62 protein-coding genes, 1 tRNA gene and 1 pseudogene (1 of these 64 running past the window's edge) are annotated in these 54,605 nt (G+C 61.6%); 22 read left to right on the top strand and 42 right to left on the bottom strand.

Going from position 1 to position 54,605, the window contains the following annotated elements; genetic code table 11:
* Positions 1-303, bottom strand: partial view of a multidrug/spermidine efflux SMR transporter subunit MdtI gene (mdtI, locus tag P5705_RS12720; protein ID WP_011536197.1) — the 5' portion only. The gene continues 15 nt to the left of window position 1, outside the view; 303 of the gene's 318 nt are visible here — the first part of the coding sequence; it begins with the start codon at positions 301-303; the stop codon falls past the left edge of the window.
* Positions 297-656, bottom strand: a complete 360-nt coding sequence (locus P5705_RS12715) for an SMR family transporter (protein ID WP_277461208.1) — start codon at positions 654-656, stop codon at positions 297-299. Before P5705_RS12715 ends, mdtI begins: the two co-directional genes overlap by 7 nt.
* Before the next feature lie 483 nt (positions 657-1,139).
* Here P5705_RS12715 and P5705_RS12710 point away from each other — a divergent pair, with 483 nt between their 5' ends.
* From P5705_RS12710 to P5705_RS12680, 7 genes and pseudogenes are all read left to right on the top strand, one after another.
* A complete protein-coding gene (locus P5705_RS12710) occupies positions 1,140-1,718 on the top strand; it encodes a hypothetical protein (RefSeq protein WP_277461207.1) in 579 nt (192 codons plus the stop codon).
* Between the two features lie 9 nt (positions 1,719-1,727).
* Complete coding sequence (locus tag P5705_RS12705) at positions 1,728-1,934, top strand: helix-turn-helix domain-containing protein (protein WP_023629980.1); 207 nt, start codon at positions 1,728-1,730, stop codon at positions 1,932-1,934.
* Between the two features lie 18 nt (positions 1,935-1,952).
* A complete protein-coding gene (locus tag P5705_RS12700; RefSeq protein WP_277461206.1) occupies positions 1,953-2,333 on the top strand; it encodes a hypothetical protein in 381 nt (126 codons plus the stop codon).
* A 22-nt stretch (positions 2,334-2,355) separates the two neighbouring features.
* A complete protein-coding gene (locus P5705_RS12695; protein WP_277461205.1) occupies positions 2,356-2,607 on the top strand; it encodes a hypothetical protein in 252 nt (83 codons plus the stop codon).
* Between the two features lie 98 nt (positions 2,608-2,705).
* Positions 2,706-2,781 (top strand) — tRNA-Thr (locus P5705_RS12690).
* A 131-nt stretch (positions 2,782-2,912) separates the two neighbouring features.
* Positions 2,913-3,236, top strand: coding sequence for a helix-turn-helix domain-containing protein (locus P5705_RS12685; protein ID WP_277461204.1), 324 nt, complete (start codon positions 2,913-2,915; stop codon positions 3,234-3,236).
* 104 nt (positions 3,237-3,340) lie between these two features.
* Positions 3,341-3,995, top strand: a pseudogene (locus P5705_RS12680) (hypothetical protein); the annotation flags it as partial.
* Here the strand turns inward: P5705_RS12680 and P5705_RS12675 are convergent.
* The 5 genes from P5705_RS12675 to P5705_RS12655 all read right to left on the bottom strand — a co-directional run bounded on the left by P5705_RS12675 (position 3,992) and on the right by P5705_RS12655 (position 8,420).
* A complete protein-coding gene (locus tag P5705_RS12675; protein WP_277461203.1) occupies positions 3,992-5,008 on the bottom strand; it encodes a hypothetical protein in 1,017 nt (338 codons plus the stop codon). The pseudogene P5705_RS12680 and the gene P5705_RS12675 sit on opposite strands and share 4 nt — an antisense overlap.
* Before the next feature lie 521 nt (positions 5,009-5,529).
* Positions 5,530-6,543 (bottom strand): alpha/beta hydrolase, encoded by a 1,014-nt coding sequence (locus P5705_RS12670; RefSeq protein WP_277461202.1) that lies wholly within the window; start codon positions 6,541-6,543, stop codon positions 5,530-5,532.
* A 32-nt stretch (positions 6,544-6,575) separates the two neighbouring features.
* On the bottom strand, positions 6,576-6,995 hold the full coding sequence (locus P5705_RS12665; RefSeq protein WP_277461201.1) for an organic hydroperoxide resistance protein: 420 nt from the start codon (positions 6,993-6,995) through the stop codon (positions 6,576-6,578).
* 174 nt (positions 6,996-7,169) lie between these two features.
* Complete coding sequence (locus P5705_RS12660) at positions 7,170-7,571, bottom strand: helix-turn-helix domain-containing protein (protein WP_277461200.1); 402 nt, start codon at positions 7,569-7,571, stop codon at positions 7,170-7,172.
* A gap of 162 nt (positions 7,572-7,733) precedes the next feature.
* The gene (locus P5705_RS12655; protein ID WP_277461199.1) at positions 7,734-8,420 is read right to left on the bottom strand and encodes a hydrolase; all 687 of its coding nucleotides are present in this window, start codon (positions 8,418-8,420) and stop codon (positions 7,734-7,736) included.
* 250 nt (positions 8,421-8,670) lie between these two features.
* On the opposite strand from P5705_RS12655, the gene P5705_RS12650 reads away from it, so the two are divergent.
* The gene (locus P5705_RS12650) at positions 8,671-9,132 is read left to right on the top strand and encodes a Rid family hydrolase (protein WP_277461198.1); all 462 of its coding nucleotides are present in this window, start codon (positions 8,671-8,673) and stop codon (positions 9,130-9,132) included.
* Positions 9,133-9,152: 20 nt separating this feature from the next.
* Here P5705_RS12650 and P5705_RS12645 read toward each other — a convergent pair whose 3' ends face one another.
* Both P5705_RS12645 and P5705_RS12640 read right to left on the bottom strand, forming a co-directional pair.
* Positions 9,153-10,121, bottom strand: coding sequence for a LysR family transcriptional regulator (locus P5705_RS12645; protein ID WP_431196943.1), 969 nt, complete (start codon positions 10,119-10,121; stop codon positions 9,153-9,155).
* A gap of 195 nt (positions 10,122-10,316) precedes the next feature.
* Positions 10,317-10,532: a hypothetical protein gene (locus P5705_RS12640; protein WP_277461196.1), complete on the bottom strand. Its 216-nt coding sequence runs from the start codon at positions 10,530-10,532 to the stop codon at positions 10,317-10,319.
* Between the two features lie 204 nt (positions 10,533-10,736).
* On the opposite strand from P5705_RS12640, the gene nirK reads away from it, so the two are divergent.
* The 3 genes from nirK to P5705_RS12625 all read left to right on the top strand — a co-directional run bounded on the left by nirK (position 10,737) and on the right by P5705_RS12625 (position 13,047).
* The gene (nirK, locus tag P5705_RS12635) at positions 10,737-11,879 is read left to right on the top strand and encodes a copper-containing nitrite reductase (RefSeq protein ID WP_277461195.1); all 1,143 of its coding nucleotides are present in this window, start codon (positions 10,737-10,739) and stop codon (positions 11,877-11,879) included.
* A 78-nt stretch (positions 11,880-11,957) separates the two neighbouring features.
* Complete coding sequence (locus tag P5705_RS12630) at positions 11,958-12,167, top strand: DUF3079 domain-containing protein (RefSeq protein WP_277461194.1); 210 nt, start codon at positions 11,958-11,960, stop codon at positions 12,165-12,167.
* 58 nt (positions 12,168-12,225) lie between these two features.
* The gene (locus P5705_RS12625; protein WP_277461193.1) at positions 12,226-13,047 is read left to right on the top strand and encodes a suppressor of fused domain protein; all 822 of its coding nucleotides are present in this window, start codon (positions 12,226-12,228) and stop codon (positions 13,045-13,047) included.
* A 19-nt stretch (positions 13,048-13,066) separates the two neighbouring features.
* Here the strand turns inward: P5705_RS12625 and P5705_RS12620 are convergent, their stop codons facing one another.
* The 4 genes from P5705_RS12620 to P5705_RS12605 all read right to left on the bottom strand — a co-directional run bounded on the left by P5705_RS12620 (position 13,067) and on the right by P5705_RS12605 (position 17,028).
* Positions 13,067-13,474, bottom strand: a complete 408-nt coding sequence (locus P5705_RS12620) for a type II toxin-antitoxin system HicB family antitoxin (protein ID WP_248917873.1) — start codon at positions 13,472-13,474, stop codon at positions 13,067-13,069.
* 17 nt (positions 13,475-13,491) lie between these two features.
* A complete protein-coding gene (locus P5705_RS12615) occupies positions 13,492-13,683 on the bottom strand; it encodes a type II toxin-antitoxin system HicA family toxin (protein WP_110992223.1) in 192 nt (63 codons plus the stop codon).
* A 216-nt stretch (positions 13,684-13,899) separates the two neighbouring features.
* The gene (locus tag P5705_RS12610) at positions 13,900-14,769 is read right to left on the bottom strand and encodes a LysR family transcriptional regulator (RefSeq protein WP_277461192.1); all 870 of its coding nucleotides are present in this window, start codon (positions 14,767-14,769) and stop codon (positions 13,900-13,902) included.
* Between the two features lie 12 nt (positions 14,770-14,781).
* The gene (locus P5705_RS12605; RefSeq protein ID WP_277461191.1) at positions 14,782-17,028 is read right to left on the bottom strand and encodes a heavy metal translocating P-type ATPase; all 2,247 of its coding nucleotides are present in this window, start codon (positions 17,026-17,028) and stop codon (positions 14,782-14,784) included.
* 128 nt (positions 17,029-17,156) lie between these two features.
* On the opposite strand from P5705_RS12605, the gene cadR reads away from it, so the two are divergent.
* Positions 17,157-17,600 (top strand): cadmium resistance transcriptional regulator CadR, encoded by a 444-nt coding sequence (gene cadR / locus P5705_RS12600; RefSeq protein WP_011536217.1) that lies wholly within the window; start codon positions 17,157-17,159, stop codon positions 17,598-17,600.
* Positions 17,601-17,724: 124 nt separating this feature from the next.
* Here cadR and P5705_RS12595 read toward each other — a convergent pair whose 3' ends face one another.
* Genes P5705_RS12595 through P5705_RS12585 form a run of 3 tightly spaced genes read right to left on the bottom strand, consistent with a single transcriptional unit; the run spans position 17,725 to position 20,353 of the window.
* Positions 17,725-18,696, bottom strand: coding sequence for a thymidylate synthase (locus tag P5705_RS12595; protein WP_252092397.1), 972 nt, complete (start codon positions 18,694-18,696; stop codon positions 17,725-17,727).
* Between the two features lie 48 nt (positions 18,697-18,744).
* Positions 18,745-19,554, bottom strand: coding sequence for a prolipoprotein diacylglyceryl transferase (gene lgt, locus P5705_RS12590; protein WP_011536219.1), 810 nt, complete (start codon positions 19,552-19,554; stop codon positions 18,745-18,747).
* A gap of 16 nt (positions 19,555-19,570) precedes the next feature.
* Entirely contained in the window at positions 19,571-20,353 is a 783-nt protein-coding gene (locus P5705_RS12585; RefSeq protein ID WP_277461190.1) for a sulfite exporter TauE/SafE family protein, read from the bottom strand.
* 131 nt (positions 20,354-20,484) lie between these two features.
* Here P5705_RS12585 and P5705_RS12580 point away from each other — a divergent pair, with 131 nt between their 5' ends.
* The gene (locus tag P5705_RS12580; protein ID WP_277461189.1) at positions 20,485-21,231 is read left to right on the top strand and encodes an NRDE family protein; all 747 of its coding nucleotides are present in this window, start codon (positions 20,485-20,487) and stop codon (positions 21,229-21,231) included.
* A 113-nt stretch (positions 21,232-21,344) separates the two neighbouring features.
* Here P5705_RS12580 and ptsP read toward each other — a convergent pair whose 3' ends face one another.
* Complete coding sequence (ptsP, locus tag P5705_RS12575; RefSeq protein ID WP_277461188.1) at positions 21,345-23,618, bottom strand: phosphoenolpyruvate--protein phosphotransferase; 2,274 nt, start codon at positions 23,616-23,618, stop codon at positions 21,345-21,347.
* Positions 23,619-23,640: 22 nt separating this feature from the next.
* On the bottom strand, positions 23,641-24,120 hold the full coding sequence (locus tag P5705_RS12570) for an RNA pyrophosphohydrolase (RefSeq protein WP_003249017.1): 480 nt from the start codon (positions 24,118-24,120) through the stop codon (positions 23,641-23,643).
* A 139-nt stretch (positions 24,121-24,259) separates the two neighbouring features.
* Here P5705_RS12570 and P5705_RS12565 point away from each other — a divergent pair, with 139 nt between their 5' ends.
* A complete protein-coding gene (locus P5705_RS12565) occupies positions 24,260-24,916 on the top strand; it encodes an HAD family hydrolase (RefSeq protein WP_277461187.1) in 657 nt (218 codons plus the stop codon).
* A 114-nt stretch (positions 24,917-25,030) separates the two neighbouring features.
* Here P5705_RS12565 and P5705_RS12560 read toward each other — a convergent pair whose 3' ends face one another.
* On the bottom strand, positions 25,031-25,456 hold the full coding sequence (locus P5705_RS12560; RefSeq protein WP_277461186.1) for a DUF2269 domain-containing protein: 426 nt from the start codon (positions 25,454-25,456) through the stop codon (positions 25,031-25,033).
* A 75-nt stretch (positions 25,457-25,531) separates the two neighbouring features.
* Positions 25,532-27,046, bottom strand: coding sequence for a threonine ammonia-lyase, biosynthetic (ilvA, locus tag P5705_RS12555; protein ID WP_213658759.1), 1,515 nt, complete (start codon positions 27,044-27,046; stop codon positions 25,532-25,534).
* 133 nt (positions 27,047-27,179) lie between these two features.
* On the opposite strand from ilvA, the gene rpiA reads away from it, so the two are divergent.
* A complete protein-coding gene (rpiA, locus tag P5705_RS12550; RefSeq protein WP_011536226.1) occupies positions 27,180-27,854 on the top strand; it encodes a ribose-5-phosphate isomerase RpiA in 675 nt (224 codons plus the stop codon).
* A 209-nt stretch (positions 27,855-28,063) separates the two neighbouring features.
* Here rpiA and P5705_RS12545 read toward each other — a convergent pair whose 3' ends face one another.
* From P5705_RS12545 to P5705_RS12530, 4 genes are all read right to left on the bottom strand, one after another.
* On the bottom strand, positions 28,064-28,969 hold the full coding sequence (locus P5705_RS12545; protein WP_277461185.1) for an SdiA-regulated domain-containing protein: 906 nt from the start codon (positions 28,967-28,969) through the stop codon (positions 28,064-28,066).
* Between the two features lie 90 nt (positions 28,970-29,059).
* A complete protein-coding gene (locus P5705_RS12540) occupies positions 29,060-29,986 on the bottom strand; it encodes an SdiA-regulated domain-containing protein (RefSeq protein ID WP_277461184.1) in 927 nt (308 codons plus the stop codon).
* 154 nt (positions 29,987-30,140) lie between these two features.
* Positions 30,141-30,806 carry a fumarylacetoacetate hydrolase family protein gene (locus P5705_RS12535; protein WP_277461183.1) on the bottom strand — a complete coding sequence of 222 codons (666 nt, stop codon included), beginning with the start codon at positions 30,804-30,806 and terminating at the stop codon, positions 30,141-30,143.
* 25 nt (positions 30,807-30,831) lie between these two features.
* Positions 30,832-32,229: an FAD-binding oxidoreductase gene (locus P5705_RS12530; protein ID WP_277461182.1), complete on the bottom strand. Its 1,398-nt coding sequence runs from the start codon at positions 32,227-32,229 to the stop codon at positions 30,832-30,834.
* Positions 32,230-32,399: 170 nt separating this feature from the next.
* On the opposite strand from P5705_RS12530, the gene serA reads away from it, so the two are divergent.
* Positions 32,400-33,629 carry a phosphoglycerate dehydrogenase gene (gene serA, locus P5705_RS12525; protein ID WP_277461181.1) on the top strand — a complete coding sequence of 410 codons (1,230 nt, stop codon included), beginning with the start codon at positions 32,400-32,402 and terminating at the stop codon, positions 33,627-33,629.
* 158 nt (positions 33,630-33,787) lie between these two features.
* Here serA and P5705_RS12520 read toward each other — a convergent pair whose 3' ends face one another.
* Positions 33,788-34,264: a DUF4399 domain-containing protein gene (locus P5705_RS12520; RefSeq protein ID WP_277461180.1), complete on the bottom strand. Its 477-nt coding sequence runs from the start codon at positions 34,262-34,264 to the stop codon at positions 33,788-33,790.
* A gap of 228 nt (positions 34,265-34,492) precedes the next feature.
* Here P5705_RS12520 and P5705_RS12515 point away from each other — a divergent pair, with 228 nt between their 5' ends.
* The gene (locus tag P5705_RS12515) at positions 34,493-34,957 is read left to right on the top strand and encodes a transporter substrate-binding domain-containing protein (protein ID WP_277461179.1); all 465 of its coding nucleotides are present in this window, start codon (positions 34,493-34,495) and stop codon (positions 34,955-34,957) included.
* An 85-nt stretch (positions 34,958-35,042) separates the two neighbouring features.
* Here the strand turns inward: P5705_RS12515 and P5705_RS12510 are convergent, their stop codons facing one another.
* Together P5705_RS12510 and P5705_RS12505 are read right to left on the bottom strand one after the other, a co-directional pair.
* Positions 35,043-35,543 (bottom strand): DUF523 domain-containing protein, encoded by a 501-nt coding sequence (locus P5705_RS12510; protein ID WP_277461178.1) that lies wholly within the window; start codon positions 35,541-35,543, stop codon positions 35,043-35,045.
* Positions 35,524-36,147: a 2OG-Fe(II) oxygenase gene (locus P5705_RS12505; protein ID WP_277461177.1), complete on the bottom strand. Its 624-nt coding sequence runs from the start codon at positions 36,145-36,147 to the stop codon at positions 35,524-35,526. Before P5705_RS12505 ends, P5705_RS12510 begins: the two co-directional genes overlap by 20 nt.
* A 121-nt stretch (positions 36,148-36,268) precedes the next feature.
* Here P5705_RS12505 and P5705_RS12500 point away from each other — a divergent pair, with 121 nt between their 5' ends.
* Positions 36,269-37,021, top strand: coding sequence for a hypothetical protein (locus tag P5705_RS12500; protein ID WP_277461176.1), 753 nt, complete (start codon positions 36,269-36,271; stop codon positions 37,019-37,021).
* Here P5705_RS12500 and P5705_RS12495 read toward each other — a convergent pair whose 3' ends face one another.
* On the bottom strand, positions 37,022-37,948 hold the full coding sequence (locus tag P5705_RS12495; RefSeq protein ID WP_277461175.1) for an alpha/beta hydrolase: 927 nt from the start codon (positions 37,946-37,948) through the stop codon (positions 37,022-37,024).
* Positions 37,949-38,138: 190 nt separating this feature from the next.
* On the opposite strand from P5705_RS12495, the gene P5705_RS12490 reads away from it, so the two are divergent.
* A complete protein-coding gene (locus P5705_RS12490; RefSeq protein WP_277461174.1) occupies positions 38,139-38,696 on the top strand; it encodes a DUF6436 domain-containing protein in 558 nt (185 codons plus the stop codon).
* On the opposite strand, the gene P5705_RS12485 is transcribed toward P5705_RS12490, so the two are convergent.
* Positions 38,675-39,241, bottom strand: coding sequence for a sugar O-acetyltransferase (locus tag P5705_RS12485; protein WP_277461173.1), 567 nt, complete (start codon positions 39,239-39,241; stop codon positions 38,675-38,677). The two genes, P5705_RS12490 and P5705_RS12485, sit on opposite strands and share 22 nt — an antisense overlap.
* 86 nt (positions 39,242-39,327) lie before the next feature.
* Here P5705_RS12485 and P5705_RS12480 point away from each other — a divergent pair, with 86 nt between their 5' ends.
* A complete protein-coding gene (locus P5705_RS12480) occupies positions 39,328-41,694 on the top strand; it encodes a penicillin acylase family protein (RefSeq protein ID WP_277461172.1) in 2,367 nt (788 codons plus the stop codon).
* A 120-nt stretch (positions 41,695-41,814) separates the two neighbouring features.
* On the opposite strand, the gene P5705_RS12475 is transcribed toward P5705_RS12480, so the two are convergent.
* The 7 genes from P5705_RS12475 to P5705_RS12445 form a co-directional block, all read right to left on the bottom strand.
* Positions 41,815-42,687, bottom strand: coding sequence for a transporter substrate-binding domain-containing protein (locus P5705_RS12475; protein WP_277461171.1), 873 nt, complete (start codon positions 42,685-42,687; stop codon positions 41,815-41,817).
* A complete protein-coding gene (locus P5705_RS12470) occupies positions 42,684-43,469 on the bottom strand; it encodes an amino acid ABC transporter ATP-binding protein (protein ID WP_277461170.1) in 786 nt (261 codons plus the stop codon). Before P5705_RS12470 ends, P5705_RS12475 begins: the two co-directional genes overlap by 4 nt.
* Positions 43,466-44,125: an amino acid ABC transporter permease gene (locus tag P5705_RS12465; protein ID WP_277461169.1), complete on the bottom strand. Its 660-nt coding sequence runs from the start codon at positions 44,123-44,125 to the stop codon at positions 43,466-43,468. The genes P5705_RS12470 and P5705_RS12465 overlap by 4 nt, the downstream gene beginning before the upstream one ends.
* The gene (locus P5705_RS12460) at positions 44,106-44,771 is read right to left on the bottom strand and encodes an amino acid ABC transporter permease (protein WP_213658778.1); all 666 of its coding nucleotides are present in this window, start codon (positions 44,769-44,771) and stop codon (positions 44,106-44,108) included. The genes P5705_RS12465 and P5705_RS12460 overlap by 20 nt, the downstream gene beginning before the upstream one ends.
* A gap of 685 nt (positions 44,772-45,456) precedes the next feature.
* Positions 45,457-46,242 carry a MetQ/NlpA family ABC transporter substrate-binding protein gene (locus P5705_RS12455; RefSeq protein WP_277461168.1) on the bottom strand — a complete coding sequence of 262 codons (786 nt, stop codon included), beginning with the start codon at positions 46,240-46,242 and terminating at the stop codon, positions 45,457-45,459.
* Between the two features lie 218 nt (positions 46,243-46,460).
* Positions 46,461-47,408, bottom strand: coding sequence for a sigma 54-interacting transcriptional regulator (locus P5705_RS12450; RefSeq protein WP_277461167.1), 948 nt, complete (start codon positions 47,406-47,408; stop codon positions 46,461-46,463).
* Positions 47,409-47,472: 64 nt separating this feature from the next.
* Positions 47,473-48,054, bottom strand: a complete 582-nt coding sequence (locus P5705_RS12445; RefSeq protein WP_277461166.1) for an alpha/beta hydrolase — start codon at positions 48,052-48,054, stop codon at positions 47,473-47,475.
* Positions 48,055-48,857: 803 nt separating this feature from the next.
* Between P5705_RS12445 and P5705_RS12440 the strand changes: the two genes are divergently transcribed.
* Complete coding sequence (locus P5705_RS12440) at positions 48,858-49,100, top strand: hypothetical protein (RefSeq protein ID WP_277461165.1); 243 nt, start codon at positions 48,858-48,860, stop codon at positions 49,098-49,100.
* A 124-nt stretch (positions 49,101-49,224) separates the two neighbouring features.
* Positions 49,225-49,494, top strand: a complete 270-nt coding sequence (locus P5705_RS12435) for a DUF3077 domain-containing protein (protein WP_277461164.1) — start codon at positions 49,225-49,227, stop codon at positions 49,492-49,494.
* Between the two features lie 238 nt (positions 49,495-49,732).
* On the opposite strand, the gene P5705_RS12430 is transcribed toward P5705_RS12435, so the two are convergent.
* From P5705_RS12430 to P5705_RS12405, 6 genes are all read right to left on the bottom strand, one after another.
* Positions 49,733-50,212, bottom strand: coding sequence for a hypothetical protein (locus P5705_RS12430; RefSeq protein ID WP_277461163.1), 480 nt, complete (start codon positions 50,210-50,212; stop codon positions 49,733-49,735).
* 193 nt (positions 50,213-50,405) lie between these two features.
* Positions 50,406-50,864, bottom strand: coding sequence for a hypothetical protein (locus tag P5705_RS12425; RefSeq protein WP_277461162.1), 459 nt, complete (start codon positions 50,862-50,864; stop codon positions 50,406-50,408).
* Between the two features lie 253 nt (positions 50,865-51,117).
* Positions 51,118-51,501 (bottom strand): hypothetical protein, encoded by a 384-nt coding sequence (locus P5705_RS12420; RefSeq protein WP_277461161.1) that lies wholly within the window; start codon positions 51,499-51,501, stop codon positions 51,118-51,120.
* An 825-nt stretch (positions 51,502-52,326) separates the two neighbouring features.
* Positions 52,327-53,469, bottom strand: coding sequence for an ankyrin repeat domain-containing protein (locus P5705_RS12415; RefSeq protein ID WP_277461160.1), 1,143 nt, complete (start codon positions 53,467-53,469; stop codon positions 52,327-52,329).
* Positions 53,470-53,733: 264 nt separating this feature from the next.
* A complete protein-coding gene (locus tag P5705_RS12410) occupies positions 53,734-54,120 on the bottom strand; it encodes a hypothetical protein (protein ID WP_277461159.1) in 387 nt (128 codons plus the stop codon).
* Positions 54,121-54,605: RHS repeat-associated core domain-containing protein (locus tag P5705_RS12405; protein WP_277461158.1), on the bottom strand; the 485-nt coding region annotated here is incomplete at its 5' end.

Genomic DNA, 54,605 nt, shown 5'->3' with positions numbered 1-54,605 from the left:
CAGGCTCATGCCCACCAGCAGCAGCACCAGCCCCAGCCAGCCACGACCGGCCAGGCGTTGGCCGAACAGCGCCCAACCCATGGCCACGGTGGCGAGGATGCCGAAACCACCCCAGATGGCGTAGGCCAACGACAGTTCGATGTCCTGCACCGCCTGGGCCAGCGCGGTGAAGGCCGCCAGCACGCAGAGGATCGAGGCCACGCCCAGGCCCTTGCGGCGGAAGCCGTCGGAGTACTTGAGCAACAGGTTGGCCAGCACTTCCAGCGCAATGGCCAGGCCCAACCAGGCGAATGGAATCAGCATGGCAGCGCCTCCCCTTCACGTTCGACGGCCTTGGCCCGGGTACCCGCCTTGACCAGCAGGATGCCGGCGATCATCACCGCCAGGCCCAGGGCCTTGGTCCAGCCCAGGCTTTCACCCAGCCACAGCACGCTGATCAGGGTGATCAACACGATACCGAACCCTTCCCACAGCGCGTAAGCGACACCCACCGGCACCCGCTTGACCGCCAGGGCCAGGAAGAAATACGACAGACAGATCATGACGTACATGACCACATGCCCCAGCACGGGGAAATGAGTGGCGGCGAGTTTCATCGACGCCGTGCCAATCACCTCGAAGGTGATGGCGACGATCAGATAGATCCAGGAACGCATGGTGCCCTCCCATGGGCGACAGCAGCCGGGCGCACAGTCATCGGCGCCGGAAAAAGACGGTTAAGGCTGAAGAGGGAGGGAGGAACTAGAGGTCGCCGGTCCAGTGACGTTCACGGGAAACCAGGCGGGAGGTGGAGAGGAGCTTGAAAGCTTTACTGTTCAACATAATGAACACGAGATTAGCTGAGATGATCGAATAAGTCAAAACGATAGACTCAGCCTAATTATTTGTCACGAGCAATCGTCCACAAACAGTGAAAACCCCTTAAAGCCTGCTGAAAGCTTCGTAAATTATATTACCCAGCCAAAACCCCGCCCCTGTAGGAGCCAGCCTTGCTGGCGAAAAAGCCGCCACAACCCCCACCCGGCAGCCGCCACCCTGCGGCAAAGTGTCACCACCCCCAAAATCACCCAATTAATTATTGTATTACGATAATTATTCAAGAATAATCCGTCCCGTTCATCATTGTACGGAGGCACCCCATGAACAGTAGATCCGTGGCCTATGCGCGTTCGCGCCTACGCACCATTGGCGCATTCGCTGCCTTTCTCGCCTGGACGACCGCCGCGGTAGAACTGCTCGGCACCCCCATGCTGTGGCTATTCGACTTCCCCGAAGTGCAAGCCGCCTACCTGCAGGCCCACGGCGACCAGATGCCCCTGCTGCTGGCGCCCAATTACCAGCCCTCGGCCCTGTCCATCGGCCTGGTCCTGGCACTGGACATGATCCCCACCAGCATCTCGGTCCTGGCCCTGGGCTTGACCGGCCTGTTCTTCCACCGCCTGTCCAAGGGCCAGACCTGGACCAGCGCCAACATCAAGCTGCTGTGGTGGGTCGGCCTGCTGTGCATCGGCACGCCGCTGCTGTGGCCGGTGGTCGACACCTTCCAGGGCCTGGCCCTGGCCATCGACCTGCCTGCCGGGGAAAGAAGCTTCAGCGTCTCGATCGGTGTATCATCGCAGGCTGTCTACGAGATCATGAAAGGCATCCTGCTGTGTGCCTTCTCGCTGCTCATGCGTGACGCCAAGACCATCAGCGATGAACACAACTGTTATGTCTAACCGCTCCCTATGCCGATAATCATCCGCCTCGACGTCGTCATGGCCCGGAACAAGATGCGTTCCAAGGACCTGGCGGAAATCATCGGCATCACGGAAGCGAACCTGTCGCTGCTGAAGAACGGCAAGATCAAGGGTTTCAAGATCGAGACCCTGGAGAAGCTGTGTCGCGCACTGAACTGCCAACCGGGCGACCTGCTGGAGTTCAGCGACGAATGATCAAGGACTGCACCACCCATGGCATTTTCCCGCACGGGCCTCGCCGCCCTGCTACTGGCCTGCCTGCCGCTGGCCGGCTGTGGCCCGAGCTACAGCTATAGATACTCGCCACCGCCCAGCGCGCATGGCATGAACTGCATCAACAGTTGCTCCACACAACGCAACCACTGCCAGCAGATGGCGCGGTTGCAGGAAAACAGCGAACGCGCGCTGTACCAGGCCGAGATGAGGGCCTACCAGTACTGCCAGAACGGCAAGAGCAAGAAGGAAGCGCGTCACAGTTGCTACTACCCGAGCTACCCCTTCTCGACGGGGAGCAGCTACAGTTGCGGCAACGACTACGATTCCTGCTACATGGCCTGCGGCGGCACCATCCAGCGCATTTTGAACAAAGACTGATCCCGGAACGGACTCGAACCACGTGAAACACGCCAAGCCCTTCGCCCTGCTGACCCTCGCCCTGGCCATGACCGGCTGCGCCGGCAACACCGCCACCAGCAAGCCCGCCCCGCTCGACTGGAACATGCCCGGCATGCAGCTCGGCGGCGACCGCGGCCTGCCGCTGCACAACGTCGACGGCAGCTGCCGCAAGCGTGGCTGCGACAACGGCAAGCTGTTCTTCAACCCAGGCAAGCCTGAACCGAGCGTCAACAGCATCCACCGCGGCTGGTAGGAAATTTCTCCTTTCACCTCGGTGACTTAGGGGTTTTAGCGATGAATGCAACGAAGTGGTTTACAGCCGCGAATCCATCGCTATAATGACGCCCCTGTGCCGGTATAGCTCAGATGGTAGAGCAACTGACTTGTAATCAGTAGGTCCCGGGTTCGATTCCTGGTGCCGGCACCATACGCAGTATCAAAAAAGGCTCACCGAAAGGTGGGCCTTTTTTGTTTTGCTGCGAATGAAGCTTTGACTTGCCCCGCCAAGGCATCTACGATTTTTATCGTAAATTTTAGATATCCAGGGCAGATCGGCTAATGGCACTTCAATTCCACGAAAGCCCATTCCACGTTACCCACGATGTGGAAACGGCCAGCAAGATGGCTCTGAAGATGGACCTTTCCATCTTCATCACTGACTGCATCAAAAAAATGGGCCTCAAGCAACACGAGGCTGCAGCCAGGCTGAACGTGAGCCAGTCCCGGGTATCCGAGCTGGCAAATGGCAAGATCGAGAAATTCACCCTGGATGCCATGCTGGATATGCTCGACAAGCTCGGCTTTCGCACCAGCCTGGTACTGGCCTCGGACGATACTGGTGCCCTTCCCCAGATTGTGATCTCCCAAGCGCCCGCCAGCTAAACCCTGTACCCCATTCTTCTGAGCTCCAGCTTCAGCTCCTTCAATCGATCCTCAGCAACCTGCATCGCATGCCGCTCAGAACTGTTGGTGGTTTTCACGAACGAATGCAGCAGATCCTGCCGCACGGGCTGAGCCTGCCCCGAGTACCGAAAGGCGACCAGGTCTGGCAGTACAGCGAAGCCTGCCAGCAGCGCGTCGACGCGGACGGCAACTGGCTGCGCCAGACGGACGGGAAGATCCAGGACAAGGCGATCGAGCGCGAGGTGGAGTCGCTGGCCAACCGTGAGCAGTTCCAGAGCCATACCAGGAACGTGGACGAACATTCCACCGAGACGGTGGGCGGGGTGAAGAAGGTCGAAGCCCTGGGCGCGCTCAAGCTGCTGTCCGGCGGATCCGCGAGCCTGGCCGCTGTCGATGACCTGCACCAGGCGACGGGCCGCGACCTCAACTTGGTGGTGGGGCAGAAGCTCAACACGGCGATCGGGGGGGGACCTGCAGGAGCGCATCGAAGGGATGCGCAAGAGCGTCACGGCGGGAAGCCAGCGGCTGCAGGCGCCGAAGACTTGGCTGGGGTCTGAGGGAGTGAACGTGCTGCAGGTGCTGTGCGATCTGCTCGATCTAGTGCAGGCCATGAACCAGCAACTGGCGAGCCACGTTCACGGGCCAACACCGCCGCCAAGCAATGCGGCGGCGTTTAGCGGTGCAGCTCAAGTAGCCCAAGGCCTGTCCGAGAAAACTAAGAATTTGACGCTTTCCTAATCACGGCGTTCCTTCATTAAATCCAAAAAGTGCGAGATACTTTTCCCACTATACATAATCCCCCGTTCAAGGCCGTGCTTGCTGATTCCGTACTGCGATGCACCAGCACGATCCTCTGTGGATTTGAGTTTATTAATATCCTTTTTCAGCTGTCTAATAATTTTCTGCGACTGTTCGTCCTTGGTTTCAAGGCTTTCGAGGCGTGCGAGGGTAGCATCAACGTTCCTCGTTGCATCTTCCAGTTCAGCAGCGATACGCTGGTGATCCGTCATTAATTGCAGCTTTTCTGCTTCTGCGCCTTTCAATAGCTCGTTCAAATCTTTAGCAAAAAGTCCCATTTCGTCTGCGCTGCCTGCGAGACCAGAGAACAGCCTAAGGAAAATCGCAATTTGAGCATTATCTGAAAAATCCGGATAGCGTACGGTGTGGTCAACTTCGCTCCAGCCTTCCTGAAAGATTGTTCTAACTTGCAATTCTGCATAAAATGTAAGTTTGGCTGGTTGGATTTTTACTATGTAGTGGATCGACCGATAACCGCCGTCATGATCCTTTTTAACGGCGCCGCGAGCAGAAATCGCATCGTGGGGCTCTTCTCCTGCGCGGACGTAGGCAATCACGTCCTCTGCCAACTCCCAGTAATCTCGGATGCTCTCATCTATCGGCGCACATTCGTCCTTAAATAGATGAAGTGCGCGCACGCCGATTAGATCTGTAACCACCCACAGATAGTTGTCAGGGGATACAGTTGTCCATTTCTCCTGTGGATTTTCTTCTAGATTTTTACGGACAATTTTCTTTATCAGGTGAAATGGATCTTTCACACGCCAGCGTACGGAGTGTACCTTTTCGAAAGTCTGAATTGTAGACGCAATCATCTTCGCCGCAGAATTAAGAGGCGACTGAATTTTTTGGTAGTGCTCATATATCGCGACAAGGTTTTCGAATGTACAGCCTGATCTTTTAAACTCGTCTTCCGTGATGTTCGCGCCAGCGAGAAGTTCATCATGATTCATTTCGCACCCCTGAGATTTAGCCTTGGTCAGATTAATAATCTTTATTTTTCTTGAGGTTAGGCTCAGTTAGCCTAGTGGTCAATAATAATGCCGGCTGAAAAAAATCGGCAACGAAAATCACTTATCCCCCTCCCGCCGACGCGCTCCGCCTCGGAAAAAATGCAAAGGGGCTGGGCTTTGCTATGGCCGGCCACGGCAGGCGTAGCGCGGGCCACGGGGGACCGAAGGGCATTGCACACTGTGCAAAGGATTGATGGCTGTGCAGGGTTGAGCCAGTGAGAGTGTCCACAAAGTGTCCACAGCGCTCCCGGATACCTGACCCAAATATCCGTGAATAACCAATAAAATCAGCTGATAGCCGGCTTTTATCAATGAACGCTTGGCGATAGGGTGGACTTGTAATCAGTACGTCCCGGGTTCGACTCCTGATACCCGAAACGAAAAAGCCCGCTTTTCAGCGGGTTTTCCGTTTCCAAAGGTGATCACCAGCCCATGGCAAACATCTCCAGCCTTGAGCAGGTTCACTTCAAATGAACTTTCAGCTCTTCGGAAGCCTGCAGCATTGCAGAGCGTACCGCCGGAACCTGGCTGACCACGTTCAACAACCCGTAGTCATGGATCATGCCGTTGTAGCGCACCGCCGTGACTGGCACCCCAGCTTGGTCCAGTTTGCGCGCGTAGGCTTCCCCTTCGTCACGCAGTACATCGGCGCTCGCGGTCTGGACCAGCGCTGGCGGCAGCCCTTTCAACTGCTCAGGGGTGGCGCGCAGCGGCGAGGCGTAGATCTCGGCACGTTGCTTGGGGTCGGTGGTGTAGTTGTCCCAGAACCACTTCATCATGTTCCTGGTGAGGAAGTGCCCCTCGGCGTACTGGTTGTACGACGCGGTCTCGAAGTTGGCGTCGGTCACCGGCCACAGCAACACCTGGTACTTGATGGCCGGGGTACCCTTATCCTTGGCCATCAGGCTGACCACGGCTGCCATGTTGCCGCCAACGCTGTTGCCCGCTACCGCCAGGCGCTTACCGTCGACATTGATTTCCTTGCCGTGCTCGGCCACCCATCGGGTTGCTCCGTAGGCCTGGTTGATCGCCGTCGGGTAGCGCGCTTCAGGGGACGGGGTGTAATTGACGAACACCGCCACCGCCCCGGAACCGACGACCAGATCACGCACCAGGCGCTCATGGGTCGGGAAGTCGCCGAGCACCCAGCCGCCGCCGTGGAAGTACATGAACACCGGCAAGGTCCCCTTCACACCCGCCGGACGCACGATGGTCAAGCTGATGGCCTGGCCATCGACGGTGATGGTCTTCTCGCTGACATCCGCCTTGGGCAGTGCCAGTTTCACCCCGGCCTGAGCGCCAGTCAGTACCGCGCGGGCATCCTTCGGCGAAAGCTGCTCGATGGGTTTACCGCTGCCTGAGTTCAAGGCATCGAGGAATGCCTGGGTGTTGTGTTCGACGCCAGCGTCAGCGAATGCGTTACCGATCGACAAGGCAAGCAGCGAGCCAACGAGTGTTTTGCTCACAACGTTCATTTCATAACCCCTGTTTCTGTTGAGGCGGGAAATCAGACGGTGACGTGCAGACGGACATCGACGTTGCCACGGGTTGCGTTGGAGTACGGGCACACTTGATGGGCCGCCTCCACCAACGCTTGTGCATCGGCTCGCTCCAGGCCTGGCAGGCTGATGTGCAGGTCGATGTCCAGGCCAAAGCCGCCTGGGATCTGGCCAATACCGACCCGCGCAGTGATCGAGGCGTCGGCTGGAATGCTGCGTTTGTTCTGGCTGGCGACGAACTTCAGGGCACCGATGAAGCAGGCCGAGTAACCCGCGGCGAACAGTTGCTCAGGGTTGCTGGCAGCACCACCGGCACCGCCCAATTCCTTCGGTGTGGCCAGTTTCACGTCGAGGTTGTTGTCGCTGGAGATGGCTCGGCCATCACGACCACCAGTTGCGGTTGCGACTGCGGTGTAGAGAACTTTCATGGCTTTCCTCACTTTTGAATGTTTGCGCGCCAACAATGCGCAATAAGCTGTCGCTCAATAATTTCGCGCGCAAGATTTTTATAAAATCGTCTGCCGCTCTAACAATCTGATTTACAAGGCGGTTACACCTCAGTCCGGCCAGGCTCGCCTGCGCGTTGATGAGGCCTTAGTGCTTCACGCAACGACCGGAATCGGGCAGCTGGCTTGTTGCTGCCAAGCCGTCGGTGTCATGCCCTCAGCCTTCACGAAGGTACGGCAGAAGTGAGATTGATCGCTGAAGCCGCATTCCATCGCGATCTCCGTGAGCAACATCGTGGAAGCCTTCAATAACTCTCTGCTCTTCATGACCCGCTGCTCACGCAGCCATCGCTGCGGGGGCATTTGGGTGCTTTCCTTGAACATGCGTGAGAAGTGGCTGCGTGACAACGCGCACGCTTTGGCGAGTTCAGTCACTGAAATGCCGGAATTCAGCCTGTCCAGCATCAGTTGCTTGGCCGTTCTCAACTGCCAGGATTTGAGCTGCCCTGTCGAAGCCAATGTGAGCGTCGCCAGCACGGTAGAGTTGTCCTTGTTCATACACACCCATGAATCCAGGTAGCAGGATGCGAGCGCCTGACGCGAACAGCGCTAGCCACTGGAGACCGTAGAGGTTCCAGGCCAGGCTCGTTGATTCGGTCCAGTCGACTGCGCACCCTGCGCAAGTCTGTGAACAGCCCCAGGGCTGGGGCTGGCGATGGCTCAGACAGTTGCAGCGACAGGCGCCAAGGTGGGGCCATGCTGAACGCGCTCAGGCGCCTTGTGCACCATGGTGTAGGCGTAGTCGACGCCCATGCCATAGGCACCGGAATGTTCCTTTACCAGCTCCATCACGGCGTCGTAGGTGTCGCGGTTCTTCCAGTCCCGTTGCCATTCCAGCAGCACCTGCTGCCAGGTCACCGGCACCACGCCGGCCTGGATCATGCGCTGCATGGCGTAGTCGTGGGCTTCCTTGGTGGTGCCGCCGGAGGCGTCCGCGACCATATAGATTTCATAGCCGGCATCGTTCATTGCCGACAGGGCGAAGGTGGCGTTGCAGACCTCGGTCCACAAGCCGGAGACGATGATCTTGTTGCGGCCATTGCGCTTGAGGGCGTCGCGCACCTTCTGGTCATCCCAGGAGTTCATCGAGGTGCGCTCCAGCAGGGGGGCGTCCGGGAACACCGCGAGCAGCTCGGGGTAGGTGTGGCCTGAGAAGCTTTGTGTCTCGACCGTGGTGAAGGTGGTGGGGATATTGAAAATCTTCGCGGCCTTGGCCAGGCCAACGGTGTTGTTCTTCAGGGTTTGCCGGTCGATGCTCTGTACACCGAAGGCCATCTGCGGCTGCTGATCGATGAAGATCAGTTGGCTGTTAAGCGGGGTCAGGACTTCAGTCTTAGGATTGCTCATTGTTGTTTCCTTTCAATTTGATGAAGTTCAAGCGCACCCGTTTCGGGGCCCGGGCGTTACCGTAGCCACGAGTACGCTCCTCAGCGTCGTTGCTTGAGGACGAGCAAAAGATAACGAAACAAAGCGCCTGGCGGTGGCGCACTTTTGCGCCTCTACCGGCTCATTTTTGCGCCATTGAATACGCGATCGCGCTGCTAGCATTCGCCTTTCCATTCGGATCAAGCCGGTCCGTCATGTGCAGGAGAATGCAATGGCAGCTTCACAACCGTTCAACAAGCAGACCGCCTACTGGGGCGTTTCCTGGGAGGAGGCCTACGGCTATCCGCAGGCACGGCGGGTAGGCAACGAGATCTACGTTTCAGGTCAGTTCAACCATGATGAGGCAGGCAACCTGCTAGCCCCGGCGCCGCTGAACGCCGACGGCAAGCCCTGTGATTTCTCTTCGATGGGCGAGCAGATGCGGGTCTCCTACGACAACATTTCGAAGCTGCTCGCCGTGTATGGCGCGTCGATGCAAGACGTTGTCGAGGAAACGCTTTATGTGCTGGACATGGACGCTGCGTTCGCGGTGGTCGGCAACGTGCGCAAGGCGGCCTATGGCACTGAGCGGCCTCAGTGCGCGAGCAATATCATCGGGGTGTCGAGGCTTGCGCAGCGCCCGCAGTTGATCGAGATCGCCTGCAAGGCCGTGATTGGCGCCCGGGACCTCTGAGCGGCACTCCCGGTTTCGACCTATGTGACCGGGAGCACCGACTGCCCCTCGACCAAGGGCTTTTGACTGGCCACGGCAGCGGCGCAGAATGTCATGAATGCTTTGACGCGCCAGGATTTTCGAATGTCCTGGTGCGTCAGCAGCCACAACTCGTCCTGAAGCTCCGGCAGCACTGGGCCTGCGCGTACCAACCCCGGGGTGATGTCACCCAGCATGCAGGGCAGGAATCCAAACCCCAGGCCCGCCGCGATGGCGACACTTGCGGCGGCAACAGAGTCGGTGCGGTAGGCAATGCGCTCAGCGGCGACTCTGCTTTCGACATAGCGTGTCGCCCTCAAGCCGCTGAGCGCCGCCGAGTAGGACACCCATGCCTGCCCCTCTGCGAACAGGGGCTCGGCAGTCATCTGCTTGGCGCAGCAGTAAGGTGCCCAGGCAATGTTCGCCAGTTTACGGCCCACCAGGCTTTCTGCAGGTTTTCTCGTCGCTCGGATCGCGATATCCGATTCATCCCGGGCGAGGCTGAGGGTTTCATTGCCCACCAGCACCTCGATGGTGATCCCCTCGTTAAGGGCCTTGAAGGCCGCGATGATGGGGGTGAAGAAGTACAGCAGCAGCGAGTCGCTGGTGGTAATTCGAAGTTTCCCCAGCGGGCCTTGGCCTGAACGAGAAACACGCCGCGTGACGCTGACGATATCCAGCTCCACGCGCTCGGCGAGTGCGCGCAACTCAGCGCCCTCGGCGGTGAGCAGATACCCAGATTTGCGGTGATCGAACAGCGCGATGCCGAGCGTTCGCTCAACTTGCGCAACCCGGCGCGAAACAGTGGACACATTGATGCCAAGCTTCTTGGCCGTAGCCGAACGATTGCCGCAATCACTGAGCGTCTTGATGATGCGCAAGTCGTCCCACGAGAGCTGATTGACAGCCTCGGCCACGTCCCACTTCGTCCCATCAGGGGCAGCCGGAGCTTTTCCAGTTGGCGATTTCACACAGTTCGTTCCAGATGCGAAGGCGCAGATGATACGAGAAGGGGTTGGGTGAAGCAGCCACATTGTTCCGGCGATTGGTTGAAAACGGTTATGCCGACTTGCCTATTCTCTGCGCAAGGGATGATCGACAACGTTCGAATTCAGGAGGCCTACCCTTGCGTATGTGGCTCTGGATTGCGTGCGGGGGCCTCCAGCTCATCCTTCCAGCAACGCCTTTTGCAGCTTTCTTACCTCCACCCCACTCAGCTCGAGCGCCACATTCGCGCCCTCCTTCCCCATCCCGCTGATCAACACAATCCCGCCCTTGTTGAAATTGCGTTCCTGAGGCAGCGGATACATCGCGATGATGTGATCGACACTGACCACGTAATGCCGATGATTGGTGATCTCGAAACTGACGAATCGGCTCACTCGGTGTGCTCCTTGCAGGGCTGATCAGCACGCCCAGGTTGCAACCAACGCCCTCCAGAGGCGCCCCACAAGCCATAGTAGCCTTCCGCCAGACCTGCGACAGGTTGTCAGCCCTTTCCACTTCTTGTTTTCGCTCAATAAACCTTATGTTTAAAAGGGGTAATCCTGTGCCCGACGGCTTTCGTCGACTTAAGGAGAAGTCCCATGAGTGAGCAAGACGGATTGGCTTTGACCCGGCGCGGCATCCTGGCGGGCGGTGTACTACTGGGTGTCGGCAGCACCCTGCTGGGCCCTGGCCTGGCCCAGGCAACCGAGTCGCAGGCCAAAGCTTCGCCTGCCGACTGGTCGAAGCTGGAGCGGGCCAGCGTGGAACTGGTCGCACCGCCCCATGTACACGCCCACACCCAGCGCGCGCCCGGTAAACCTCGCATCGTCGAATTCCGCCTGGTCATCGAGGAAAAGGAACTGGCCGTCGACAACAACGGCGCCTTCATCCACGCCATGACCTTCAACGGCTCGGTGCCCGGCCCGCTGCTGGTGGTGCACGAAGGCGACTACCTGGAGCTCACCCTGGTCAACCCGGCCAGCAACAGCATGATGCACAACATCGACTTCCACGCCTCCACAGGCGCCCTGGGCGGCGGCGAGCTGACCCATGTGAAGCCCGGCGAGCAGGTGAAACTGCGCTTCAAGGCCGACCGGGCCGGGGTGTTCGTGTACCACTGCGCGCCTGGCGGGGCGATGATCCCGTGGCATGTGGTGTGTGGTATGAACGGCGCGATCATGGTGCTGCCGCGTGATGGCCTGAAAGACCCCGAAGGCCGCCCGCTGCAGTACGACAAGGTCTGGTACATCGGCGAGCAGGACTACTACATCCCCCGCGACAAGGACGGCAAGTACAAGCGCTACCCCACCCCCATCGCCAGCTTCGCCGACATGCAACCCCTGATGAAGGGGCTGGTGCCGACCCATATCGTGTTCAACGGCAGCGTCGGCGCGCTGACCGGCAAGCAGGCCCTGACCGCCAAGGTGGGCGAGACGGTGCTGATCGTGCACTCGCAGGCCAACCGCGACACCCGCCCGCACCTGATTGGCGGCCACGGTGACTATGTCTGGGCCTCCGGCAAGTTCGCCAACCCGCCACAGCGCAACCTGGAAACCTGGTTCATCCCGGGCGGCGCGGCGGGCGCGGCGCTGTACACCTTCCGCCAGCCCGGCCTGTACACCTACCTCAACCACAACCTGATCGAGGCGGTGATGCTTGGCGCGGCCGCCCATGTGCAGGTCGAAGGGCAGTGGAACGACGAACTGATGAGCCAGGTGGAGGCGCCCGGGCCGATCAAGTAGCGGCGTTGATCCCGATCAAGCCTCTTGGCCATGCGCGGCATAGCCTGAGCGCAGGCATCCACTTCATGGAGGGAGACCATGGCCAAGAAATTTCCCGTGAACCCAAGCCACCCCGAACGGATCTGCTGGGGGTGCGATCTGTATTGCCCGGCCAAGGCGCTGGCCTGTGGCAATGGAGCGGAGCGAACCATGCATCCGGCGGAGTTGTTCGGCGAGGACTGGAACCTGCAAGCGGACCCGCTGGAGCAACTGTTGCCCGACGCATCAGCCATCCGCCACCAAGGTTGAGCCAGGCAGCCGATAACGGCACCATGGCGGTCGCCCTATCACCCAGCAAGGACCGCCCATGGATTTTTTCAAGAAGCTGCTTGGCCAATCACGCCCTGAAGCCAACGAGGCCGATGCCCAACCCCAGCCGCAGGCTGCCGAGCCCGAGCCAACGATGACGGCCGCCGAGGCCGCCAGCCAGGCCGCACGCGAGGCGGGCTGCGCCGTGCTCGATCGCCATTGGCAGACGGTCGGCGAGGTCGAGCAGGATGTGCTGGGTTACGCCATCAGCCCAAGCCTCATGGGCGGGCCACACTGGCCCTCGACCCGCCAGGCCTACCGGGTCGTGCGCCGTGAACGCAGCATCCTCTTGGCCAGCGATGGCCTGTCCGATCCGTTCGACGATGTCGAAGGCGCGGGCAATGGCTTCGAGCTGGAACTGTTCGTCGAGTCGGCCGACTTCCCCGAGGCGGTGTATGGCAAGACTGGCGACGTCAGCCCGTTCATGGGCAGTTGGGCGTTCGATGTGGTGCGCACGGTGGCCGATACCGTGGCCGACGCTGGCGGCATCAATCACCGGCTTGAGCGCTTCGGCGTGCTGTCGTTCGAACTGCCTGGCGTGAGCCAGTCACCGTGCATGCAGGGGCAATTGCCCGCGCACTTCGTGACCGAGGATGACTGCCTCGGTGTGCTGGTAGGCGGGCCGGCGCCGGACTTCAGCACGCATCTGGCAGACATGCCGCTGTCGCCAGTCACGTTGGTACCGGTGGTACTGATCACCGCCGCCGAGCTCGACTATGTGCGCAACGGCGGCGGCCAGGCACGGATGGACCTGGTGGAACGCTTGCAGGCCGCGGGGCATGGGCATGTGAGCAATTTGCAGCGGGAAAGCGTGATCTGAAGGTGTTGCCCGGCAGGGCTTACTTGCCCTGCAGCACCTTGAGCGCCGCTTCGGCCAGGAAGCCCGAGCGGCTCTTGTGCTCGGGGTGGTTCTGCACATAGCTGTCGATGCGAGTGAGCAGGTAGGCCGGCAAGGTGATGTTGAGTTTCTCGGCCTTGCCCAGGTAACGGGTGATGTCGATGTCGATCAGTGCCCAGGTGCATCCGGCGTAAGCCGGGTTGGCGGCATGCTCGCTGACCTTGCCGGCCTTGGGGATCTCCTGCTGGTCCTGGGCGAGCAGTTCGAGATGGCCTTCGATCGCCTCGCGGGCCATGGCGATGGCATCGTCGAGGTCGTCGCCAGCCGAGAAGCACCCGGGGATGTCTGGCACTTCCACGCCCCAGGCGTGCTGATGATCGCCGGGAAGGATCGCGATGGGAAAAAGCATGGCTGGGGTTCTCCTGGTCAGCTGGCGTAACCGATCCGCGCCTGGCGCAGGATGCTGGCCGCAGTGGCGGGCAGCAGGTCCTTCTTCGGGTGCGGGATGGTGACCAGCCCGGTCTTGTGGGGGTGCTTGAAGTGGTGGTGGCTGCCTTTCGAACGCACTAGATACCAACCATCCGCTTCGATCACCGAAATCATTTCACGGCTGTTCATGACCCAATCCTTGGGTGAGCCGGACGGTGGTTAGTATAACCACCGAACATGCTTTATCAACACCATACCCACCAAGGCGACGAGTGGGCGATCCGAAGGGAATTATGGTGATTGGCCGGTGTGGCGATCGGGGAGAAGTGATGCAGGGATTTGCACAGGGCCCGGCCATGCCGGGCATCGCCAGCAAGGCTGGCTCCTACCTGGGTGTTCCAGCCCTCAGGTCGCAAGCCCCGCCACTTCCTGCGCCACCCCCAGGAACGCCGCTGGCAAGCGCGCCTGCCGTCGCTCCTTGAGGCAATACAGGTACTCGTGCATCACCGGCGCGTCCTCCAGCGCCAGCACCCGCAACTCCGGGTTATGCGGCACTTCATGACGGGCGATGATGCTGATGCCGATATTGCGCAGCACCGCCTCGCGGATCGACTCGCGGCTACCGATCTCCAGCAGCGCGCCGGCCTTCACGCCGGCTTCCTGCATCATCTGCTCGGTGAGTTTGCGAGTGGTCGAGCCCTTCTCGCGCATCAGCAGGCAATGCCCGGCCACCACGTCGATGGACACCGCCTGGCGGTGAGCCAGCGGATGATTGCGGTGCACCGCCACCACCAGCGGGTCGGTGCCCAACACCCGGCGCACCAGGCGCGCGTCCTCCAGTAGCTGCGAAGAGGCCGCGATGTCCACCCGGTAGTCCTCGAGCATTTCCAGCACCTGCTGGGAATTACCAATCTCGACCGCCACGTCCACCTGGGGCAGGCGTTCGCGGAAGATCTTCACCAGGTCGAGGATGTAGTACGGCGCAGTAGCGGCGATGCGCAGGCTGCCCTGGGCCTGGCCGCTGTTGCGCAGCTCGAACTCGATATCGGCTTCCTGCTGCAGCAGGGCCTTGACCATCGGCAACAGGCGCACGCCCTCCTCGCTCAGCACCAGGCGCCGGCCGCCACGGTAGAACAGCTCCACCGCATACTGGCTTTCGAGGTTGCGGACCTGCGTGGTCACCGTGGGCTGGCTGAGCCCGAGCTTCTTCGCCGCCAGGGTGATGCTGCCCAGGCGGGCCACCATGTAGAAGGCTTTGAGCTCGGCGCTCAGCATTGTGGATAACCTCTATTTGCGTAGCAGGCGCAAGCCGTTGAACACCACCAGCAGGCTCACGCCCATATCAGCGAACACCGCCATCCACATGGTGGCCATGCCGGCAAAGGTGATCGCCAGGAAGATCGCCTTGATCCCCAGGGCCAGCACGATGTTCTGGGTGAGGATCGCCGCGCTTTGGCGCGACAGCCTGACGAACGCCGGGATTTTGCGCAAGTCATCGTCCATCAGCGCCACGTCGGCGGTCTCGATGGCCGTGTCGGTACCTGCCGCGGCCATGGCGAAGCCGATCTCGGCGCGAGCCAGGGCCGGCGCGTCGTTGATGCCGTCACCGACCATGCCGACCCGGTGGTCCTCGGCGTACAGGCGCTCGATGGTGGCGAGTTTGTCCGCCGGCAGCAGGTTGCCCTCGGCCCGGTCGATCCCCACCTGGGCGGCGATGGCCGTGGCGGTGTGGGGATTGTCGCCGGTGAGCATGACCGTCTTGATACCGAGCTCATGCAGTTCGGCGATGGCCTGGCGGCTGCTGTCCTTGACCGTGTCGGCCACGGCGAACAGCGCCAGCGGGCCGCTGCGGTCGAGCAACAGCACCACGGTCTTGCCCTGGCGCTCCAGCTGGTCCAGTTCGGCTTCGAGCTGCGGCGAGCACAAGCCCAGTTCTTCGACCAGGCGATGGTTGCCCAGGTGGTAGGTTTCACCGTCGATGTCGCCGCGCACGCCACGCCCGGCCAGGGCGGTGAACTCTGTGACTTCGCTCAGTGCCAGGTCTTGGGCCTTCGCGAACAAGGCGATGGCACCGGACACCGGGTGGTCGGAGCGGGCGGCAAGGCTTGCGGCCAGCGCCTGGGCACGGCCATCGAACAACGGGTCGAGCACCTTGCTGTCGGTCTGCACCGGCTTGCCATGAGTGATGGTGCCGGTCTTGTCCAGGGCCAGGAAGTCCAGCTTGCGCCCGCCCTCCAGGTATACGCCACCCTTGATCAGGATGCCCTTGCGCGCGGCGGCGGCCAGGCCGCTGACGATGGTCACCGGGGTGGAGATCACCAGCGCGCACGGGCAGGCCACCACCAGCAGCACCAGGGCGCGGTAGATCCAGTCGAACCAGGCACCGGCCATGAACAGCGGCGGGATGATCGCCACCGCCAGGGCCACGGCGAACACCACCGGGGTGTAGATGCGCGAGAACTGGTCGACGAAGCGCTGGGTCGGCGCACGGGCGCCCTGGGCTTCCTCGACCGCCTTGATGATGCGCGCCAGGGTCGACTGGCCAGCGCCCGCGGTGACACGGTATTCCAGCGAACCCGCCTGGTTGATGGTGCCGGCGAACAGTTTGTCGCCCACGGTTTTCTCCACTGGCAGGCTTTCGCCGGTGATCGGTGCCTGATCGACGCTGGACTGGCCACTGACTACCTCACCGTCCAGGCCGATGCGCTCACCCGGGCGCACCCGCACAAGAGCGCCCAACGCCACCTCGCGCACGTCGATTTCGCGCCACAGCCCATCGGCCTGCTGCACGGTCGCCATGTCCGGCGCCAGCTGCATCAGGCCACCGATCGCGTTGCGCGCGCGGTCCAGCGAGCGGGCCTCGATCAGTTCGGCCACGGTGAACAGCACCATCACCATGGCCGCTTCCGGCCACTGGCCGATCAATACGGCGCCGGTCACGGCGATGCTCATCAAGGCGTTGATATTGAGATTGCGGTTCTTCAGGGCGATCCAGCCCTTCTTGTAGGTGCCCAGCCCGCAGCCGAGGATAGCCGCCAGGGCCAGCGCCGCCACCACCCATTCCGGCGCCTTGCCGGAGAAGTGCACGAGCTCGGCGGCGATCGCCGCCACACCGGACAATGCCAGCGGCCACCAGCGGGTCTTGCTTGGCTGGGGCGCTTCGGCGCTGCCGTCATCCTCGTCCGCCAACGGCTCGGCCTTCATGCCCAGGCTGTCGATGGCCTGCTCGATCTGGCCGGTGCCGTCGTGGGTGTGACGCACGCCCAGCACACGGTTGATCAGGTTGAACTCCAGTTGCTCGATACCGGCCAGCTTGCCCAGCTTGTCCTGGATCAGCGTCTGCTCGGTCGGGCAGTCCATGGCCTGGATGCGGAAACGGCTGAGCCGCGCCTGGGCGCTGGCCTTCTCGGTCAGCTGCACCAGGGCCGGCGCGGCATGGGAGCCGCAGCAGTTATGGGCATGGGTGTCGTGGCTGTGACCCTTTTCACCATGGTCGTGGTCATGCTTGTGTTCGGGGCTGACTGGCTGGTTCATGGAATCATCCTTAAAAAGGGCGCTTGCTTCCTGTAGGAGCCGGCTTTGCCGGCTCCTACAGAGAGGGTTGTTGCCAAGTGAACACCCTGTAGCCACTATAGGGTCAAGCCCCTTGCTGGAGATTTGCCATGAAGATCGGAGAACTGGCCAAGGCCACCGACTGCGCCGTGGAGACCATCCGCTACTACGAACGCGAGCAACTGCTCCCCGAGCCTGCCCGCAGCGATGGCAACTACCGGCTGTATACCCAGGCCCACGTCGAGCGGCTGACCTTCATCCGCAACTGCCGCACGCTGGACATGACCCTGGATGAGATCCGCAGCCTGTTGAACCTGCGCGACAGCCCCGAGGCGTCGTGCGGCAGCGTCAATGCGCTGATCGACGAGCATATCGAGCATGTGCAGGCGCGGATCGACGGGTTGGTGGCGCTGCAGGCGCAACTGGTGGAATTGCGCCAGCAGTGCAATGCGCAGGGGGCGGAGTGCGCGATTCTGCAGCAGCTGGAGACGAATGGAGCGGTGTCGGTGCCGGAGGTGGAGCACTCACACGTGGGCAGAAGCCACGGGCATTGAAAATCCCGGGCGCGCTGCGCGCCCCTTTCACGACACAAGGCCGCTCCCACAGGTTCTGCAGCGTACCTGTGGGAGCGGCCTTGTGTCGCGATGGGCTGCAAGGCAGCCCCGGCAATCTGAAAAGCTACACCGCCATCGGCGCCGTCATCGGCGCATGGTGCTCATACCCTTCCAGCGAGAAGTCGCTCGGTTCGATCTTCTCCAGCCACTCCGGCTCGTATTTGCCAGTCTTGGCGAACTCCGGCACGCGGTCGCTGATCACCAGCTTCGGCGCCGCCAGCGGCTCGCGCTTCATCTGCTCGTTGAGCATGTCCAGATGGTTTTCGTACACATGGGCATCGCCGATGAAGTAGGTGAACCAGCGCGGGGTGTAACCGGTCAGGCGGCCGAACAGCGACAGCAGCGCCGCGCCTTCGGTGAGGTTGAACGGCGTGCCCAGGCCCAGGTCGTTGGAGCGGATGTAGAGCGTCAGGGAGATTTCCTTGGTCTCGACATTCGGGTGGAACTGGTACAGCAGGTGGCACGGCGGCAGGGCCATCTCGTCCAGCTGGGCGCAGTTCCAGCCGTGGAACAGGATGCGCCGGCTGCCCGGGTCGTTGGCGATGGTGTCCAGGCACTGGCGCACCTGGTCGATGGCCTTGTACAGGATGACGAACGCCTGGCCGTCTTCCTCGTCCTGGGCGATGCGACGGAAGCCCGCCTTTTCCGCCATCTCGATGGCGGCCGGGTTGCTCAGCGGGATGCGCTTGTAGCCCGGCCACTGGCGCCACTGCACGCCGTAGATCTCGCCGAGGTCGTCATGGCCCTGACGGAACGGGTTGGCCAGCCACTGGGCGTTCTCGTTGGCGTTCTGGTCCCAGACCTTGCAGCCCAGCTCACGGAATTCGCCGGCATTCTTCACACCGCGCAGGAAACCGACCATCTCGCCGATCGCCGACTTGAACGCCAGCTTGCGTGTGGTGATGGCCGGGAAGCCTTTCTGCAGGTCGAAGCGCAGCATGGCGCCCGGCAGGCTGATGGTGCGGATACCGGTGCGGTTTTCCTGCAGCGTGCCGTTGTCGATGACGTCACGGACCAGATCTAGATACTGTTTCATGGCTTACCTGTAACAAGAACGGCAGGGGGATCGCCCCTGCCGTGGGAATCAAACGGTGGCCTTGGCCGTCGGTTTGCGGTTGTAGGCCAGCCAGATCAGGAAGATGCCGCCGACGATCATCGGCACGCAGAGCAACTGACCCATGGTCAACCAGCCGAAGGCGATGTAGCCGAGCTGGGCGTCGGGTACCCGCACGAACTCCACGATGAAGCGGAAGATGCCGTAGAACAGCGCGAACATGCCGGAAACGGCCATGGTCGGGCGCGGCTTGCGCGAGTACAGCCAAAGGATGACGAATAATGCCACACCTTCGAGGGCGAACTGGTACAGCTGCGACGGGTGACGCGGCAGTTGCGCCGGGTCGCTGAACGGCGGGAAGACCATGGCCCAGGGCACGTCGGTGGCCTTGCCCCACAGTTCGGCGTTGATGAAGTTGCCGATACGCCCGGCGCCCAGGCCGATCGGCACCAGCGGCGCGACGAAGTCCATCAGCTCGAAGAACGACTTGTTGTTGCGCTTGCCGAACCACAGCGCCGCCAGCATCACGCCGATGAAGCCGCCGTGGAACGACATGCCGCCCTTCCACACCTCGAAGATCAGCGTCGGGTTGGCCAGGTACTGGTGCAGGTCGTAGAACAGCACATAGCCCAGGCGCCCGCCGACGATCACCCCCATCGACAGCCAGAACACCAGGTCGGAGAGTTTCTCGCGGCTCCACGTCGGGTCGAAGCGGTTCAACCGGCGCGAAGCCAGCAGCCAGGCGCCGCCGATGCCGATCAGGTACATCAGGCCGTACCAGTGGATTTTCAGTGGACCGAGGGCCACGGCCACGGGGTCTATCTGCGGGTAAGGCAGCATTGTCTTTCCTCTAGTTTCAGATAAGGAAGCTGAGTCCGACGCAGAACAGCAGCGCGGCGAACAGGCGCTTGAGCACACGCGGCGACAGCTTGTGCGCCAGGCGCGCGCCGAAGCGGGCGAAGAACATGCTGGTCACGGCAATGCCGACCAGCGCGGGAAGGTAGACGTAACCGATGCTGTGGGCCGGCAGATGCTCTTCATGCCAACCCAGCCACATGAAGCTCAGGGCGCCGGCCAGGGCAATCGGCAGGCCGCAGGCCGACGAGGTGGCCACCGCCTGCTGCATGGGCAGGCTGCGCCAGGTCAGGAAAGGCACGGTGAGCGAACCACCGCCGATCCCGAATATGGCAGAGGCCCAGCCGATCACGCCGCCGACGGCGGTCAGGCCGGGTTTGCCGGGGATGCCGCGGCTGGCCTTGGGCTTGAGGTCCAGGGCCATCTGCACGGCAATCACCAGGGCGAATACACCGATGATCTTCTGCAACATCGGGCCCTGGATCAGCGAGGCGGTCTTCGCGCCGACCAGCGCGCCCAGCAGGATGCCCACGGTCATCCAGGCGAAGATCGGCCATTGCACCGCGCCTTTGCGCTGGTGCTCGAGCACGGCATTGATCGAGGTGAAGACGATGGTCGCCAGCGACGTGCCGACCGCCAGGTGGGTCAGCACCGAAGGGTCGAAGCCCTGCAGGGTGAAGCTGAACACCAGCACCGGCACGATGATGATGCCGCCACCAACGCCGAACAGCCCGGCCAGCACACCCGCGCAGGCGCCCAGCAGCAGATAGAGAGCGAATTCCATTCGTGGCCCCAGTGGAAAACAATCCGGCATGGTAACGGAAGCCACGCCCGGCGCTCTAGTGAAGTCTGTGTCAGGTGATGGCTAGCGGTCGACGGCGCGGGTAGAGTGGCCGAAAACACAGGGGACAACCTATGTGCCTGATCGTATTCGCCTGGCGGCCGGGGACAGCCCGGCCGCTGATCGTCGCGGCCAACCGCGATGAATTCCATGCCCGGCCCACCCAGGCCCTGGCCGCCTGGGTGGATGCACCAGGCGTGTATGCCGGGCGGGACCTGGAAGCCGGCGGGACCTGGTTGGGGGTCGGGCCAAGGGGGCGGTTCGCGGCGCTGACCAATATCCGCGATCCGCGCCAGCCGTTGGGGCCGCGCTCACGGGGGGAACTGGTCGCCTCGTATCTGCGGGGCGAACTGGGGGTCGAGGCCTACCTCGATCAGGTGGCCAGCCGTAGTGGGCAGTATTCCGGGTTCAACCTGCTGGTCGGTGATGAGCAGCAATTGGGTTACCTGCATGCTCGCGAGGCCGGGCCGCGCCTGCTCTCGCCCGGCGTGTACGGACTGTCGAACGCCGGGCTGGATACGCCTTGGCCGAAGCTGGTGAAGGCGCGTAGCGGGCTGGAGGGATTGCTGGATTCAGATGATCCACAGCGGCTGCTGGTATTGCTGGCCGATGCGCAACCTGCGCCGGACAGCGAGCTGCCCGAGACGGGCGTAGGGCTGGCAACCGAGAAGCTGCTGTCGAGTGTGTTCATCGCCAGCCAGAACTATGGGACGCGGGCGAGCACGGTATTGATCGTGGATGACCAGGGGCGCCGGCGAATCGTCGAGCGCAGTTTCGGGCCGTTTGGTGGGCACCTCGGGGAGATCAGCCTGGAGGTTTGAGGTGGTTTTACGGGCGGTTCGCCGGCAAGCCGGCTCCTACAGGATAGGCGTAACGCCGCGACCGTCGTAGGAGCCGGCTTTGCCGGCGAAAGGGCCCGTCCAGGCGCAGCGAATCAGAGGGTCTTGTTCGGCCCGATCATCCGCGCCAGGCCAAGGTTCTTCAGCGCCAGTTGCAGCGAGCTGTGGATAACCTGCGGGTTGTCGTGGCTCATGGCGTCGGCCAGCAATTCCTTGGCCTTGCTCTTGTTGATCTGACGCAGCATCCACTTCACCTTCGGCAGGTTGGTGGCGTTCATCGACAGGCTGTCGAAGCCCATGGCCATCAGCAGGATCGCGGCAGCCGGGTCGCCGGCCATCTCGCCGCAGATGCTCACCGGCTTGCCTTCTTCATGGGCCACGCTGACCACCGTCTGCAACGCCTGCAGCACGGCCGGGTGCAGGTAGTCGTACAGGTCGGCGACCCGCGGGTTGTTGCGGTCAACGGCCAGCAGGTACTGCGTCAGGTCGTTCGACCCGACCGAGAGGAAGTCCACCTGCCGCGCCAGCTCGCGGGTCTGGTACACGGCGGCGGGGATCTCCACCATCACCCCGACCGGCGGCATGGGCACGTCGGTGCCTTCGTCACGCACCTCGCCCCAGGCGCGGTGGATCAGGTGCAGCGCTTCTTCCAGCTCATGGATGCCAGAAATCATCGGCAACAGGATGCGCAGGTTGTTCAGGCCCTCGCTGGCCTTGAGCATGGCGCGGGTCTGCACCAGGAAGATTTCCGGGTGATCGAGGGTGACGCGGATGCCGCGCCAACCGAGGAACGGGTTTTCTTCCTTGATCGGGAAGTACGACAGCGACTTGTCGCCACCGATGTCGAGGCTGCGCATAGTCACCGGCAGCGGGTGGAAGGCCTGCAGCTGCTCGCGGTAGATCGCCAGTTGCTCCTTCTCGCTGGGGAAGCGCTGGTTGATCATGAACGGCACTTCGGTGCGGTACAGGCCGACACCCTCGGCGCCGCGCTGCTGGGCCCGGGCCACGTCGGCGAGCAGGCCGGTGTTGACCCACAGCGGCATGCGGTGGCCGTCCGGGGTGATGCAGGGTAGCTCGCGCAGGGCGTCGAGGCCGCGGGCCAGCTGGCGTTCCTCCTCGACCACATCGCTGTACTGCTTGCGCAGCACCTCGCCGGGGTTGGTGAACACCTCGCCCTTGTAGCCGTCGACAATCATGTCGATGCCGTCGGCCTTCGAATACGGCAGGTCGACCACGCCCATGACGGTGGGGATACCCATCGCCCGGGCGAGGATCGCCACGTGGGAGTTGCCCGAACCCAGTACCGAGACCAGGCCCACCAGCTTGCCTTCCGGCACCTCGCCGAGCATGGCGGGGGTCAGTTCCTCGCTGACCAGGATGGTGTTGTCTTCATAGACCAGCGACTGCGAACGGGCCTCCTGGAGATACGCCAGCAGGCGTCGGCCCAGGTCCTTGACGTCCGAGGCACGCTCGCGCAGGTAGTCATCGTCCATCAGCTCGAAGCGGTTGACGTGCTCGCCGACCACCTGGCGCAGGGCGCCCTGGGCCCACTGGCCGGTCTTGATGACCTCGACCACCTCGCCACCGAGGGCGGCGTCCTCGAGCATCATCAGGTACACGTCGAACAACGCGCGCTCTTCGGGGCGCAACTGGGTGGCGAGCTTGGCAGACAGCTTGCGCATGTCCTCGCGCACGCCTTCGAGGGCGTTGTTGAACAGCTTGAGTTCGTTGTCGATGTCCTCGACGGTGCGGTCCGGCACCACTTCCAGGTCGGCGGGCGGCAGCATCACCACGGAGCGGCCGACGGCGGCGCCGGGCGAGCCCGGAACACCCACGAAGCGGGCCTCCTGGATGCCCTTGCCCTGGCGGCCCAGGCCGCGGATGGAGCCGGTGGCCTCGGCGTGGGCGATAACCCCGGCGAGCTGGGCACTCATGGTGACGAGGAAGGCTTCTTCGCCTTCGTCGAACTGGCGGCGCTCCTTCTGCTGGATGACCAGCACACCCACCACGCGACGGTGGTGGATGATGGGGGCACCGAGGAAGGAGGCGAATTTCTCTTCGCCGGTTTCGGCGAAGTAGCGGTAACGCGGGTGGTCGGCGGCGTTCTCGAGGTTCAGCGGCTCCTCGCGGGTACCGACCAGGCCGACCAGGCCCTCGTTGGGGGCCATGCTGACCTTGCCGATGGAGCGCTTGTTCAGGCCCTCCGTCGCCATCAGCACGAAACGGTTGGTTTCCGGATCGAGCAAGTAGACCGAGCAGACCTGGCTGCCCATGGCCTCCTTGACGCGCAAGACAATGATACCCAACGCCGTCTTGAGATCTTTGGCGGAGTTCACTTCCTGGACGATCTTGCGCAGCGTATTGAGCATGGCTCGGGGTCGGACTCCGTCGTCAGTCGCGCGTCAGCAGGCGCGGGGCTAGCTCTTTCAGGGCGCGTCGGTAGACCTCGCGCTTGAATGTCACCACCTGGCCCAGCGGATACCAGTAGCTGACCCAGCGCCAGCCGTCGAATTCCGGTTTGCCGGTGAGGTCCATGCGTACCCGTTGCTCGTTGCTCACCAGGCGTAGCAGGAACCACTTCTGTTTCTGGCCGATGCACAGCGGCTGGCTGTGGGTGCGCACCAGGCGTTGCGGTAAACGATAACGCAACCAGCCACGGGTGCAGGCAAGAATTTCCACATCGTCGCGCTCAAGGCCAACTTCTTCGTTCAGCTCGCGGTACAGGGCGTCTTCCGGCGTCTCGTCAGGGTTGATGCCACCCTGGGGGAACTGCCAGGCATCCTGGTTGATCCGCCGAGCCCATAGCACCTGCCCGGCATCATTCGTGAGAATGATCCCGACATTGGGGCGAAAACCATCCGGGTCGATCACGGCAGCAACCTCGCAAACGCATGTCGCCGCATTGTTCCACAAAGCCCGAGCACGCAGCAACGCGCCCGCCAAGCTTATGTGCAGCGAGGTGAAAACTCCGTATTCTGCGGGGCTCCCGGAAGCTGATGCGAGACAACCCATGCGCCTGGCGTTATTCGACCTGGACAATACCCTCCTCGGTGGCGACAGCGACCACGCCTGGGGTGACTACCTGTGCGAACGGGGCATCCTCGACCCGATCGCGTACAAGGCACGCAACGATGCCTTCTACCAGGACTACCTCAGCGGCGCCCTGGACATGCAGGCCTACCTGGCCTTCTCCATGGAAATCCTCGCGGCCAGCGAGCCCGCGCAGCTGGCGCAGTGGCACCGCGAATTCATGCGTGATTGCATCGAGCCGATCATCCTGCCCAAGGCCGAGGCCCTGTTGCGCCAGCATCGCGAGGCCGGCGACCAGCTGGTGATCATCACCGCCACCAACCGCTTCGTCACCGCGCCCATCGCCCACCGCCTTGGGGTGCGCACCCTGCTGGCCACCGAATGCGAGACGCAGGACGGGCGCTACACCGGGCGCAGTACCGATATACCGTGTTTCCGTGAAGGCAAGGTGACGCGGTTGAAACGCTGGATGCTGGAGAACGGCTTCGACCTGGAGGGCAGCTGCTTCTATAGCGATTCGCTGAACGATGTGCCGTTGCTGGAGCTGGTGGAGCGGCCGGTGGCGGTGGATCCGGACCCGAAACTGCGGGCGCAGGCCCAGCGCAGGGGCTGGGAGATCATCTCACTGCGCGACTGAACTGGACGCGCCCCGTAGGAGCCAGCCTTGCTGGCGAAAGGGCCCTGGAGAACCCCGGCAAGGCTGCGCCCTGCATCGCCAGCAAGGCTGGCTCCTACAGGTTCGGCGCCGTTGCTAGATTGGCTTGGCGCCCATCAGGCCGGCAATGGACAGGAAACACACCCCACTGAACACCGCCAACGCCAAAGTGAACTTAAGCCCCACCACTTCAGCCTTGCGCAGCCGGTTGAGCCGCACCAGCAACCACCAGGCGGCAAACGCGCCGAAGGTGTAGATGACGCTGGAGGCCAGCACCCAGGTCTGTCCCAACGGCCAGCCAACCAGATGCACCAGCCACCAGCCGGTGAACGGCATGCTCACCAGGCACAGGCCCATCAGCAGCCAGACGAATACCAGTGGCCGGCGCAGCAACTTCCCGTAGGCATCGGCATCACCCTTGCGGCGGGCTCGAATGGTCCAGATTGCCAGGCCCAGGGCGCCCAGCAGCAGCAGCGCGGTGGCGAGGATGTGCAGGGTCTTGAGTGTGGTCAGGTGTTCCATCTATGGAGTGTCCTTCTGCAGGCCGTCCAATCGCGGGGCAAGCCCGCTCCCAGCGGCTGCCCCACGATGCTTGTTTCAGCCCAAGAATAGCCGGTAAGCCGGGTTCTCGGTCTCGTCCCAGTACGGATAGCCGATCTTCGCCAGCGCCGCCGGCACCAGGTGACGCTCCTCCTCCGGCACCTGCAACCCCGCCACCACGCGACCATCGGCCGCACCGTGGTTACGGTAGTGGAACATCGAGATGTTCCAGCGCCCACCCAGCTTGTTGAGGAAGTTGAACAAAGCGCCCGGGCGTTCCGGGAACTCGAAGCGCAGCACCATCTCGTCGCTGGCCCCCGCCGAGTGGCCACCGACCATGTGGCGGATATGCAGCTTGGCCAGCTCGTTGTCGGTCAGGTCGGTGACCGGGAAGCCCTGCTCGGTCAACTGCTGCACCAACGCGGCGCGCGGGTCGGTTTCCGGATGGGTCTGCACACCGACAAAGATGTGGGCTTCGTCCGCCGTGTGCTTGCGGTAGTTGAATTCGGTGATCTGGCGCTTGCCGATCGCCTCGCAGAACGCCTTGAAGCTGCCCGGGCGTTCGGGGATGGTCACGGCGATGATCGCCTCGCGCTTTTCGCCCAGCTCGGCACGTTCGGCCACATGGCGCAGGCGGTCGAAGTTGACGTTGGCGCCCGAGTCGATGGCCACCAGGGTCTGGCCCGTCACCCCCTTGAGCTCGACATACTTCTTGATCCCGGCAACCCCCAATGCACCAGCAGGTTCGGTGATCGAGCGGGTATCGTCGTAGATATCCTTGATTGCCGCGCAGATTTCATCGGTGCTGACGGTGATCACCTCGTCCACATGGTGACGGCAGATATCGAAGGTGTGCTGGCCGATCTGCGCCACCGCCACGCCGTCGGCGAACAGCCCGACCTGTGGCAGCACCACGCGCTCGCCCGCGGCCATCGCGGCCTGCAGGCAGTTCGAGTCGTCCGGTTCGACGCCGATCACCTTGATCTCGGGGCGCAGGTACTTCACGTAGGCGGCAATACCGGCGATCAGCCCGCCACCGCCCACCGGCACGAAGATCGCATCAAGCTGGCCCGGGTGCTGGCGCAGGATCTCCATGGCCACGGTGCCCTGGCCGGCGATGGTGTGCGGGTCATCGTAGGGGTGGATGTAGACGAAGCCCTTCTCGTCGACCAGTTTCAGCGAGTACGCCAGCGCCTCGGGGAAGGAGTCGCCATGCAGCACCACCTTGCCGCCACGCGAACGCACGCCCTCGACCTTGATCTCGGGGGTGGTCCGGGGCATCACGATGGTCGCCTTGATGCCCAGCTCCCGGGCCGCCAGGGCCACGCCCTGGGCGTGGTTGCCGGCCGAAGCGGTGACCACGCCGCGGGCCAGCTCCTCCGCGCTCAACTGCGCCAGCTTGTTGTAGGCCCCGCGGATCTTGAACGAGAACACCGGTTGCAGGTCCTCGCGCTTGAGCAGGACCGTGTTGCCCAGGCGCTTGCTCAGTTGCCCGGCGCTGTGCAACGGGGTTTCGACAGCAACGTCGTAGACGCGCGAGGTGAGGATCTTCTTGACGTACTGTTCGAGCATCGGAAAGCATCACTGGGCCGCGGGACAAGGCCTGGGAGTCTACCGCAGCGTCACGTCGGGCAGCCACAGCAAAGCCGCCGGAGCCGTTATACTAGGCAACTTTGAAATCCGCCCTGCCCCTCCCGGAGCCCGCATGACCCAGGACCAACTCAAACAGGCCGTCGCCCAGGCCGCCGTCGACCTCATCCTGCCCAAGCTGGATGAAAAAAGCGTCGTCGGCGTTGGCACAGGTTCCACCGCCAACTTCTTCATCGACGCCCTGGCCCAGCACAAGACCGCCTTCGACGGCGCCGTCGCCAGCTCCGAGGCCACCGCCCAGCGCCTGAAGGGCCATGGCATCCCGGTCTACGAGCTGAACAGCGTCAGCGAGCTGGAGTTCTACGTGGATGGCGCCGACGAGAGCGACGCCCACCTGAACCTGATCAAGGGCGGCGGCGCGGCCCTGACCCGCGAGAAGATTGTCGCGGCGGTGGCCAAGACCTTCATCTGCATCGCCGACGCCAGCAAGCTGGTCCCCGTCCTGGGCGCCTTCCCGCTGCCGGTCGAGGTCATCCCCATGGCCCGCAGCCACGTGGCGCGCCAGCTGGTCAAGCTGGGCGGCGACCCGGTCTACCGCGAGGGCGTGGTGACCGACAACGGCAACGTCATCCTCGACGTGCACAACCTGCAGATCACCAACCCGGTCGAGCTGGAAAGCCAGATCAACGCCATCGTCGGCGTGGTCACCAATGGCCTGTTCGCGGCGCGCCCGGCGGATGTGCTGCTGCTGGGTACCGCCGAAGGCGTGAAGACCCTCAAGGCCGAGTAAGCCCGCTCCCCCGCGCAAGCGCTAACTTCAAGCCTTGCGCGATATCTGTAGGAGCGGCCTTGTGCCGCGAAAGGGCTGCAGAGCAGCCCCAGATTTCAGCGTTGAACAAAGATTGCCGGGGCCGCCTTGCGGCCCTTTCGCGGCACAAGGCCGCTCCTACAGGGGCAGGCGTAAATCCGCTTGCCCCACGATAGCGTCAGCCCAGGCAATCAATCAGCCGGCTGCTTGAACACGTAGAACAGGTTCGGCTCACTGACCAGGTAGATGGTCCCGGCATCGTCCATCGCAATCCCTTCCGCCTGCGGCACCGTCTGCTTCAACCCTTGCATGCCCTTGCGCAGGGACAGGGTGCTCAACGGCCGCCCCTTCACATCCAGCTCCAGCACCAGCCGCGACTCGTCCGACAGGGCCAGCAGATGCCCGCTGCGCTCGTCGAACTGCAGGCTGGACAAGTCCCGCACGAACAACCGCTTGTCGCGCTTGCGGTCCTGCACCACATGCACCGCGTAAGGCTTGTCGGGGTTGTCATGGGGGAAACCGTGCACCTCGTAGATCATCATCGGGTCGCGCTCCTTGGCCACGAACAGGCGCTTGCCCGCCGAGTCGTAGGCCAACCCCTCGAAGCCCTTGTTGCCATTGAGGCCGATGCCCAGGGACAACTGCTCGGCGTCGTTGGCATCGAGGAACAGCGTGTCATCCTCCAGGCGCACGCGGATCAGCCGCTGCTGGCGCTCATCGGTGATCACGTAGCTGTTGGGGCCCACATATTCCACGGCCTCGGGGTCGCCGAAGCCGGTCAGCGGCACGCGGCGCAGGATGCGCCCGTCCAACGACAGCTCGATGAGCTCGGAACGGGCATTGGTGACCGTGAACAGGCTCTTGCGGTCCGGGTCGTAGGTCAGGGCCGAAAGATCGTCGTCCAGCCCTTCGATGGGCTGTGCCTCCACCGCAACCCGATAGCGATCCAGCCCCATGCTCTGCTCGGCGGGCTGCCACCAGGCCCGCAGGTTGAACCAGCCGCGCTCGAACAGGCGGAATTCCTGGGCCGCCGCACCCAGGACGAGCAAGGCGGCAAGCACAGTTAAAGCAAGGGTGAGGCGGTAACGACGGCGCATGGAGGCAGACTCGGCAAAGGGGAGGCGAATCTAACCATCTACAACTGAAGCAAAACTTAATACCGTCGTCGGAATACGCCGAAGGCCGTGTCAGTGCTTGCGGAAACGATAGAACAGGTTGGGCTCGCTGACGATGTACAGGTTGCCCTTGTCGTCCATGGCCACGCCTTCGGCGCGCGGGACGGTGTCCTTCAGGCCATTGAAACCACCCAGCAGGGTCATGAAGCTGACCTGTTCACCTTTCTCGTCCAGCTCCAGCAGCATGTTCGAATCCGCCGACAGCACCAGCAGGTGGCCTGTGCGCGGGTCGACACCCAAGGCCGACAGGTTGCGCAGGTCCAGCTCATCGCTGGGCAGTACCTGCTTGTCGCCCGTGAGCGGGCCATGCCCGTCGGTGTTCCAGGTGTACAGCTTCGGCGGGCGCTCCTCGCCGATCAGCAGGCGCTGGCGCATCGGGTCCCAGGCCACGGCCTCGAAGCCCTTGTTGCTCTTGACCGATTCGCCCAGGTCGTAGCTCTTGAAGTCGGCTCGGTTCAGCGAGGTCGTGCCGGCGTCCACCTTCACCAGGACCAGGTCGTGCAGGCGCTCGTCGGTGATCGCGATCTGCCCGTCCTCGAGCACGGCGACACCTTCGGGATTGTTCCAGCCCTGCAACGGGATCTTGCGCAGCACATCGCCCTCCAGGCTCAACTCGGCCAGGAACGGGTGCTTGCCCATCACGGCGAACAAGGTGCGGGTGTGCGGGTTGAAGGCCACGTCCGAGGCTTCGTCTTCCTCCATGCCCACCAAGGGCTTGGCGTCGATATCCACCACATAGTCCGGCAGCCAGATGCTCTCCAGGCGCTCGGCGGGGCTTTCGAAACGCTCCTTCAGCCACAACAGGCCGCGATCATCCCAGTGCATGGCGATGACTACGCCATAACTGATCACCGCCAGGGCGGCAAAGCCGATCAGCCAGCGCAGAGAGGCACGGCGCTTGGGTGCAGGCGGAAGGGATGCACGGGTGGAGGTGGCCATTGAAGGAAATTCCTGAAAGCGAGCGGTGAGGTATAGCCCAATGCCGACGAAAATGCGCAGGTCTGCGCATTATCCGCATCGATTGTGAAAAAAATGGCAACGACCACCCGCGGTCAGGGATACGGCGACGGCATCCAGCCGCCGCCATGCAAGGTCAGAGCACGCGACCTTCGAAACGGCTTGCGCCCGGAAGTTCCAACACCAGCTCGTCACCCACGTTCAGCGGGCCGACACCGGCCGGAGTGCCGGTGAGAATGACGTCGCCCGGCTGCAGCGAGAAATGCGCGGCGATGTGCTGGATGATCGGCACGATCGGGTTGAGCATCATCGCACTGCTGCCATCCTGACGCACTTCGCCATTGATGGTCAGGCGGATGCCGATATCGGCCAGGTCCTCGAAAGTACCGGCCGAAACGAACGGCGGCAGCACACAAGCACCATCGAAGCTCTTGGCCAGCTCCCATGGCAGGCCCTTTTCCTTCAGTTTCGCCTGCACTTCACGCAGGGTGAGGTCGAGCGCCGGCGCGTAGCCGGAAATGGCGTCGAGCACCTCTTCCTCGGAGGGCGCGGTGGACAGCGGCTTGCCCAGCAGCACGGCGATTTCCGCTTCGTAGTGCACCGAGCCGCGCTCGGTCGGGATCTTGAAGCCGCCTTCCAGGGGCACCACGCAGCTACCGGGTTTGATGAACAGCAGCGGCTCGCTGGGGATGGGGTTGTCCAGTTCCTTGGCGTGCTCGGCGTAGTTGCGGCCGATGCACACCACCTTGCCCAGCGGGTAATGGATGCGGGTGCCGTCTACGTACTGGTGCTGGTAACTCATGGCCGACTCCTGTGAACACTGCTTTTTATTCGGGAGCGAAGATCTTACCCGGATTCATGACGCCATTAGGGTCGAACACGGCCTTGATCGCCTTCATGCAGGCGATTTCATCCGCCGAGCGGCTGTAGCCCAGGTAGTCGCGCTTGGTCATGCCCACGCCGTGCTCGGCGGAGATCGAGCCGTTGTAGCGCTCGACGATCTCGAATACCCACTTGTTGACCTTGGTGCAGGAGGCGAAGAAATCGTCCTTGGTCATGTGGTCGGGCTTGAGGATGTTCAGGTGCAGGTTGCCGTCGCCGATGTGGCCGTACCAGACCACTTCGTAGTCTGGGTAGTGTTCGCCGACGATGGCATCGATATCGCGCAGGAACGCCGGTACCTTCGACACCGTGACCGAAATATCGTTCTTGTAGGGCGTCCAGTGGGAGATGGTCTCGGACAGGTATTCGCGCAGCTTCCACAGGTTCTTCAGCTGGGTTTCGCTCTGGCTCATCACCCCGTCCAGCACCCAGCCCTGTTCGACGCAGTGCTCGAAGGTGGCCAGCGCCTCGTTGGCCACCGCTTCGGTGCTGGCCTCGAACTCCAGCAGTGCGTAGAACGGGCAGTCGGTCTCGAACGGTGCCGGCACATCGCCACGGGCGAGGATCTTGGCCAGGCCCTTGTCGGAGAAGAACTCGAAGGCAGTCAGGTCGAGCTTGCCCTGGAAAGCGTGCAGCACCGGCATGATCGAGTCGAAGTCCGGCGTGCCCAGCACCATCGCGGTGAGGTTGCGCGGCGCACGGTCCAGGCGCATGGTCGCCTCGACCACGAAGCCCAGCGTACCCTCGGCGCCGATGAACAGCTGGCGCAGGTCGTAGCCGGTGGCGTTCTTGATCAGGTCCTTGTTCAGTTCCAGCAGCTCGCCCTTGCCGGTGACCACCTTGAGCCCGGCAACCCAGTTGCGGGTCATGCCATAGCGAATCACCTTGATCCCGCCGGCATTGGTGCCGATATTGCCGCCGATCTGGCTGGAGCCGCTGGAAGCGAAGTCAACGGGGTAGTACAGCCCCTGGTCTTCGGCAAACTGCTGCAGTTGGCGGGTGATCACGCCCGGTTGGCAGACCACGGTGCGGTCGAACTCATTGAAACCGAGGATCTGGTTCATGTAGTCGAAGGCCACCACCACCTCGCCATGGGCGGCGACCGCGCCTCCCGACAGCCCGGTACGCCCACCGGACGGCACCAGGGCGACCTTGTGCCGGTTCGCCCAAAGCACGATGGCCTGGACCTGCTCGATGGATTTGGGGAAGACGATGGCGCTGGGCGCGGGCGGGTAGTGCTTGGTCCAATCCTTGCCATACGCCTCGAGCGAGGCGGGGTCGGTAAGGACCTTGCCAGGGTCGACCAGGGTCATCAGCTCATCAATTACCGCAGACTGGGTCATCGCAGGAACTCTCGACTTATTCATAGTCACCCTGAGCACGCTTCACCTGTCGGGATAAGCTCAGATCAGGTCGCGTATGCTAGCATAGCCCTCCCGCTGTCCGTGCTAAGGCCGACGCCGCGCCGCTTCACCCTCCTCGCCATTTTTCTCCGGGATACAGGTTTAAGCAGATGAGCAAGACGTCTCTCGACAAGAGCAAGATCAGGTTCCTTCTTCTTGAAGGCGTCCACCAGAATGCGGTGGATATCCTCAAGGCCGCCGGGTACAGCAACATCGAGTACCTCACCGGCTCGCTGCCGGACGCTGAACTGAAGGAAAAGATCGCCGATGCCCACTTCATCGGCATCCGCTCGCGCACCCAGCTGACCGAAGAGGTCTTCGACTGTGCGAAGAAACTGGTCGCGGTCGGCTGCTTCTGCATCGGCACCAACCAGGTCGACCTGGGCGCGGCCCGCGAGCGCGGCATCGCGGTGTTCAACGCACCGTACTCCAACACCCGCTCGGTAGCTGAGCTGGTGCTGGCCGAAGCCATCCTGCTGCTGCGCGGCATCCCCGAGAAGAACGCCTCCTGCCATCGCGGTGGCTGGATCAAGAGCGCGGCCAACTCCTTCGAGATCCGTGGCAAGAAGCTGGGCATCGTCGGTTACGGTTCGATCGGCACGCAACTGTCGGTCCTGGCCGAAGGCCTGGGCATGCAGGTGTACTTCTACGACCCGCTGACCAAACTGCCGCTGGGCAACGCCACCCAGGTCACCAGCCTGCATGAACTGCTGGGCCTGGCCGACATCGTCTCGCTGCACGTGCCTGAGCTGCCGTCCACCCAGTGGATGATCGGCGAGAAGGAAATCCGTGCGATGAAGAAGGGCTCGATCCTGATCAACGCCGCCCGTGGCACCGTGGTCGAGCTGGACCACCTGGCCGCCGCGATCAAGGACAAGCACTTGATCGGCGCCGCCATCGACGTGTTCCCGGTCGAGCCGCGCTCCAACGACGACGAGTTCGAAAGCCCGCTGCGTGGCCTGGACAACGTGATCCTCACCCCGCACATCGGTGGTTCCACTGCCGAAGCCCAGGCCAACATCGGCCTGGAAGTGGCCGAGAAGCTGGTCAAGTACAGCGATAACGGTACCTCCGTGTCGTCGGTCAACTTCCCGGAAGTGGCCCTGCCGGCCCACCCCGGCAAGCACCGCCTGCTGCACATCCACGAGAACATCCCGGGCGTGCTCAGCGAGATCAACAAAGTGTTCGCCGAGAACGGTATCAACATCTCCGGTCAGTTCCTGCAGACCGACGAGAAAGTGGGTTACGTGGTAATCGATGTGGACGCCGAGTACTCGGACCTGGCCCAGGAGAAACTGCAGCACGTGAAGGGCACCATTCGCTCGCGCGTACTGTTCTAAGTTTCATTGCGGCATGAAAAAGGGAGGCCCTGGTGGCCTCCCTTTTTTTGCGCCCGCTGTTTCACCTGTAGGAGCCAGCCTTGCTGGCGAAACAGGCGACGCGGTTGCAGGCGCAAGGCGTCGCCTTGCGTTCGCCAGCAAGGCTGGCTCCTACACGCTTACTTCACATCTACTGTGATCTTCTGCGATTCGACGCTTGGCTTGAACGGCACATGGTACTGGTCACCCAGAACCAATTGCAGGGTGTGTTTGCCCGGCGTCAGGGTGATGGTCGCCTCGGTCTGCGCCTTGCCGAAATGCAGCACCTGCGGGCCGGCCGGCAGTGGCGCGTTGTTCTCCGGCATCAGGCTGGTCGGCAGCGGCATATCAGCCGCCGGCGCCTTGTCGACATCCACCAGCAGGTGGTGATGGCCGGTATGCGGGGTCTGGTCGCCCGCAGGCTTCAGGCCCATGCCCTCGATGCCGAACTTGACGGTGAAGGTCTTGTCGACCGTGGCGCCGTCGGCGGGGGAAACGATGAAGACCTTGGCGCCTTCCGGTGGCTGCTGGCTCTTCAGGGCATCCGCGGCACTGGCGAACACCGACGCCCCCATCAGCAGACCGGCGACGACAGCACGCGACATTAGGCTTTTCATTCACTTCTCCTGTGATTCACTTCAATTGACCGCTATCACTTAAACGAAGCAAGGCGGTACTTCACCATAGTCCACCCACACCGGAAGAGGTTCAAAAACAGGCGCGGAAATATTTCAGGGCCGTGTCAAACATTGACCGGGTCCTGAGGTCTGAGGCTGCGCTCGACCGTGGCAGGTAATAAGTCCCGGCGAATGGAAATCTTCTGCCGAACAAGAAAAGGGGCATTCATGCGTTTGACCATTGGCGTGCTGCTGGCAGCACTGTTCACTCCACTGGCCCAGGCCGAACTGATCGATGAAATCAACGACCGGGGGGAGTTGCGCATTGCCGTGCAGAGCGACGCCGCGCCCTATGCCTTCAAACAGGATGAACACCTGACGGGTTTCGATATCGAGCTTGGCCAGGCATTGGCCCGGGAGCTGGACCTGCGCGCCGAGTTCATCGAAACGCCCGCCGCAGAAGTGCTGGCGGGGGTGGAGAGTGGCAGGTTCGACATCACGGTCGACAAGCCCGATGCGGAAAACAAACTCCCACCCGCGCTGAGCGCCAGCCAACCGTTTGGTGACCTGCACCTGGTGATTCCATTCCAGAAGGATAATCCGGCGTTCGAAAGCGCGGTGAATAACGCCCTGCAGCGGCTCAAGGACAACGGGCGCCTGACCGAGCTGGAACAGAAGTGGCTCCAACAGTAGCCACGCCACCGATCCCGTAGGAGCCAGCCTTGCTGGCGAACAGCCCTGAAGGCGATGTGAAGCCGTTCGCCAGCAAGGCTGGCTCCTACAAGTCCGCGTGGTTCAGGGCCTGCGCGGCCTGGTCCAGCTCCAGCTCGCTGAACACCAGCACCCCTTCGCGCCGCAGCAACGCCGTGGTCACCCCTTCCCCCGTCACCTTCACACCCGTGAAGCTGCCGTCATAGGTCAACCGGTTGCCACACGACGGGCTGCCGGACTTGAGCACCGCCACGCGGATGCCATGCCGCCGCACCAGGGCCAGGGCCTGCCTGGCACCTACGAGAAACGCCTCGCTGACATCCTCGCCCGCCACCGTCACGACCTGCGCCTGCCCATCCAGCACGTCGCCACCCTGCCCGCCCGGAATCTCCGCAGGCGGGCGCGGCGTCGGCAAGCCACCGGCCACCTCCGGGCATAACGGCACCACCCGGCCTTCGGCCTGCCAGCGCTGCAACAGGTCGGGATGGCCGCTGGCACGCCCGTCATAGCGCACCGGCTGGCCCAGCAGGCAGGCGCTGACCAGCACCTTAGAACGGATCGTTGCCACGGCGGCGGAACCAGCCCGTCAGCGACAGGCGCTCGCGCCCGGCCGGAAGGACTTCGTGGGGGATGTCGCCCGACAGGAACACCACCAGGGTGCCCGCCAGCGGCTGCACGTCATGCTCGACGTCACCCTGCAGGAACATGCGCAACTGGCCACCGTCGTCGGGCTGCCAGCCTTCATTGAGATAGAACACGGCCGAAACGGCACGCCGGTCGTCGTCACGGAAGCGATCCAGGTGGCGGCGATAGAACGCGCCCGGCGGATACAGGGCGAAGTGGCACTCGAAGTCCTCGAGCCCCAGGAACAACCCTTGGTTGATGGCCTGGCGCAGGCTGTCCATGGCCCCCAGATACTGGTCGCAGGCCTCGGATTCACCCGGGTCGATCCACTGGATCTGGTCGCCGCGAATGGCCTCGCGCACTTCCTGCGCGGCACCGCGCCCGACGCCGGCCGGGTTGAGTTCGCCTTCGGCGTGGCGACGGCGGCATTCGAGCGCCAACGCGCGGGCCAGTTCGTCGGACAAGAAGAGCGACTGCTGCGACCAGCCACGGGTGGCCAGGTCATCGACGATCGCCGACAGCATCGGATGTTCAGGAGGAATGTGCATGGCGCATCATAGCCATTCGGCATGCGCTCGCACAGCGCCACTTGGTCGAGAACTGCCGCTGGCGTCTCGACAAAGCCCCGCCGGGCCACGGACAATAGCGGCCTGCCGACAGGAGTCCTGAATGCGCCGTTTGTTTTCCCTGCTTCTGCTGATGATCTGCACCATGCCTGTCTGGGCAGACAGCCTCGATCAACTGTACAAGGCCGCCGGCTGGCCCGACCAGCGCGCCCACTTCAACGATGCCGTGAGCGCCGCCCAGCAGCGCTACCGCAGCAGCCTGCCGCCTGCGGTCTATCAAGCGCTGGTCAGCAACAGCAACCAGCGCTTCCAGGCCCAGGCCATGGACCGCCGCGCCCTGGCGCAGCTGCGCGCGAACTTGCAGAACGCCACGCCGGCGCTGAACTTCTTCCAGTCGCCGCTGGGGCGCAAGGTGGTGGCCGCCGAACTGCTGGCCACGCGCAAGGACCAGCTGGCCAAGAACGCCAAGGGCCTGCCCAAGATGCAGGTCAGCGACAACCGCCTGCTGATCGTCGGCCACCTGGCCCAGGCCCTGCCGGCCCGCGAAGCCGGCGCCGAGGTCAGCCTGGCGATCGCCGGGGTGGCGGCAGACAGCCTCAGCTCGATGATCCCCGGCCTGTTCGGTGCCGGCCAGGCCCAGGGCCTGCTCGATGGCCAGCGCCAGCGCCTGATGAACCAGGTCGGCGAAGACCTGAACAACACCCTGCTGTATGTCTACCGCGACCTGTCGGACACCGAGCTGGAAGAATTCGCCAACTTCGCCGAGTCGCCGCAAGGCCAGGCCTACTACAAGGCCGCCGTGGCCGCCGTGCGCGCCGCGCTGGCGGTCGGGCAGAACGCCGCGGAGCTGAACTGATCAGCCCAGGCGCTGGCCGATGAAGTCGAAGTAACGCTGGCGGATACCCGGCAACTCGTTGGCCAGGTGGTGCCGCGCCTCGGGCAGCATGAGAATCTGCGGTTCGCTGAACTTGGCCTTGAGCACCTTGAGGTTGTAGGGCCAGTCCACGGTGCCATCCGCCTCACCCTGCACGATCAACAGCCGCCGCGTGCTGCGCGGCGCCGCCTCTATACGCCGGACCCATTTCAGCAGCGCGCCGACCCAGGCTGTCGGCAAGCGGCGCGGTTGCAGCGGGTCGGCCTCCAGGAACGGCAGGAACGCCGGGTCGTTGGTGTTCTCGCTGAAGCGCCGCTCGATGCCGTTGACGAAGTGGCGCAGCACGCAATAGCTGAGCTTCGACCAGTGCCAGGCGCGCGGGCGCACCAGCGGCGCCAGCAGGATCACCTCGCCGTCGGCCGGGCTGCGGCCGTCGCAATGCAGCAGGTGATCGACCACGATCGCACCACCGGTGCTCTGCCCGCACAGGTGCCACGGGCGTGGCAGGTCGAGCTGGCGCGCCTGCTCGAACAATGCGTCCAACGTCTGCTGGTAGATACCGAAATCCTCGATGCTGGCTCGCTCGCCGCTGGACAAGCCATGCCCGGGCAGGTCGCAGCTGATCACCGCATAGTGCTGCTTGAGTGCCCAGTCGATCACATGCCGGTACAGGCCCATGTGGTCGTAGTAGCCATGCAGCAGGAACAGGGTGGCCACCGGCTGTTCCGGCAGCCACACCTGGCCGACCAGGTCGAACCCGGCTGCCTGGAAGCGGCCAAGCCAACTGGCCACCGGCAGGTCCAGGCCATAGAAGCGCTGGTAGTCACGGCCTTGGCCTGGCAGCGACTGGCGCTCGGTGAGGGGCGACAAGCTGGCGCGCAGCGAGTCGGGGTGGAAGGCGGCGGGCATCGGGTACATCCACACTGAAGCAAGTATTGATCTGCGATATTCAGGTCTGGGCCGCGCCATGGCAAGCTTGGCCCCTTTTCCAACGAACGACGCGACCTTGTAGGAGCGGGCTTGCCCCGCGAAAGCGATGCTGGCTTCACAGCAGCCATCGCGGGGCAAGCCCGCTCCCACGCGCCGCAACAAGGCCCCTATGGCGAAGCGATTTCTCACACCTCTTGCACTGCTACTCTGCGCCGCCGCACTGTGGTGGGCCTACGACAGTTTCCAGAGCCGCTACCTGCGCCCCTTCGACAACCAGGCCACCTTCTTCGACGGCAGCCAGTTGCGGCTACCGCCCGAGCTGTCCGGCCCCGGCCCGATCCGCGTAGTGCACTTCTGGGACCCGGCCTGCCCGTGCAACGTCGGCAACCAGCAGCACCTGGGCGAGCTGGTCGCGCAGTTCGCCCCACGGGGCGTGAGCTTCCACGTCGTGCAGAAACCCGGCAGCCACGGCCAGCTCCCCGCCAACCTCACCACCCTGAAGCCACTGGCCAGCCTGCCCGGCAGTGAACAGCTGCCCGCCACGCCCGCCGTGGCGATCTGGGACCATGAGGGCAACCTGGCCTACTTCGGGCCCTACAGCGAAGGCGCGGTGTGCAACTCGAGCAACAGTTTCATCGAACCGATCCTCAAGGCACTGGAACAAGGGCGCCGGGTACAGGCCTCCAACACCCTCGCGGTGGGCTGCTACTGCCCCTGGGCCGGCTGACGCACCCGCGCCGGGTTGCCCACCACCACCGCCCCCGCCGGCACATCGCGGGTCACCACGCTGCCGGCACCGACCACGGCGTTATCGCCGATGGTCACACCGGGCAGGATGATCGCCCCGCCACCGATCCACACATTGTCGCCGATGCTCACCGGCCGACCGCTCTCGAGGCCGGTACGGCGAAGGTCCGGGTCCATCGGGTGGTCGGCGGTGTAGATCTGCACCGCCGGCCCGATCTGGCAGTCGGCACCGATGTGCACCGGCAGCACATCGAGGATCACGCAATTGAAGTTCATGAAACTGTTGGCGCCGATGCTGATGTTGTAGCCGTAGTCGCAATAGAACGGCGGGCGGATCACCGCACCGTCGCCGACCTGGCCGAAATGCTCGACCAACAAGCCGTGGCGCGCGTCGTTGAGCAACTCGACGCTGCTGTTGTAGCGGTGCATCCAGTGCTTGTTGGCGATCTGCTCGGCCTGCAGCTCGGGGCAACCGGCGTGGTAGAGCTCACCGGCCAACATCTTCTGTTTTTCGCTGAGGGACATGGAAACTCCTTTCAGGGACTATGCTCAGTTCGCGAATCCGCCGATGATCGGACCACATTTTTCGCTGGCGTGCACAAGGAGTTTCGATGAAGCGCAGCCTGACCCTGCTGGCGGTGGTGATCGCCGTGGCCGCCGCTGGCACCGGTTACTGGTACGTGCAGGGCAAGCAGCCCCAGCGCGAGGGCGAGGTGGCCGTCAGCGGCTTGCAGGCGCCGGTCAGCGCACGCTACGACGCCCGCGGCGTGCCGCACCTGCAAGCGCAGAACGAACAGGACCTGTACCGCGCCCTGGGTTATGTACACGCCCAGGACCGCTTGTTCCAGATGGAGATCATGCGCCGCCTGGCCCGGGGCGAGCTGGCCGAAGTGCTGGGTGAGAAGCTGGTGCCCACCGACACCCTGTTCCGCAGCCTGCGCATCCGTGACCAGGCCGCGTTGATGGTGCAGCGCCTGGACCACCAGTCACCAGCCTGGCAGGCCCTGCAGGCGTACCTCGACGGCGTCAACCAATGGCAGGCGACGCACCCCAAGCCAATGGAGTTCGACGTGCTCGGCATCCCGAAGCGCCCGTTCACCGCCGAGGACACCTTGAGCATCGCCGGCTATCTTGCCTACAGCTTCGCGGCTGCGTTTCGCACTGACCCGGCGCTGACCTACATCCGCGACCAGCTCGGCCCCGAGTACCTGAAGATCTTCGACCTCGACTGGAAGCCCAACGGCGCCGTCGCCACCCCGCTGGCCGCCGCCGACTGGCGCAGCCTCGAGCAACTGGCGCGGCTGAGCCACGAGGCCCTTGGCGAGGTCGGCATCCCCCAGTTCGAGGGCAGCAATGCCTGGGCCGTGGCCGGCAGCCACACCCGCAGCGGCCGCCCGCTGCTGGCCGGCGACCCGCATATCAGCTTCGCCGTGCCGGCAGTGTGGTACGAGGCTGAACTGTCGGCGCCGAACTTCAACCTGTATGGCTATTTCCAGGCCCTCAACCCGTTCGCCCTGCTCGGCCACAACCGCGATTTCGGCTGGAGCCTGACCATGTTCCAGAACGACGACGTCGACCTGATCGCCGAGAAGACCAACCCGGCAGATTCAAATCAGGTGATGGTCGATGGCCGCTGGCAAGTGCTGGAGAAGACCGAGCAGCAGATCGCGGTCAAGGGCCAGGCGCCGGTGACCATCACCCTGCGCCGCTCGCCCCACGGCCCGATCGTCAACAGCGTGCTGGGCGACACGGCCGGCCCGGCGCCGATCGCCATGTGGTGGGCGTTCCTCGAAACCGAGAACCCGTTGCTCGACGGTTTCTACCAGATCAACCGCGCCGACACCCTCGGCAAGATGCGCGAGGCGGCGGCGAAGGTCCAGGCGCCGGGGCTGAACCTGGTGTGGGCCAACGCCCGTGGCGACATCGGCTGGTGGGCGGCGGCGCGCCTGCCGATCCGCCCGGACGGGGTCAACCCGGCATTCATCCTCGACGGCAGCAGCGGCCAGGCCGACAAGCCCGGCTTCTACCCCTTCAGCGTCAACCCACAGCAGGAGAACCCGGCCAGCGGCTATATCGTCTCGGCCAACTACCAGCCACCGGCCTCGATCGCGATACCGGGTTACTACAACCTGGCCGACCGGGGTCGCCAGCTCGATCGCCAGCTGAACGATCCCGACATCAAGTGGGACATCCAGAGCAGCCAGGCCCTGCAGCTCGACACCAGCAGCGACTACGGCCCACGTACCCTGGCACCGCTACTGGGCACCCTGCGCACGGTTGCCAACGGTGACGAAGAGAAAGAGCTGGTGGAACAGCTGGCCGCCTGGCGCGGCGACTACCCGCTGGATTCCACCAGTGCAACGCTGTTCAACCAGTTCCTCTACGAACTGGCCTTCGCCGCGCTGCACGATGAGTTGGGCGATACCTGGTTCCCGGTGTTGATCAGCACCCGCGCCATCGACGCCGCGCTGCCGCGCCTGGCCGCCGACGCGAATTCACCCTGGTGGAACACCCGTGGCGGCAACGAGCACACCGACCGCGCCGCCATCGTGCGCCTGGCCTGGCAACACAGCCTGAAGCACCTGCGCGAGACACTCGGCAAGGACCCGGCCAGCTGGCAGTGGGGCAAGGCCCACACCCTCACCCACAACCATCCGCTGGGGATGAAGAAGCCGTTGAACCTGCTGTTCAATGTCGGCCCGTTTGCTGCGCCGGGCACCCATGAAGTGCCGAACAACTTGTCGGCGAAGATCGGCCCGGCGCCCTGGCCGGTCACCTATGGGCCTTCGACCCGCCGGGTGGTCGATTTCGGCGACCCGGGGGCGGCGTTGACCATCAACCCGGTCGGGCAGAGTGGCGTGCTGTTCGACAGCCACTACAAGGACCAGGCCGAGGACTATATCGAAGGGCGCTATCACAAGACGCGCATGGGGGTGATTCCGGCGCAGAGCACCTTGCGCCTGGTGCCTGGCAAATAACGCCCAGCGCGTCACGCGATCCCTGTAGGAGCGGCTTCAGCCGCGATCACCCGCACAGCGGGTGCCATACACCGCGGTGCCCGCATCGCGGCTGAAGCCGCTCCTACAGGGGGCCGTGGCTCAACCCTGCCACTTGCCGCCTTCGACGATCACGCTCTCCGGCTTGGTGTCATCGCTGAGTTCTTTGCGCACGTACTGGTCGTACAGCTTGAGCAGGAACTTCTCCTCGCCCAGCTTGGCCAGCTCGGCGTTCACCCAGTCGCGCAGCTCGGTGTTGCCCTTCTTCACCGCCGGGGCGATCGGCGCCTCGTCACCCAGCAACTGCGGCAATACGCGATAGCCCGGGTTCTGCTTGGCCCAGCTGAACAGGATCAGGTTGTCCTGGGCATAGGCCTCGCCGCGGCCGCTGGCCAGGGCGGCCAGGGACTCGGTGTTCTTCTCGAACTTCAGCAGCTTCCAGTCCGGGTGGTTCTTGGTCAGCCAGATATCGGCGGTGGTGCCGGTGGTGACGATGATGGTCTTGTCGGCCAGGTCATCGAGCTTCTGCACCGGGCTGCCGTCGGCAACGATGGCCTGCACCGCCACGCGCAGGTTGGGGTTGGTGAAGTCCACCGCTTCCTTGCGCTCGGGGGTGACGGTCATGTTGGCGAGGATCAGGTCGACCTTGTCGCTCTGCAGGAACGGAATGCGGCTGGCGGGCTCGACGGCGACGAACTCGACCTTGTTCTCGTCGCCCAGCAGTTCCTTGGCGAAGCGCCGGCCGATATCGGTGTCGAAGCCGACGTAGCGGCCGCTTTCATCGACGAAACCGAACGGCGGCTTGTCGGTGAACACCCCCACGATCAGCTTGTCACGGGCCTTGATGGTTTCCAGGTAGCTGGTGGCCGGCGAGGCGGCGGCGGGCTTGGCCGCGTCTTCGGCTTTGTTGCAGCCGGCCAGCAGGGCCAGGCCAAGCAGTGGAGCGAGCAGTTTGGCGAACGGTGCGGTCTTCATGACAGTTCCTTGTGCAGTGACTTGGGCAGTATCTTGGGCAGGCTTTCGACGAACGAGAATTTCTCCAGGAACTGCTGCGCGCGTGCGCTCTGCGGTTGGGTGAAGAAGCGCTCGGGGTCATTCTGTTCAAGGATCCTGCCGGCCTCCATGAACACGATGCGGTCGGCCACCGCGCGGGCGAAGGCCATTTCGTGGGTGACGATGAGCAGGGTCATGCCGTCGCGGGCCAGGCCCTGGATCACCTGCAGCACCTCCTTGACCATCTCCGGGTCGAGGGCCGCGGTGACTTCGTCGAACAGCATCACCTGGGGGTTCATGCACAGCGAGCGGACGATGGCGATGCGCTGCTGCTGGCCACCGGAAAGCTGCCGGGGGAAGGCGTCGCGCTTGTCCAGCAGCCCCACCCGCGCCAGCAGCGCCTCGGCCTGGGCCTGGGCTTCGCGGCGCTCGCGCTTCTGCACCTTGAGCGGGCCCAGCAGCAGGTTGTCGAGCACGCTCATGTGGCCGAACAGGTGGTAGCTCTGGAACACCATGCCGACCCGCTGGCGCACCTGGCGCCAGTCGGTGCGTGGGTCGAGCAGTTCCTGGCCATCGAGACGCAGGCTACCGCCTTGGGCTTCCTCCAGCCCGTTCAGGCAGCGCAATAGCGTGCTTTTCCCGCAGCCGCTGGGGCCGAGGATCACCACCACTTCACCGGCCCGCACCTGCAGGTCGACATCCTTGAGCACCTGGTGCTCGCCGAAGAATTTGTTGAAACCCTGGAATTCGATCAATGCGTTCATGGCTGGGCCCAGCGGCGCTCCAGCACGCGCGAGGCGGCGGAAAGCGGATAGCAGACGAGGAAGAAGAACAGGAACAGCGCGCCGTAGATCAGCACCGACTCGTAGGTGCGCTCGATGATCTGCTGGCCGACCTTGATGACGTCGACCACACCGATCAGCACCGCCAGCGAGCTGGTCTTGATGATGCGCGTGTAGATGTTGATGGTCGGCGGGGTCATGCGCTTGAGCGCCTGGGGCAGCAGCACGTAGCTATACAGCTGCCAGCCGCCCAGGCCGATCGACAGCCCGGCCTCGCGCTGCCCACGGGGTAGAGATTGCAGGGCGCCGCGCACCACCTCGCCCACCTCGCTGGCGCTCCATAGGCCGAGTACCAATACCGCGCACCAGAAGCTGGGGATGCTCAGGCCGAAGAAGATCGGCAGCCCGAAGAACACCAGGTACAGCCAGACCAGCACCGGAATCGCCCGGAACAGTTCCAGGTATACCTGCAACAGGAGGTTCAGCGCCCGATTGCCGAGGGTCGCCAGCACGCCATAGAACACGCCGCCCAAGGTGGCGAACAGGATGCCCAAGGCCGAGATCGCCAGGGTCTGCGCCGCGCCCGCAGCCAGTTGCGGCAGCGACACCAGCAACAGCTCAATGCCCGAACTGGCCATGTTGCAGCCTCCTTTCCAGGTAGCGCAGCAGCAGCGACAGCGGCAGGAAGATCAGTACGCAGAGCAGGGTCAGTACCGCGAGCATCTCGTAGGTCTTGTAGTACAGGGCGATGTAGTTCTTGGTGGTGTAGAGGATCTCCGGCACCGCCACCGCCGAAACCACGGTGGTTTCCTTGAGCAGGAACACGAAGTTGGCGAACAGCGCCGGCAGGCTGAGGATGCCGGCCTGGGGCAGGATCACATGGCGCAGCAGCTGCCCTTCGGAGAGGCCAATGGAGCGACCGGATTCCAGTTGCGCGCGCGGCACCGCTTCCACACCGGCGCGCAGCACCTCGGTGAGGTAGGCGCCGCCCATGAAGGTCATGGTGATGATCGCCGCGGTGAAGCCGGATACCTTCAAACCCAGGCTCGGCAGGGCGAAGTAGACGAAGAACAGCTGGATCAGCAACGGGGTGTTGCGGGCAAGCTCCACATAGCCCTGCACCAGGCGGCGCAGGTAGGGCGTGCGAAACACCAGGATCGTTGCATTGACCAGCGCCACGAGCATCGAAGTGGCAATGGCGATCAGCCCGACCTGCAGGGTTACACCCACGGCCTTGAAGAACGCGGGCAATGTGCTAAGCATGAAGGCGGTGTCGAAGCTCATGGAAAGGGCCTCGGCACGGGGGTTTGAAGGTATGGCATGGGGAGGTTCCAGCTCGGCGCGAGGGTCGCTCGACGTCCTTGTACAGAGTGATGGCGCTGTGCCGGTAAGCACGATTTGCAAACTTTAAAGGTATAAAAAAGTTTCTCTAAATACCTTTATTGCATATCGATATCACCCTTCGAAAATTTCGGAAGTTTCCCTCATCACAAAGGGATCTTTCTGAATAAAGCCCTTTCAAAAGAGTCTCAGACTGCGACCTGCATGGCCCATCACACCTACAAGGACGATAACGATGAACAGCCCCTGCTCACCCGCCTCGAATGAACAATTGCTTTGGTTGCTGGCATTGCGCCGGGCATTGGCCAGCCAGCGCTGAGCCCACTATTGGGGTTCACACCTTTCCCTGTAGGAGCGGCCTTGTGCCGCGAAAGGGCCGCAAAGCGGCCCCGGCATTTTCTGCATTGCCGCTGAAATCCTGGGGCCGCTGCGCAGCCCTTTCGCGGCACAAGGCCGCTCCTACAGGAATCGCGCAAAGCTGAGGCTGGCGTGGTGCCTGGCACCCGCTTCGCGGGTGTTCGCCGGCAAGGCCGGCTCCTACGGGTTTGCGGTTGGGCAGACCCTGCCAATAAAAAAACCGACGCTATTTGCGTCGGTTTTTTCGTTCAGGCGTAAGTCGTGCCGCGTATCAGAACGCCGGCAGTACCGCGCCCTGGTACTTCTTGGCGATGAACTCCTTCACCTCGGGGCTGGTCAGTGCCTTGGCCAGTTTCTGGATGGCCGCGCTGTCCTTGTTGTCCGGGCGGGCCACCAGGAAGTTCACGTACGGCGAGTCGCTGCCTTCGATCACCAGGGCGTCCTTGGCTGGGTTCAGGCCGGCTTCCAGGGCGTAGTTGGTGTTGATCAGGTCCAGGTCGACCTGGTCCAGCACGCGCGGCAGCATGGCCGATTCCAGCTCGCGGAACTTGAGCTTCTTCGGGTTCTCGGCGATGTCTTTCGGGGTGGCCAGGGCGTTCTTCGGGTCCTTCAGGGTGATCAGGCCAGCCTTCTGCAGCAGGAGCAGGGCACGGCCGCTGTTGCTGCCTTCGTTGGGGATGGCGACGGTGGCGCCTTCCTTCAGCTCGGCCAGGCTCTTGACCTTCTTCGAGTAGCCACCGAACGGCTCGACGTGCACGCCGATCACGGTTTCCAGGTGGGTGCCCTTGCCTTCGTTGAAGTTCTTCAGGTACGGCAGGGTCTGGAAGTAGTTGGCGTCCAGGCGCTTCTGGTCGACTTGCACGTTGGGCTGGACGTAGTCGGTGAAAACCTTGATTTCCAGGTCCACGCCCTCTTTGGCCAGGGTCGGCTTGATCAGTTCGAGGATTTCGGCGTGCGGCACGGGCGTGGCGGCGACCACCAGTTTTTCAGCAGCGTTGGCGAAGCCCGTGAACGACAGAGCGGCAGCCAGGGCGGTGGTCAGCAGGGTCTTTTTCATGGTGATCCTTGTTCTATAGCTGGGCCATCGCAGATGGCGACGTCGGGTGCCCATCCGTTCGGGTGGGCGTGAAACGGACAATACCGATTATTTTTATTCCGTAACAATATCTTTTGATTAGCTGCTTATTCCGATGAGGAATTGGAGAGTTGCAGCGTATATCAGATCGAGCGCCGCCCGCGCGGCGCTCGATCCCAAGACCACTGCAAGACGATCGTCTAGGACGCGCCTTCATCCAGCCGCGCCAGTGCTTCGCCCAACAGCCGACGCAGTTCACCCAGGGTCTGCGCTTCACCGCCACGACGTAGCTGCTCCAACTGCCGCGCCAGGCTGGCCAGGGGGGCGATGTCCGGCAAGTCGAGATGCTCCGGCAGGATTTCATCGCCGTCGCTGACCAGCAGTGCGAAGTGGATAACATTCTCCAGCTCGCGGGTGTTGCCTGGCCAGGCATGGGCTTCCAGCGCCTGCTGCGCCGCCTCGCTGATCAGCGGCACCGAGCGCTCCAGACGCACGCTGTAGATGCCGACGAAATATTCGGCCAAGGGCAGGATGTCGCCGACCCGGTCGCGCAGCGCCGGCAGTTCCAGCTCGCCTTCATGCAGGTAGTGATACAGCCGCTCGTTGAAGCGGCCGGCCCGCACCGCCTGGGCCAGGTCGATGCTCGATGCGGCGACCAACCGCACATCCACCGCCTGGGGCTGGGTGGCGCCGACACGGGTCACTTCACGGTTCTCCAGCGCCGCCAGCAGCTTGCCCTGGATCGCCAGGGGCAGGTCGGCGATCTCATCCAGGTACAGCGTGCCGCCGTTGGCCGAACCGAACCAGCCGGCTCGGCTGCTGGCGGTGCCGCCCTGGGTACCGGCGCTGTAGCCGAACAGTTCGGCGTCGGCATAGGTCGGGCTGATGGCCGCGCAGTTGACCGAGACGAACAACCCACCACGATCACTGGCGCGGTGGATCTGCCGGGCCAGCAACTCCTTGCCGGTGCCGGTCTCGCCGCGGATCAGCACCGGCAACGGTTGCGGCGCCAGGCGCTCGAGGGCCCGGCGCAGCGCCTGCGAGCGTTCATCGACGAACACCAGTGCCTTGGCGCGGATGCTCAGCGGGCTCTTGTCCAGCTCGGGGAAGGTCAGCAGCGGCTGGCCGAAAGGGCTGTGAAACGTCATGGAATACTCCCGCCCCGACCGCAAGCGGCCGAGGCTCAAGGCAATGCTGTGGATAAGTGCCGAATCAGGCGCGGCGCAGCGCGCGCTGGTCGATCCGCGCCTGCAGGCGATAGAGGTAGGCGAAGCCCTGCTCCCAACGCTCATGGCCGGACTTCACGTTGATATGCCCGGCATTGGTCAGCAACCCCGCCTCGGCCCCCCAGGCACTCGCCAGGTGCAGCGCACGGGGCACGCTCACTGCCGGGTCGTTGTCGGAGCTGACCACCTGGCTGGGGAACGGCAACGCCTGCAATGGAATCGGCGCGAAGTTGCGCAGGGCCGGCGCGCAGGTCGGGCGTTCGACGTCGGCCGGCGCCACCAGCAGCGCGCCGCGCACCCGGCGCAGCAGCTCCGGGCTGGCGTGCGCGGCCCAGTGGGCGACGGTGATGCAGCCCAGGCTGTGGGCGATGAGAATCACCGGCGAGCGTTCGGCGGCAATCGCCTGCTCCAGGGCCTGCACCCAATCGCGCCGCTGCGGGGTCAGCCAGTCACGCTGCTCGACCCGGGCGCTGTTGGGCAGGCTGCGCTGCCAGTGACTTTGCCAATGGTTGTCTGGCGATCCTTGCCAGCCCGGCACAATCAGGTAACGAATCGACTCATTGCGCATGGGGACGCCTCCAAGGTGTTTGCGTGCTTGGGGGCCAGTATAGGGAGGGGAGATCTAGCGTAAAGGAATAAGAAGCTATTTGTTAATAACCAAAAATCAATGCTTCTTTACGCGCTGGGTGGGTCTTGATGGCGACCAGGTGCCCGCCTGAGGATTTGTAGTGGTGCGCAAATCGAGCGCCGCCCGCGCGGCGCATCGCGGATGAATCCGCTCCTACATCGGTTGCGACGTGGCCATGACCGATAGGCCATGGTTGTCCGCCTGGTTTGTACGACGCGATTTTTTGGTTGTCGCCACCGCCGCCCCACCTGCCTCAAGCCATGCGCCAAGGCTGACAACCATGGCCTCACAGATGCGGCACGTTGCAACAAATGTAGGAGCGGATTCATCCGCGATGCGCCGCGCGGGCGGCGCTCGATCTGATAGGCGCTGAAGATTTCGTGGCTGGCCCTCTCACCCACAACGCCAATCAAAAATGAATCCCCAGCCCCCCACGAACCACCAAAAAATCAGATTAAACCCCTTCCTTGTAGTCCATTTCCCAAACATACTCCCGCCGCCTTTTTTCCGTTGCGGCTGCTCTGGGAGCGCTCTAGTCTCGGCGAGTCGTTGCATATCAACGACACAGCTTTGACAGGCTGCGACGAAAAATCGTGTACGGCTCGCCCTCTATGGCGGCTGTGCGTGCGGGCACGCTTGCGTGCGCCGGAATTTTACGATTTTCGCCGGTCTGTCAACCCACGCACAGCTGCCACCCTCTGTTTGACAGCAGACAGGTGGCCGCACCGGAAAGGAAAATCGTTATGCTGAAGATCGTCCCCGACCCACCCCATCACCACCACTCCCTCGAAGACACCCTCATCCAGGCCACCGAGTACGCCCTGTGCGCCTTGACCGTGGCCCATCAGGCGGTGCTGACCCAGCCCAGGTCCCCCGCCACGATCCTGATGATGGCGTCGATGCACGAAGTCGAATCGCTGCGCGTGCTGCTCGAATCGGCGTTGATCCAGGTGCAGATGCCCAAGGCCCCACAGACGCTGCACTAGCCCGCGCCCGGCCCTGTTCGCCAGCAAGCCGGCTCCTACCGGGGGCTGCGTCCACGCCTGTAGGAGCCAGCCTTGCTGGCGAAAGGGCCCGCCCAGGCCCCAAAAAATCCAGGGAGACAAAACAATGACAACAGACGACACCACCCCCAACACCACCGCAGGCAAAACCAAGTTCTACCAAGGCGAAGGCCAGACCATCCCACTGTTCTGCATCGAACCCGGCATCCCCTGCCAGCACGCCCGCGAACAGGCTTCGGAACTGATGGGCTGCGTGCGCGACCTGACCATCACCGGGATCATGGAAGAAAAGCCGCAACTGCTCTGGGCCTCGTATTACCTGAGCGCACTGGCCAAGGCGCTGATGGATGACGCCGAACTGGGAATGACTCACTGAGTGTCGCGGTGCCTGGGGGTGAATCACACCGGCTCCCAGGCAATCGCGTCAAACGCCATCAGCAGAAAGGGGACAGATTTATCTTCTCATGTTTATGCTAGCAAAAATAAATCTGTCCCTTTTTTTCTAATTTCAGGATGCCCTGTCTCGTCTGCTCGATGCATTCCCCGGAAATTCGATTAGAGCAGTAAAATAAATGCGCCCCCTTTTACTGCGCTTTTTACTGAACATCACAAAGCTAAAACGGCAATGTAATTTTCTTGTTAATACATTTATCAAAAAGATCAGTCAACTCTTTAAAAACCAAGCCCCACTCCATTACGTAACTCGCCCTACTAATGGCGACCACAGTATCAGGGATATTTCCATGATATCGACCTGCACCAGGGCCTTTTTTATATGCGAGCACTACGTCTCCACCTCTTACTTCGTAATGCAGATAAAAATCAATACCTTGCTCACAGAACCAAATATAATCCTTACCCTCCCAGCCACTTTTAACACGCACAACTGAATTAACGATATCTTCGTAGCATATCGTTACGTCCGGCCAAATCTCAAGATACATCGTACAATCATCACTCAACCTTACCAACAACTCACAACAAACATACCGCCTTAACTCTTCCAAGGCATATTGAAAAGGCGTCAACTCTTCATCTATATCGTCCACATCACCAACAGGATCTCTATATGCGGTTTTCATTGAAATTTTCATTATAGACCTCCTGAAACATATGCAAAAAAGGTGCAGAAAGTGACTGCAAAAAAAGGGGGCGGATTTATTTTCTCTACTCTAATTTCCGGATACCCTGCCTCGTCTGCTCGATGCATTCCCCGGAAACTCGATTAGAGCAGAAAAATAAATCCGCCCCCTTTTACTTTTTCTGAAAACTCCGACCAACCCTCCATCACCTCAACTTACCAACATGTAATTCATTAAAAACAACACCATCATCCAGATCAGAAAAACTATTAAAGTCATCAATATCCTCTGGCATCGCATAGTAAATCAAGTAATTTCGATCGACAACTAAATAACCATCAAATATCTCCTGCCTTCTGGACACACTTTTTAACTCTCCAGCAGTGATTCCTGGATAAAATCGCCTATCAAACCTCCCCTTATATGGAGGCTTGCACCACAAAGCAGATATTTTCCCGTCTTCTCGGGCGACAAATGTAATCGCCCCTCCACTTACCTCATAGGATACATACCTCCCACCGAAATTCTCAAACTCGGAGATCTCCACATCAAATGTATCGGCTATACACTCAAAAACATCCTCAGCACAATCACCCAAGGAAATTCCACCAATCGAACTACCAGGAATTATATCGGAATCAAAATTAATAATATAATTCTTCATTACTTGCCCCATGGATTCATCAACGCGCCATCAACATAAACAGGTGAATTTTTTATTCTGTCGTAGCGCTCAAAACCGCCATGACCTACACGACCATATGCGAAAAAAGGGGACAGATTTATTTTCCCTACTCCAATTTCAGACCATTCTGTTTGTGGAAAAATAAATCCATCCCATTTTACTTGCCCCCTTTTACTCGAAGCATGTTAATTGAGTGCCATTCAAATCCGTTCCCTTTCCCTCCGCAAATCATCTATTTAACCTCCAACACCTCGACAGCCTTACCGATAACATAACAATCGCTACGCCGTCTAATAGCATCCAGCGTCACTGGAATATCCAAAAAATCACAACCAAACGCTATGCAGTAGCCTCCTACTCCCGACGGTGAAAACATGACCTTTTCAGAGATATCATTACCGCGCCCGCCCGCAAAATCTGATCGAACCTCCACAACATCGAAGATCTTTAGTTCAACACTACACTTTCTAGCCACACCGTTTAAAAATCGACCTTCCAACCCAATTGTAATATTCAACTTACCAAAACTTTGAAAGTCATATCTAAAAAATCTTATATATCCTCCTTGAAAACCGTGGCACCCATCAAAAAAACTCACAATATCTTTAAACAACATATTAGACTCCCAGCCTTTCCCACACCACTTCAGACCACCTATATATGCTCCACAACCTGAACCGACCGTCCAATTGCATAGCAAACACTGTACCTCCGAACTATTTCAATGGACATCGAATCGAGGCCAAAATCCCCACTCACCTCCAAACACACTCCCCCCTCAAGGTCTAAAACTTTAACCTTCGAATTAATAACAATCGGAATCACTGTCGAACGCACTTCGCTCACACCTCGAACCCATACATCCACCCTCCGCCAAACATTACCTTCTAAATTATAATTTTGCGCATACAACTCAAGCTTTACAGAGCAGGCATCATCATCCGAAAAAATATACTCGAACGCCTTCAACACCCCGTCGGCAAAACCATCGTACTCATCAAAAACCTTCTGCACGTCATTTGAAATCATACTTACCCCATTACTTTTGTGATGGTTGCGTGCCCGGTGGAATTACGCCCCACCCTTTTGGAACTTGGTCTGGCGGCAAATGTAGAAAAAAGGGAACGGATTTATTTTATCTGCTTTAGAGTAGCAAAAATAAATCCGTCCCCTTTTACTGCATGACTCAATCCTGAAGCGAGGGACGCAGAAATGGGGCAGATTTATTTTCCCAACTCAAAAATAGGAAAATAAATCTGCCCCCTTTTACTGTCCACAACCGAAAACGCCCCGTCAGCTCTCCCAGCCGGAGCACCTATCGGGTGAAGGTGTGCTTTTCAGCAGACATTGCCTGAGTTTTGCTCCCATTGGTCCCTCGCGAGTAGATATTAGAGCAAAAAATAAATTCACCTCCTTTTAACTCTTTTATCTTCTTACCGATTCAACAACCAGCATCAAGAGCCAAGACTTTCCAACTTGCTGCGCGCTTGCGCTCGACCAGCGCAACCAATGCTTTTCCGCCAGGCTCACCTTTGGCTGTAAATTTAACTGGGGCCAGTATAAATAGATTCACCCTGTCATCTTCAGCAATATTTTCTGGACTACTATCTTTATTCCAGGGTTTGTCAATGACTAAAAGAGCATCAACTGACTCAGGCCAAGGTAAATCTGCATAGGCCGGATCACTTCTCAGCAACAGATTCCCCTCCTGAAGCGGCTCGTGCTCAAGCGTTTGTAGTCCAAGACGCTCCAACATCTGCACCGGGAAACGCCAAGGGCCCTGTGCCAGCCACTCCCTCCGGGAAAGTGGCCAGTTACCCGGCAAGCAGATGAACAGTTCGGTCATCGGCACCTTATTGTAAAGGCCAACAGTAAATAGAAGCTTGTAGTCAGTCTTGCTATTGAGCAAGCTGATATGTAGAGAGGTCTCAGGTACCTCGCAGGGTGGACTGAACACGGCCGGTAAGACCCAGCCCGCAGTATTATGCACAAAGGTGACGATGGACTGCCCGGCACCTTCTACATCGGGAGCATCTACCTCCAAAGTGCTGCGCGCACCTTTGGCTTCCAGTAGCATTACGACAGCCTGCTGATTCCATCCCCGCGCAACATCCAAGACACTGGCGTTGAACTGTAGATGCAGACGATTGATCTCGGCTCCTCTTTCCAGAAGGAGAGCAACTACGTGTTCATGCCCAAACTGGGCCGCGGCATACAGCGGTGTACAAACGCTTCGCGGCAGACCATCGACCGAAGCACCTCCGTCTAGAAGGCAGACACAGGTTGCCAGATGCCCTTCACCGGCTGCCAACTCCAGAGCAGTTCCATACCCCGCTCTAGTGTACGCCCGATTCGGGTCCAACCCCAGTTCGAGCAACAGCTGGCAGACCTCAGTCTGCCCTGCCCAAGCAGCCATATGTAGCAAACTTTGCTCCACCACTTCGCCATACCGGGGTAGCGCCAGCAAATCCGGATATTTTTGCGCAAAGTTGCGCAGCCGCTCCAGCCTGCCTTCTCTGACATCGTCGTAAAGCTGGCCCAGCTCTGTTTTGTGCTTCTCGTAAAGTTGCTGCCAGTCAATCATTTGAAAAATCTACCTTTGCTGTATTCCAACCCCATTTGCTTCAACTCGAAATCCACCGAACTCAACCCGTTGGCATCTGCCTTCTCTAGCCGTTCGTAGACCATTTTGGACGAAAAGGGGACGGATTTATTTTCTCTACTTTAGAGTAGCAAAATAAATCTGTCCCCTTTTACTAAAGGCTTGCCTATAAGAAAGGGAGCAGACTTACCCCCTACTCCAAAATAGAAAAATCAATCCATCCCCTTTCAACAGTTAAAGCAAATTTCAGTCGAGCTCAACTATCTCAACAGTCTCCCCAACCACATAACAAGGGCTATACTTTCTCACTTCATCCATTGAGACAGGATCACGAGCCCCATATTCACCATCAACATCCAAACAAATCACCCCATCTAACTCTAGCAATTTAACACCAGAGCAAATGACATTTGTCTCGCCACCTGTAAAGTTTGATCTCACCTCTCCGGCGCCACCAACAACAATTCTCACTGTTCTCCAAACATCTCCTGCCGCAGCATGATTTCTTGCATAAAGCTCGAGCCTTACTGCCATAGAGCCATCTCGAAGAAATACATAGCTAAACAACTCAAGAATCCCATCATCAAAGCGATGATAGGCATCTATAATCTTGCAAGCATCTTCTGGCTTCATTTAGCTACCTATTGGCTGTGAAGGTTTTGTACCTGGCGGAATTACGCTCCACCCCGAAGCTACTTCGACAGGTGGAACGTGAACTGCGCCAGCTCCATGAGCACTAGCAAAATTCCCCGGAGGATTAAGAATATGCCCATGGCCAGAAGGCGCACCTTCACCGTGATTTTTAAAGTCTACTTGTCCGATTGCGACACCTTCACGGTTATATACCGTATTTTGTACAGCCAAGTCTTTATCGCCATTCAGCTTTGTGTATACCGAATTAGGTGGTCCCTTAGGCTTTGGCTTGTCGGTACCCCACCAATGACTTAAATCACATACCTCCTCTCCGGACAACCCGTAGGGGTCGATCCAGCCAATCGGGTTTACTACATAAGCATAGAGATTCAGCCCGCCCTGATAGCCAATTAAATCTTGGCTCAGGAAGCGCCCAGCCCTTGGATCATAGTACCGATAGCGGTTGTAGTGCAGCCCCGTCTCGT

The organism is Pseudomonas entomophila (assembly GCF_029478665.1).
Classification (GTDB): Bacteria; Pseudomonadota; Gammaproteobacteria; order Pseudomonadales; family Pseudomonadaceae; genus Aquipseudomonas; species Aquipseudomonas entomophila_F.
The sequence above is the reverse complement of the archived record's forward strand: the minus strand, read 5'-3'. Positions and strand labels throughout refer to the sequence as shown.

Coding starts and splice junctions, on each gene's coding strand:
- P5705_RS12715 (WP_277461208.1), bottom strand. CDS start 656: ATGCGTTCCTGGATCTATCTGATCGTCGCCATCACCTTCGAGGTGATT.
- P5705_RS12710 (WP_277461207.1), top strand. CDS start 1,140: ATGAACAGTAGATCCGTGGCCTATGCGCGTTCGCGCCTACGCACCATT.
- P5705_RS12705 (WP_023629980.1), top strand. CDS start 1,728: ATGCCGATAATCATCCGCCTCGACGTCGTCATGGCCCGGAACAAGATG.
- P5705_RS12700 (WP_277461206.1), top strand. CDS start 1,953: ATGGCATTTTCCCGCACGGGCCTCGCCGCCCTGCTACTGGCCTGCCTG.
- P5705_RS12685 (WP_277461204.1), top strand. CDS start 2,913: ATGGCACTTCAATTCCACGAAAGCCCATTCCACGTTACCCACGATGTG.
- P5705_RS12675 (WP_277461203.1), bottom strand. CDS start 5,008: ATGAATCATGATGAACTTCTCGCTGGCGCGAACATCACGGAAGACGAG.
- P5705_RS12670 (WP_277461202.1), bottom strand. CDS start 6,543: ATGAACGTTGTGAGCAAAACACTCGTTGGCTCGCTGCTTGCCTTGTCG.
- P5705_RS12665 (WP_277461201.1), bottom strand. CDS start 6,995: ATGAAAGTTCTCTACACCGCAGTCGCAACCGCAACTGGTGGTCGTGAT.
- P5705_RS12660 (WP_277461200.1), bottom strand. CDS start 7,571: ATGAACAAGGACAACTCTACCGTGCTGGCGACGCTCACATTGGCTTCG.
- P5705_RS12655 (WP_277461199.1), bottom strand. CDS start 8,420: ATGAGCAATCCTAAGACTGAAGTCCTGACCCCGCTTAACAGCCAACTG.
- P5705_RS12650 (WP_277461198.1), top strand. CDS start 8,671: ATGGCAGCTTCACAACCGTTCAACAAGCAGACCGCCTACTGGGGCGTT.
- nirK (WP_277461195.1), top strand. CDS start 10,737: ATGAGTGAGCAAGACGGATTGGCTTTGACCCGGCGCGGCATCCTGGCG.
- P5705_RS12630 (WP_277461194.1), top strand. CDS start 11,958: ATGGCCAAGAAATTTCCCGTGAACCCAAGCCACCCCGAACGGATCTGC.
- P5705_RS12625 (WP_277461193.1), top strand. CDS start 12,226: ATGGATTTTTTCAAGAAGCTGCTTGGCCAATCACGCCCTGAAGCCAAC.
- P5705_RS12620 (WP_248917873.1), bottom strand. CDS start 13,474: ATGCTTTTTCCCATCGCGATCCTTCCCGGCGATCATCAGCACGCCTGG.
- P5705_RS12615 (WP_110992223.1), bottom strand. CDS start 13,683: ATGAACAGCCGTGAAATGATTTCGGTGATCGAAGCGGATGGTTGGTAT.
- P5705_RS12610 (WP_277461192.1), bottom strand. CDS start 14,769: ATGCTGAGCGCCGAGCTCAAAGCCTTCTACATGGTGGCCCGCCTGGGC.
- P5705_RS12605 (WP_277461191.1), bottom strand. CDS start 17,028: ATGAACCAGCCAGTCAGCCCCGAACACAAGCATGACCACGACCATGGT.
- cadR (WP_011536217.1), top strand. CDS start 17,157: ATGAAGATCGGAGAACTGGCCAAGGCCACCGACTGCGCCGTGGAGACC.
- P5705_RS12595 (WP_252092397.1), bottom strand. CDS start 18,696: ATGAAACAGTATCTAGATCTGGTCCGTGACGTCATCGACAACGGCACG.
- lgt (WP_011536219.1), bottom strand. CDS start 19,554: ATGCTGCCTTACCCGCAGATAGACCCCGTGGCCGTGGCCCTCGGTCCA.
- P5705_RS12585 (WP_277461190.1), bottom strand. CDS start 20,353: ATGGAATTCGCTCTCTATCTGCTGCTGGGCGCCTGCGCGGGTGTGCTG.
- P5705_RS12580 (WP_277461189.1), top strand. CDS start 20,485: ATGTGCCTGATCGTATTCGCCTGGCGGCCGGGGACAGCCCGGCCGCTG.
- ptsP (WP_277461188.1), bottom strand. CDS start 23,618: ATGCTCAATACGCTGCGCAAGATCGTCCAGGAAGTGAACTCCGCCAAA.
- P5705_RS12565 (WP_277461187.1), top strand. CDS start 24,260: ATGCGCCTGGCGTTATTCGACCTGGACAATACCCTCCTCGGTGGCGAC.
- P5705_RS12560 (WP_277461186.1), bottom strand. CDS start 25,456: ATGGAACACCTGACCACACTCAAGACCCTGCACATCCTCGCCACCGCG.
- ilvA (WP_213658759.1), bottom strand. CDS start 27,046: ATGCTCGAACAGTACGTCAAGAAGATCCTCACCTCGCGCGTCTACGAC.
- rpiA (WP_011536226.1), top strand. CDS start 27,180: ATGACCCAGGACCAACTCAAACAGGCCGTCGCCCAGGCCGCCGTCGAC.
- P5705_RS12545 (WP_277461185.1), bottom strand. CDS start 28,969: ATGCGCCGTCGTTACCGCCTCACCCTTGCTTTAACTGTGCTTGCCGCC.
- P5705_RS12540 (WP_277461184.1), bottom strand. CDS start 29,986: ATGGCCACCTCCACCCGTGCATCCCTTCCGCCTGCACCCAAGCGCCGT.
- P5705_RS12535 (WP_277461183.1), bottom strand. CDS start 30,806: ATGAGTTACCAGCACCAGTACGTAGACGGCACCCGCATCCATTACCCG.
- P5705_RS12530 (WP_277461182.1), bottom strand. CDS start 32,229: ATGACCCAGTCTGCGGTAATTGATGAGCTGATGACCCTGGTCGACCCT.
- serA (WP_277461181.1), top strand. CDS start 32,400: ATGAGCAAGACGTCTCTCGACAAGAGCAAGATCAGGTTCCTTCTTCTT.
- P5705_RS12520 (WP_277461180.1), bottom strand. CDS start 34,264: ATGAAAAGCCTAATGTCGCGTGCTGTCGTCGCCGGTCTGCTGATGGGG.
- P5705_RS12515 (WP_277461179.1), top strand. CDS start 34,493: ATGCGTTTGACCATTGGCGTGCTGCTGGCAGCACTGTTCACTCCACTG.
- P5705_RS12505 (WP_277461177.1), bottom strand. CDS start 36,147: ATGCACATTCCTCCTGAACATCCGATGCTGTCGGCGATCGTCGATGAC.
- P5705_RS12500 (WP_277461176.1), top strand. CDS start 36,269: ATGCGCCGTTTGTTTTCCCTGCTTCTGCTGATGATCTGCACCATGCCT.
- P5705_RS12495 (WP_277461175.1), bottom strand. CDS start 37,948: ATGCCCGCCGCCTTCCACCCCGACTCGCTGCGCGCCAGCTTGTCGCCC.
- P5705_RS12490 (WP_277461174.1), top strand. CDS start 38,139: ATGGCGAAGCGATTTCTCACACCTCTTGCACTGCTACTCTGCGCCGCC.
- P5705_RS12485 (WP_277461173.1), bottom strand. CDS start 39,241: ATGTCCCTCAGCGAAAAACAGAAGATGTTGGCCGGTGAGCTCTACCAC.
- P5705_RS12480 (WP_277461172.1), top strand. CDS start 39,328: ATGAAGCGCAGCCTGACCCTGCTGGCGGTGGTGATCGCCGTGGCCGCC.
- P5705_RS12475 (WP_277461171.1), bottom strand. CDS start 42,687: ATGAAGACCGCACCGTTCGCCAAACTGCTCGCTCCACTGCTTGGCCTG.
- P5705_RS12470 (WP_277461170.1), bottom strand. CDS start 43,469: ATGAACGCATTGATCGAATTCCAGGGTTTCAACAAATTCTTCGGCGAG.
- P5705_RS12465 (WP_277461169.1), bottom strand. CDS start 44,125: ATGGCCAGTTCGGGCATTGAGCTGTTGCTGGTGTCGCTGCCGCAACTG.
- P5705_RS12460 (WP_213658778.1), bottom strand. CDS start 44,771: ATGAGCTTCGACACCGCCTTCATGCTTAGCACATTGCCCGCGTTCTTC.
- P5705_RS12455 (WP_277461168.1), bottom strand. CDS start 46,242: ATGAAAAAGACCCTGCTGACCACCGCCCTGGCTGCCGCTCTGTCGTTC.
- P5705_RS12450 (WP_277461167.1), bottom strand. CDS start 47,408: ATGACGTTTCACAGCCCTTTCGGCCAGCCGCTGCTGACCTTCCCCGAG.
- P5705_RS12445 (WP_277461166.1), bottom strand. CDS start 48,054: ATGCGCAATGAGTCGATTCGTTACCTGATTGTGCCGGGCTGGCAAGGA.
- P5705_RS12440 (WP_277461165.1), top strand. CDS start 48,858: ATGCTGAAGATCGTCCCCGACCCACCCCATCACCACCACTCCCTCGAA.
- P5705_RS12435 (WP_277461164.1), top strand. CDS start 49,225: ATGACAACAGACGACACCACCCCCAACACCACCGCAGGCAAAACCAAG.
- P5705_RS12430 (WP_277461163.1), bottom strand. CDS start 50,212: ATGAAAATTTCAATGAAAACCGCATATAGAGATCCTGTTGGTGATGTG.
- P5705_RS12425 (WP_277461162.1), bottom strand. CDS start 50,864: ATGAAGAATTATATTATTAATTTTGATTCCGATATAATTCCTGGTAGT.
- P5705_RS12420 (WP_277461161.1), bottom strand. CDS start 51,501: ATGTTGTTTAAAGATATTGTGAGTTTTTTTGATGGGTGCCACGGTTTT.
- P5705_RS12415 (WP_277461160.1), bottom strand. CDS start 53,469: ATGATTGACTGGCAGCAACTTTACGAGAAGCACAAAACAGAGCTGGGC.
- P5705_RS12410 (WP_277461159.1), bottom strand. CDS start 54,120: ATGAAGCCAGAAGATGCTTGCAAGATTATAGATGCCTATCATCGCTTT.